This is a genomic window from Achromobacter sp. D10 (assembly GCF_035282245.1).
In the GTDB taxonomy this organism is placed as follows: domain Bacteria; phylum Pseudomonadota; class Gammaproteobacteria; order Burkholderiales; family Burkholderiaceae_B; genus Achromobacter; species Achromobacter insolitus.
Map to the genome: position 1 here is coordinate 54,660 of NZ_JAYJLE010000014.1, position 56,575 is coordinate 111,234.

Genomic DNA, 56,575 nt, shown 5'->3' on the forward strand with positions numbered 1-56,575 from the left:
TGTCCCCAATTTGTGAAGCCCTGTAAAGCGAGGATCCGCTCGGGCATCGGTAAAATGCGCCCGAGTTCTTGTTTTCGCAGGTTGTCATGCAATATCAAGTCCGGCCCATGCAGGCCAGCGACATCGACGCCATCCTGGCCCTACAGACCCTGGCCTATCCCGGTTTCCTGCTGGAAAGCGCGGGCTTCTTCCAGAATCGCCTTGCGCTCGCCCCCGCCCATTGCTGGGTCGCGCAGGCACAGGCTTCCGCCAGCCAGGACGGCTTGCTGGGCTACTTGATTTCCTATCCTTGGGATTCCGGGCTGCCGCCCGCGCTGGACGTCGCGCTGGCCATGCTGCCGGCCGACGCCGATCACTGGTTTCTGCACGACTGCGCCGTGGCGCCGTCGGCGCAAGGACTGGGCGTCGGCCAGGCACTGTTGCGCGCCGCCGCGGCCTGCGCGCACGAAGGTGGCCTGCGGCGGGCGAGCCTGGTGTCCCTGGAGTCCGCCGTGGGCTATTGGCAGCGCCACGGCTATCGGCCCGTCAGCGCAGACAGCGCCGATCTGGCCGAGAAACTCGCCGGCTACGGCCCGCGCGCGCAATACATGTCGCGCGCATTTCCGCTCTAACCGTTCCGGCCGCCTGCGGGCCGCCCCCTGCCCGCCCGGCTCCGCGCCGCGCGCCGCCCCCCTGCCCCCATGTACACCGCCCTCGCGGCGGACGTAACATAAGCCTCAGTCCGTGTGAGGCGGCAGGGTTCCAATAGCCAGAAAATTCACCGTGCCCTGACAGGGTGCAAAGGTATCTATGATCTCGCTTACGCCCGTTCAATCGCTGCTGGCATGCTGCCTCGTCCTGGTCATCGGACGTGTGCTCACCACACGCATCGGCGTCCTGGCGCGCTACAGCATTCCCGACCCCATCGTGGGCGGCCTGCTGTTCGCCGTGCTGGCGTACCTGCTGTCGACCTGGGGCGGCGTTTCCGTCTCGCTGGAAACCAGTATCAAGCCGACCTTGCTGCTGCTGTTCTTCGGCAGCATCGGCCTGACCGCCAACCTGAAGCTGCTGGCCAAGGGCGGCCCGCGGCTGATCGCCTTCCTGCTGGCCCTGATCCCGTTCCTGGTGCTGCAGAACGCGGTGGGGCTGGGCATGGCCTGGCTGCTGGACATGCATCCGCTGATGGGTCTTCTGGGCGGCACCATCACGCTGGTGGGCGGACACGGCACGGGCGCCGCCTATGCCACGCGTTTTGCCGACTTCAACAACATCCAGGACGTCATGGCGCTGGCGATGACCTCCGCCACCCTGGGGCTGGTGCTGGGCGGCGTCGTGGGCGGACCGGTGGCCGAATGGATCATGCGGCGGCACAAATTGGCCGGCAGCCTGGACCATGTTCCCGGCGACGGCCACGAAGCCCCCGACCTCATGGAACACGCCCCGGCCTCCACCGCGGGCTCCTACATTGTGTCCCTGACCGCGGCGCTGGTCTGCCTGGTCGTCGGGGGGTACCTGGCCGCGCTGGTCGAGGACGCCCCGGTCAGCCTGCCCAACTTTCTGTGGTGCCTGGCCACCGGCGTGCTCATCCGCAATGGCGGCGAACGGCTGGGCCTGAAGCTGGACGACCGTGCCACCGAAATCATCGGCACCATATCGCTGTCTCTGTTCCTGGGCATGACGATGATGACGCTGGACCTGTCCAGCGTGGCGCGACTGGCCGGCCCGCTGGCGCTGATGCTGGCGGTGCAAACTCTGGTGTGCGCGGTGTACGCCGCCTGGGTGGTGTTCCGCATGCTCAAGCGCGACTACGAGGCGGCCATCATGTCGGCCGCGTTCTGCGGCTTTGCGCTGGGCGCAACGGCCACCGCCATCGCCAACATGCAGGCGTTGACGCGGCGCCACGGCCCCGCGCCGGAAGCGTTCATCGTCGTGCCGGTCACCGGCGCCTTCCTGGTCGACATCCTGAATGTGATCGTGCTGACGTCGCTGATCTCCTTGCCGTTCGTGGGGGGTATGTGACCATGTTCAAACGCCTCGTCATTCTGAGTCTTTGCCTGGTGCTGGCGGCCTGCGGCCGGGCGCCGGATACCGACGCCCTGCGGGCCGATGTCGAACACAGCCTGACCACCGCCTACGGCGCGGGCCTCTTCCGGATCGCGGAACTCACGCGCATGGGGTCGGCATCGGATAGCAGCGCCCCGGCGGGTGAAACCCGCCGCGTCGTCTATTACGACGTCGAACTGGATCTTGGACGCGACATCACCCTGGGCGCCTGGGACCAGCCCGGCGCCGCCGCGCTGGTAACGCTGCTGGGCGCCGGCCCGCGCAGCATCAGCGGGGTGAAATCCGGAGGCAACCAGGCCGGCGATCGCATCGTGGCACACGCCAGCGCCATCTATCGCAAGGACGGCGACAGCTGGAAGCTGGTGACGCCGGCCGGATTCAAAGCGGCGGCGGCGCCTAACCTGGACACCGGCGCGCCGCCGCCCGTCACGCGCCAACTGCTGGACACGTTGGACCAAATCACCCATTCCGTTTCCTACAGCGCCTCCAGCACCGCGCAACACGTGGTGCAGCAGGAACTGGAACGTTCGGTGGCGCGCATCAACGGCCGGCTGGCCCGCCTGCAACAGGGCTACCCCCTGGCGGGCGGCCCGGACCGCGGTGAGTACGTGGCGTTCGCGCGGGCCCTGAGCGACGTGGCGCGCAAGCAGCAGATCCGGGTCTCGCCGCTGATCACCGGCGGCGGCGTCGAAAACATCGCGCTGCTGCGCAGCGGCGACGCCGTGGTCGGGCTGGCGCAGGCCGACACGGCGCGGCTTGCCTACGACGGCAAGGGACCATTTGCGGAGCAAGGCCCATTCACCGGCCTGCGCGCGCTGGGCAGCCTGTATCCGGAGCTCGTCCACATCGTGGTGCGCGACGACGCCGCCTTGCGCGGGGTGCGCGACCTCAAAGGCAAGACCATCGCCCTCGGACCGAAGGGCTCGGCAGTGCGCGCCACGCTGGAAAACGTGCTGGCTGCCCACGGCCTGCAGGCCGGCCGCGACTACACGGTTGTCGACACGCCGTTCACGGAGTCCCTGCCGGCACTGAATTCCGGCACGGTCGACGCTGCCGCCCAGGTGATCGGCGTGCCCGCCACGCCCTTGCGCGATGCCCTGACCCAGGCCCGCCTGAAACTGCTGCCTCTGGACCCCGCCGCCATCAAGACGTTGACGGCGGCCGACGACGCGCTGATGCCGCTGGACATCGCGGCCGGCACCTATCCCAATCAGCGCGAATCGATACCCACGGTAGGCATGGCGGCGCTGTTGCTCACCACCGCCGACCTTACCCGGGACGAAGCCCTGGTGATCGTGCGCGCGGTCTATGTGACGGGACAGGACCTGCTGGCGGCGGGATCGGCCCAGGGCGCCCAGGTCGGCCTGGCCACTGCCAGGCTCGGCCTGACCGTGCCGCTGCATGACGGCGCCCAGGAAGGGCTGGCCAAGCTCGAGCAGGGCAAACCCCACTGAAGCCGGTTGCGCTTATGATTGCGCTCCCTACCAGGAATTTCCATGAATAAATTCGATCTGCAGAAAAACCAGGCCCTGAAGCTGGCCGGCCAGCTCAAGCAAGCCGCCACGCCGGACCGCTTCGGCACCGCCTCGCAAGTGCTCGACCGCCGCGAACAGCGCAAGCTGGACCAGGCCGCCGGCCTGGTGCCGTTCCCGCTCAAACTGAGCCAGGCTCATGCCGACAAGCTGCGCGCCCTGGCCGCAGAGCGCGGCGTGTCCACCAACGACATCGTGGCCGAAGTGCTGCAGAACGCGCTGGACAAGTAAGCGCAATGCACATCTGGGTCGATGCGGACGCCTGCCCCGCAGTCATCAAGGACATCCTGTTTCGCGCCGCCCAGCGCTGGCAGGTGCCGCTGACGCTGGTCGCAAACCAGATGCTCTACACCCCGCCCTCTCCGCTGATCCGCGCGGTCCAGGTGCCGCGCGGCTTCGACGTCGCCGACGCCCATATCGCCGAACGAGCGGCCCAGGGCGACCTGGTGATCACCGGCGACATCCCGCTGGCTGCGCAAGTGCTGGAAAAAGGCGCGATGGCCCTGAACCCCCGTGGCGAGCGCTATTCGCCGGAAACCATACGGGAACGGCTGGCGCTGCGGGACATGATGGAAGAACTGCGGGCAAGCGGCGTCGATACCGGCGGCCCGGCGTCATTCAGCCAGGCCGACCGCAAGGCGTTCGCCAACCAGTTGGACAGCCTGCTTGCGCGCGCGGCGCGCAAGGCGCAAACAGGCTGAATCCCGACCACCCGGGACTGGTCGTCAATAGAAAGTGATGTAGGCCTTGTAGATGATCGTGCCCAGGGCCGTGATGAGGCCAATGCCCATCAGCCCCATGCCGAGATTACGGTCGCGCAGCCCGAAGCCGATCAGCATGAGCGCCACGCCGGCGCCGATGATGATCAACATGGTGGTGGTGTGCTCGGACATGACCTTCTCCTGTTCGCCTACGCCTGGCCCCACGGGCCAAAGCCTTTGTTATCAATGATAGTCAGGCTTGCATGCGACGCGGCTCAATCGATGAGAGTCCGCTTGCGTCAAATCAAAGGAAGGGTAATGAAAGGGACGGTTCAGCGCAATGGTCTGCGCGCCATGGACAAAGCGCCCTGATTGGAATGCGGGGCGAAGAACCCTCCCCGCGCGCAAAAAAACAACGCAAAAAACAAAAAAGCCAACCTCGCGGCTGGCTTTCTTTGCTTTGGTCTGCTTTTGCTTAGCGTCTGCTTGAACAGCTTTTAACCTTGGGACGCCGACAACGATAAGTCTGGAACAACCGGAGCTTACGTTATCTTCCAAGGGTCTTTGGTGGGTAGTACTGGGTTCGAACCAGTGACCCCTGCCGTGTGAAGGCAGTGCTCTACCACTGAGCTAACCACCCCGAAAGAGGCGAAATATTAGCACGTTTTTTTGAACGTGTGCAAGTCGCCAGGAAAAAACTTCAAGCGGCCGCCACCGGTGCTTCGATTTTGCGCCAGGTGCACTCCCCGCCCACGGACTTATCCAGGGCAGCGAGATAGTTTTCGTGCTCGGCCAGCTCGGCCTCGCTGGCCTTGATCACGGGCAGGCCCGACGCATCGAAGCGAGTCAGTTCAAGACCGCTGCCGCCGCCACTATTGCCGTCGTCCACGTCGATCAGCAGCGCGTCCTGGCCGCGGGTCATGGCCAACCAGACTTCCGCCAGCAGCTGCGAGTCCAGCAATGCGCCGTGCAGCGTCCGATGGGCATTGGAAATGCCGAACCGGTCGCACAGCGCATCCAGCGAGTTGCGCTTGCCCGGGAACAGCGAACGCGCGTGCAGCAGCGAATCGGTGACCGTCTCGCAGTAGTCGGTGACCGGGCCTCGCCCGGTCTTGGCGAGTTCGGCGTTGAAGAACTTGACGTCGAACGCCGCGTTGTGCGCGATCAGTTCGGCGCCCTGGATGAATTTCACGAACTCGTCCGCGATGTCGGCAAAGCGGGGCTTGTCGGACAGGAACTCCGTGGTCAGGCCGTGCACCGCCAAGGCCTCGGGATCGCTGTCGCGGTCCGGGTTCAGATAGATGTGCAGGTTGTTGCCGGTGGTCATCCGGTTGACCATTTCCACGCAGCCGATCTCGACGATGCGATGCCCCTGGGCAGGGTCCAGTCCGGTGGTTTCAGTGTCAAAGATGATCTGGCGCATAACTTATTCCGACGCTTGGGCTGGCGAGGCGGGCTGCGTGCGCGGCGCCGGATCGGGGTCCGGATGATGCGCTGCGCTGCCGGCCTGGCCGGGTTTCTTGCGTGCGGTGGCGATCAAGGTGTAGGCCACCGGCACGACGAACAAGGTCAGTAGTGTACCCAGCATCAGCCCGCCCACCAGGACCCAGCCGATTTGCTGGCGCGATTCCGCACCCGCGCCCGTGGACAGCGCCAGCGGCACGGTGCCCAGCACCATGGCGCCGGTGGTCATCAGGATGGGACGCAGGCGCAGCACGCTGGCCTCGACCACCGCCTCGAACAACTCCTTGCCCTCATCGCGCAGCTGATTGGTGAATTCGACGATCAGGATGCCGTGCTTGGTGATCAGCCCAACCAGCGTGATCAGGCCGATCTGGCTGTAGATCGACAAGGTGCCGCCGGTCAGCCACAAAGCCAGCAACGCGCCCGTCATGGACAACGGCACCGACAGCATGATGATGAACGGGTTGCGCCAGCTTTCGAACTGCGCGGCCAGCACCAGGTAGATAAAGGCCAGCGCCATGGCGAACACCAGGTAGATGCTGCCCGAGGAATCGCGGAACTCGCGCGACTGGCCGTCCAGATCGGTGATGATGGTGTTGGGCAGTACATCGCGAGCCACCTGGTGCATGTGCGCCAGCACTTCGCCCAAGGCATAGCCCGGGGCCACCGCGCCATCGATCTTCACCGCGCGCAGGCGATTGAAGTGGTTCAGCGACTGCGGCGACACGCCCTCGTGCACACCCAGCAGGTTGTCCAGCTGGACCATGCTGCCGTCGCGCGCCCGCACGTAGATGCCGGAGATGTCGGTGGGATTGGCGCGGTCGCGGGGCGTCACCTGCACGATCACGTCGTACTGCTCGCCTTCGTCCTTGTAGCGGGTGACCTGGCGGCCACCCAACATGGATTCCAGCGTGCGGCCCACGGTATCCACGTTGGCGCCCACGTCGGCCATCTTGTCGCGGTCCACGCGCACCCGCAATTCCGGGGTGTTCAGGCGCAGGTCCGTGTCCAGGTTGATCAGGCCGGGATACTTGCGCAGCTCGGCGAGGAAAACCTCGGTCAGGCGCGACAGCTCCGCATACGAGGCCTGGCTCATGATGATGAATTCGACCGGTTTGGAACGTGCCGACTGGCCCAGCGACGGCGGGTTGGTCGGAAATGCCCGCACCCCCGGCAGCGAGGCGAACTGCGGCTGCAGCTGCTGGGTGATGGCCTGCTGTTTGCGGCTGCGTTCTTCCCAAGGCTTCAGACGCAGGATGGCGGTGCCGTCCGTCACGGTCGGAAAGCCCACTGTCACCTGGCTGCCGCTGGCTTCCGCGATGTCGGCGTAGAACTTTTCAATGCCCAGCATGCTTTCCAGCGTGTAGTTCAGCGTGGCGCCTTCGGGCGAACTGACGATGCCGAACACGACGCCGCGGTCCTCGATGGGGGCCAGCTCGCTCTTGACCACTTTGAACAGCACGCCGCTCGCGGCCGCCACCGCCAGTCCGATGGCCACCACCACCCAGCGGTAGCGCAGGGCCAGCCCCAGCGCGCGCCGGTAACCGTTGCTCATGCCGTTGAGCCAGCCTTCGATCAGGTTGTACCAGCGGCTGTGGCTGCTCTGGTGGCGCAGCAGTACCGAGCACATCATGGGTGTGAGCGTCAGCGCCACAAAGCCGGACACCAGCACGGCGCCGGCCAGCGCCAGCGCAAACTCGATGAAGAGCCGTCCGGTGCGGCCCGTTGCGAAAGCCAGCGGGGCGTACACGGTGACCAGGGTCATGGTCATTGCGACCACCGCAAAGCCGATCTCGCGCGAACCGCGCAGGGCGGCCTCCTTGCGCGGCATGCCCTCTTCAATGTGGCGGAAGATGTTCTCCAGCACCACGATTGCATCGTCCACCACCAGGCCGATGGCCAGCACCATGGCCAGCAGCGTCAGCGTGTTGATGGAAAAGCCGAACAAATACATCAGCGCACAGGCGCCCACCAGCGACACCGGAATGGTGACAATGGGAATGATGCTGGCGCGCAGGTTGCGCAAAAAGAAGAAAATCACCAGCACCACCAGGACGATGGCCTCGCCGATGGTGTGGAACACGGAATCGATGGAACGCTCGATGAACACCGACGAGTCGTATGCGATGTTCAGCTTCATGCCGGCCGGCAGGTTCTCGTTCAGGCGCGCCACTTCCTCACGCGCCGCCTTGGACAGTTCCAGCGGGTTGGCGGTGGATTGGCGCGTCACGCCGATGTTGATGGCGGGTTTGCCATTGAATCGCGACAGCACGCGGTCGCTGGCGGCGGCGATCTCGACGTTGGCCACGTCGCGCATGCGCACCGGGTAGCCTTTGACGTTGGCGACGATCACGTTCTCGAATTGCGCCGGCGTCTGCAGGTCCGTGGAAGACACCACCGAGAACTCGCGGGCGCGCGATTCGATGCGGCCGGCCGGGATCTCCACGTTCTGGCTGCGCAGCGCCGCTTCCACATCCTGCACGGTCAGGCCGTAGGCCGCGAGCTTGTCGCGGTCCACGTAGATGCGCATGGATGGCAGACGTTCGCCAAAGACACGCACTTCCGCCGCGCCGGGCAGCACCGACAAGCGGGTCTTGATGTAGCGGTTGATGTAGTCCGAGGTCTGGATCGCGGAATACGAACCGGACTCCACCGCAATGTAGATAATGGGCTGCGAGTCGGCCTCGACCTTGCCGATGATGGGCTCGTCGATCTCGTCGGGCAGGAAACGGCGGGCGCGCGAGACCTTGTCGCGGACTTCCGCGGCCGCGGCATCCGGATCGCGCGACAGGTTGAACTTGATGTTGATCAGGCTGCGTTCCGAGCGGCTGCGCGAGGTCATCACGTCCACGCCCTCGATGCCGGCCAGCTGGTCTTCCAGCGGCTTGGTCACCTGCGATTCGATCACCTCGGGCGAAGCGCCCTTGTAGGTGGTATCCACCGAAACGATGGGCTCATCGATCTTGGGGTACTCGCGCACCGTCAGGCGCGAGTACGAAATCAGGCCGATCAGCACGATGATCAGCGACAGAACCGATGCGAACACCGGCCGCTTGATGCAGGTTTCCGAGATACGCATTGCGTTACCGCCACATAGGGAAAAGGGCCGGCGTCACGTGCCGCTGGCCAGAACGGTCACCGCGGCGCCGTCCGTTACCCGCTGCAAGCCGGACACCACCAGTTGGTCGCCTGCCGCCACTCCGGTCAGGATCTCGACGCGACCCTCGCGGCGCTCGCCGATGGTGACCTCGCGCCGCTCGGCCGTGCCGTTTTTGATCCGGTAGACATACTGCGTCGCGCCCGAGGGCGACAACGCGGCTTCCGGCGCGACCAGCGCCTTGTCCTGGCTGAACTGCAGCTGCACGCGGGCAAACATGCCGGGGCGCAGCACCGCATCCTTGTTGGCGACCGTGGCGCGCAGCAGGATGGAACGGCCCCCGGCGTCGACCAGCGGGCTGACCGCATAGACCATGCCCTGGCGCTCCTGGCCGGGCAGCGCGTCCATGCGCAGCGTCAGCTGCTGGCCTACGCCCACCTTGCTCAGATACATCTCGGGAACGCGGAAGTCCACCTTGAGCGGATCGATCGCCTCCAATGGGGCCAGGTCCTGGCCCTGGTTGACGTAGTCGCCCACCGACACGCTGCGCAAACCCGCGATGCCACCAAACGGCGCCGAAATCGTCATCTTGTCCAGCCGCGCCTGCGCCAGCGCCACGGCGGCTTCCTGCACCTTCAGCGTGCTGGCGGCCTCGTCACGGGCCTGCTGGCTCACGAAACCCTTTCCTTGCAGCTCCACCGAGCGCCGGTAGTGGCTCTGCGCCAAGGTCAGGTTGGCGCGCGCCTGGGCCAGCTCGGCGCGCGGCACGGAATCGTCCAGGCGGATCAGCACGTCGCCGCGCTTGACCGGCTGGCCTTCCTTGAAATCGATGGACTGGATGCGGCCGGCGACCTCGGGCCGCAGCACCACGGACTCATCCGAACGCAGGCTGCCCACGGCCGAAATACCGCGTGCGAAAGGAATTTCCTGGACGACGGCAACTTCTACCCGCACAGGCGCGGCGCGCGTGACCAGGGGCGCTTGAACGGCGCCGGGCTGTGGACTGACGGTTCCGAAGGCGAGCCAGCGCGGCACATAAACGCCGAGCGCGGCCCCCGCGGCCACCCCTGCCGCTACGGCGGCGAGCAGTACTGCTTTTTTCATGCGCGAATGTGGCGGTATTGCGGCGCGGGCCAGGCATGCCCCCACGCGGACTGCGCCGCAGTAACTGGAATGAGGGTTGGCACTTTAGCACCCGGATTTACATACTGGAACAATCCTGAAGCCGGATGAAAGAACTAAATCCGCCCTTCAAGGCGGATTTGAGGGTATATCCCGATGCCCCTAGCCGCGCCGGGCCGATTCCACGCCCAGATTGGCCAGTTGGTCGGCCCGTTCATTGCCAGGATCGCCGGCGTGCCCGCGGACCCAACGCCAGGACACGGTGTGGCGCTGCACCTGCTCGTCCAGTAACTGCCAGAGTTCGGCGTTCTTGACCGGCTTTTTATCGGCCGTCATCCAGCCGCGCCGTTTCCAGTTGGCCAGCCATTCGGTCATGCCCTTCATCACGTACTGGGAGTCCGTGTGGATGATGACCGCGCAGGGGCGCTTCAACGCGCGCAGGCCCTGGATGACCGCCAGCAATTCCATCCGGTTGTTGGTGGTCTGGAGTTCGCCGCCATGCAACGTCTTTTCGTGGCTGCCGGCGCGCATGAGCACGCCCCAGCCGCCCGGACCGGGATTGCCCTTGCAGGCGCCATCGGTCCACATTTCCACTTTCTGCTCGTTCGGTTTGTCGTCCTGCATGGTGCTGCTTGGTAATCCTTGCTAAAAATTTGCCCCGCGGCGCGGGGCTCTGCCCTTCAGCGGCGGTCATCCGCCTGGCGGTTGACCACAACCGACGCGGCGCGGGCGCGCTTGGGCTTGGCTTTCTTCCAGGCCGGGCCGATGATACGCATGCCGGCCACCCGCTTGACGGCCGACACCAGATAGACCGCTCCGCCCACGCTCCACCAGCGAGCGCCCGCCGATTCCAGGAAGGACCAGCGCTGCAGCCACTTTTCACTGCGGCAGGCTGGCGCGTAGCAGCCGAAATGACTGGCCTCGACTTCCAGCGACAGCAGCTTGAACCAGTCCTTCAAGCGCGGCAAAGACACCTGGGACGCGGGCGGCTGCGGCAGCCAGGGCTCCATGCCGGGCATGCGCGTGCGCGCGCCCCACATGCTCCAGGGGTTGAAGCCCGAGATCACGACCCGACCTTCCGGAACCAGCACGCGTTCGACCTCGCGCAGCACGTTGTGAGGATCGTCCGCGCACTCGAAGGCATGCGGCAGGATGAGCAGGTCCACGCTCTGCGATTCGAACGGCAGGGCCTCGGGTTCAGCCAGCACCACTCGCGACTGCCAGCCGGCCGCGCTCTCGGCGGACGGGGTCTCGGTGCCCACGTAGCCCTTGAAGGGCATGCGGTTGGCACGCAGCAGATTCATGTCCGCCAGGCCGACCTGCCAGGCGTAATATCCAAACACGTCCGCGACAGCCGCGTCGAACTGCGCCCGCTCCCAGGCCAGGACGTATTGTCCCGGCGGCGTCTGGAACCATTCGGCCAGTTCTACAATCGGCGGAGTATCTTCTGCCACGTTCTATTCCTTCGAATCCCATGCAAGCCTTGACCGCCCCCACAGGCGGCCGCGATCGCAACGCCGCGGTCTTGCCTCTACCCGCCTTCAACGACAACTACATCTGGGCCATCGTCCGTGGCGGCGACGCCGCCGTGGTGGATCCAGGCGACGCCGGCCCCGTGCTGCAATTGCTCGACCAACTTGGCCTGAGACTGCGCGCCATTCTACTCACGCACCATCACGGCGACCATGTGGGCGGTGTACCGGAATTGTCCCGCATCGAGGGCATTACCGTATACGGCCCCGCGCGCGAACAGCTGCCGCGCTGCGACGTGCGCCTGGCGGAAGGCGACCGCGTGGCCATTCCCGAACTGGACCTGGATCTTGCCGTGCTGGACGTGCCGGGACACACCGCCGGCCACATCGCCTATTTCGGCCGCGCGGCCGGCCAGGAGCCGGTTTTGTTCTGTGGCGACACCCTGTTTGCGGCGGGCTGCGGCCGTCTTTTCGAAGGCACTCCGGCGCAAATGTATGATTCTTTAGGGAAATTTGCCGTTTTACCGCCAGATACACAGGTTTTTTGCGCACACGAGTACACTCTAGCGAACTTGCGCTGGGCCTTGGCAGTCGATCCGGCCAACCGCAGCCTGCAACAATGGCACCAGCAGGCCCAGCAATTACGAGCAGAAGGTCTTCCCACGCTTCCGTCCACAATCGGACAGGAACGCGCGGCCAATCCGTTTTTGCGCACGCAAGAAGTTGAGGTCGTCCGCGCAGCTGAGCGCCGGGCCGGCCACAGCCACGCTACGCCGGTAGAGGTTTTTGCCTCCCTTCGTGAATGGAAGAACGATTTCAAGTGACAGCCTGATGAATCTATCCCGACTCCTTCTGCCGCTCATGCTGGCAGTCCTCGCCGGTTGCGCAGGAACCAAAGCCCCCGATAGCAAGAACCTCACCACCAATTCCCAAGGGCGATACATCGCCCGCGACACGTCCCGGACGGTGGACCTGACCAACCCGCCCGCCGACGCCTGGGACCGCATCCGCCGCGGTTTCGCCATCCCCAACCTGAACACCGACCTCTCGCAGCAGTGGACCGACTATTACGCGTCCCACCCCGAGTCGGTGCAGCGCATGGCCGAACGCGCCGGCAAGTACCTGTATTTCATCGTCGACGAGATCAACCGCCGCGGCCTGCCGACCGAGCTCGCGCTGCTGCCCTTCGTCGAAAGCGCCTACAACCCCACCGCGCTGTCGCGCGCGCAGGCCTCGGGCCTGTGGCAGTTCGTGCCGGCGACCGGCCAGCACTTCAACCTGAAGCAGGACTGGTGGCGCGACGAGCGCCGCGACCCCATCGCCTCGACCAACGCGGCGCTGGATTACCTGGAAAAGCTGTTCGAAATGCAGGGCGACTGGTACCTGGCGCTGGCCTCGTACAACTGGGGCGAAGGCTCCGTGCAGCGCGCCATGGCCAAGAACGAAGCGGCCGGCCAGGGCACGGACTACCTGTCCCTGAACATGCCCGACGAAACCCGCAACTACGTGCCCAAGCTGCAGGCCATCAAGAACATCATCGCCGATCCGCAGCGCTATGCGGTGGCCCTGCCTCCGGTGGGCAACACGCCCTACTTCGTAACGGTCCAGAAGAACAGCGACATCGACCTGGAAATCGCCGCCAAGCTGGCCGAAATGCCGCTGGACGAGTTCAAGGCGCTGAATCCCTCGTTCAACCGTCCCGTCATCCGTGGCGATCACGGCCCCACCCTTCTGCTGCCGGCCGACCGCGTCGAGGTCTTCAACGCCAACCTGACCAATTACAAGGGCGACCTCAGCGCCTGGAAGATCTACCACTCTCGCCGCGGCGAATCCTACGCCTCGATTGCCAAGCGCTTCGGCATCAGCGAAGCCACGCTGCGCCAGACCAACGACATCGGCTCGCGCCAGAAGTCCGCATCCGGCCAATCCCTGCTGGTGCCGGGCGAGCCTGGCTCGGGCGGCGTGCAACTGGCCTCGCTGGCTACGCCGGTGGGCGCGCTGGACGCTGCTCCCTCGGACAACAAGGCCGCCGCGCCGCGCGGCCGCGCCGTCCAAGCGCCGGCCGCCCGCGTCGCCAGCGCCCGCCCCAATGTCCGTACCCACAAGGTGCGCCAGGGCGACACGCTGTTCTCGCTGGCCAAGCAGTACGGCACCTCGGTGGACGCGCTGCGCGCGCTCAACAACATCAAGGGCAGCGCCCTGAAAGTGGGCTCGCAGTTGCGCGTGCCGGGCACCAACGCCCGAGGCTGATCGCGGCTTGCATGAAAAAACGCGTCCCCGGGGACGCGTTTTTTATGCCCGGCCGCCCGCTAATGGGACCGTGCCGCTAATGGGACTGTGCCGCTAAAGGGACTGCGCCGCGAACTGGGCGCGCCATTGCGCCAGCTGGGCAGCCGTTACGCCCACGCCACCGCACAGGATGACTGCGACCGAACGCGCGTTGCGCAGGAATTCCGAGTCGCTGTCCAACGCCGCCACCGACACGCCGCAAGCCGGTTCAACCAGGATCCGATGCTCCAGCAGCACGTCCTCGCAGGCCGCCACGGCAGCAGCGTCCGATACGACCACGCTCTCAATGGGGTGCTCTTGCGCCAGCTCCAGCGCGCGGCCGCAAACCTGGCGCGCGCCCAAGGACGTCGCAATGGAGGTGATCTCGGACAGCAGGACAGGCGCTCCCGCCCGCAGGGCCTGGGCGTAGGAATCCGCGCCGGCGGTCTCGGCCGCGATCACCGGCACATCGGCCCAGCCATTGCGCCGCAGGCCTTCGACCACGCCGCACAGCAGCCCGCCACCGCCGACCGAGCAGATGACCAGGTCCGGCCGCCCGCCTTGCCTGGCGAGCTCGTCGATCATGGTCGCATGCCCGTCCCAGAGCAAGGGGTCGTCGAAGGGGTGCAGGAACGCATCTGCCGCGGTCATGAGCTCCAGCGCCCTGGCATTGGCCTCCATCCAGGATGCGCCATGCACAATGACTTCGGCACCCTCGGAGCGGATCAGGCTTTGGGCGCGTTCCGAGGTCGTGGCCGGCACCACCACAATCACAGGCGTGGCCAGCATGCGGCCGGCGTAGGCCACCGCATAGCCGGCATTGCCGCCGGACGAGGAAATGAAGCGCCGGGCGCCGCGCGACTTGTAGATCTGGCACGCATGGCCTATGCCGCGAGCCTTGAACGAGCCGCTAGGCTGCAACGCCTCCATCTTGAATCGCACGTCCTTGCCGCTGCGCAGGGAATAGGCACGGGAAGCGAGCGCCGGAGTTTCAATATGAATTGCCATGTTCTGTATCAGGGAAAAGTGAATCTGGGCCGCACGTCAGGCCCGGCTGGCCACCACGCAGCAGACATTGCCGGGCACGACGATGCCGGGATGCCGTTTGGCGAAAACGACGCCGCTGGCACCGTAAAGCAATTCGACCGGCGCGCGCTGTGGATCGAAGATCTGGTGGATGCGGCCCGCCGGCTGGCCCGCCTCCACCGATACGCCGTGTCGATGGTACGCCTCGAATACGCCCCGCTCCGAAGCGATGACGTAGGACTTGGCGCCCGTAACCTTGTGCAAAGGCGCGGGCTGCCCGTCCAGGGGCTGGGCGCAAGCCTGATCCAGCACGCCCCAATGCGCCAGCACGCGCAAGGCCCCGGCGCGGCACAGCTCGAGCGCGCTGTCCGTCACGGTGCCGCGCCCCGCCATCTCGGTACTGACACAGGTAAGCCCCGCGGCCACGGCCGTGGCGACGCTGGTGCGCGTATCGCCCAACGTGTCCAGCAGCACGTTGAACGGCGCGCCGAACGCCAGCACCGCATCGGTGTTGCGCTGGGTCTGTTGCGCATCGGCCGAAGGCTGAACCAGGGCGCTGGGAATGATGTCCAGGGACGATCCGCCCGAATGCAGGCTGAGGAACGCGTCGCCGCGCGGAAACAGCTCGTCGCTGACGTACGCGGCAATCTGTTCCGTAATGCTGCCGGCGTGATCGCCGGGAAATGAGCGGTTCAGGTTCTTGCCATCCAGCGGCGAGGTGCGCCGGCCGGCCTCCGCCGCCGGCGCATTGAGCGAAGGCATGATGATCAGCCGGCCCCGGACGCGTTCCAGCGGCAAGTCGCGGATGAATTCGCCCAGCACGATCTGTCCTTCGTACTCGTCCCCGTGGTTGCCGCCTTCCAGGATGACGGTGGGTCCGTCGCCATTCGCCAGCACCGCCATGGGAATGCGCACGGTGCCCCATGCATCCTCGTGCGGCGACTGAGGAATGTGCAGGAAGCCCGCCTGGCGTCCAGGCGCGTCGAGATCAATGTCAGTGAACGCCGTCGCGCAGTGCGGATTGCGCGCAGGCACATGAGGAACCCGCCGGTCACGCAAAAACGGCGATTCGCGGAATGTCGGTTTCGTCATAGACCGTTTAGGTATACGTTATTGGGATCAACGAGAAAATATAGGTATTTGAAGGGATGGAAACAAATACTTTTGTCGCTTATTACCTATGCCGAAGAGGCATGGCATGGAATTGAGACAGTTGCGTTACTTCGTAGCCGTATGCTCGGCCGGCAGCGTGGCGGGCGCGGCAAAGGCCCTGCATATCGCCCAGCCCGCCCTGTCGCGCCAGATGATGGCGCTGGAAGACGAATTCGGCGCGCAACTGCTGGTGCGGCTGCCGCGCGGCGTGGCGCTGACGCGGGCGGGCGAAGCGCTGCTTGCGCAAGCGAAGCTGATGCTGGCGGGCAGCGAATCCTTACGGGCCCAGGTCGCGCTGGCGGCCAACGGCAAGGCTGGCTCACTGAGGATCGGCGTCATGCCGGGCTATAGCTGGCTGCCCGGCCTGGGCCAGGCAATCGCGGCTCTGTCGCGTGCATCGCCCCACACCGACGTGCTGGTGGAATCCGGCCTGTCCGCCTGGCAATTGGATGCGATCAAACGCCACGAGCTCGACGCGGGCGTCGTCGCCTGGCGCTCTCCGCTGGATAGCGAAGTGGAAGGCATGAAGATCTATGAAGATCGGATGGTGCTGGCCATGCCCGCCGCAGCCGCGCGCGGCATGGGAAGGATCCGCTCGCTGGAAGACCTTGCCGGTCAGAAATTCATTCTGTTCCCTCGCGCCGGCTCGCCTTCGCATTACGACGCTCTTGTCCGCATCCTGAAGGATGCGGGCATTCCGCTCGCGCGTCCGGGCGCAGCGGCAACCGATCTTCCCACCATACTCGGCCTGGTGTCGGCTGGGCTGGGTTGCGCCATCATCCCCGACTCATTCAGGAAACACGGCCCGGCCGGCGTCGTGTTCAAGGAAATCGGCGGCATAGACCTGAGCTTCGATCTTGAACTGGTCTGGCGCGCCGACCAGCGCGATCCGCTGCTCGCCAGCTTCGTGCGCATGTTTCCACCGCCCGGAAAAACGTATTGAAACCCGAAGCGGACGGATCCGCCCCCAAGGGATTTTCATATCGCGAAATCGCGCAAACTCCTTAAAATAGCCGGTCTCCAGAGGGAAAAATCAAAGGATAGAAATATGGGCTTTCTCGCCGGCAAGCGCATCCTGGTCACCGGGGTGCTTTCCAACCGATCCATCGCCTACGGCATCGCGCGCGCCTGTCACCAGCAAGGCGCCGAACTGGCGTTCACCTACGTGGGCGACCGCTTCAAGGACCGCGTAGGCGAATTCGCCGCCGAATTCGGCAGCAAGATCGTGCTGCCCTGCGATGTGGCCGAAGATAGCCAGATCGAAGGCGCCTTCACCGAACTCGGCAAACACTGGGACGGCCTGGACGGCCTGGTGCACTCGATTGGCTTTGCGCCGCGCGAAGCCATCGCCGGCAACTTCCTGGATGGCCTGTCGCGCGAAGGATTCCGCATCGCGCACGACATCTCTGCCTACAGCTTCGCCGCCATGGCCAAGGCCGCGCTGCCGCTGATGGAAGGCCGCAATGGCTCCGTGCTGACCCTGACCTACCTGGGCGCCGAGCGCGTGGTCCCGAACTACAACACCATGGGCCTGGCCAAGGCCTCGCTGGAAGCCAGCGTCCGCTATCTGGCCACCGCCCTGGGCCCGCGCGGCATCCGCGCCAACGGCATTTCCGCCGGCCCCATCAAAACCTTGGCCGCCAGCGGCATCAAGGACTTCTCGGCCATCCTGAAGTTCGTGGAAGCCCAGGCTCCGCTGCGCCGTAACGTCACCATCGAAGACGTCGGCAACGTCGCCGCCTTCATGCTCTCGGACCTGGCCGCCGGCGTGACGGGCGAAATCACCCACGTGGACGCCGGTTTCTCGACGATCGTCCCGGGCATGGAAGACTAAGCCCACAAGCGGCGGGGCCTCTGGCCCCGGCCGCCGCGGCCGGCCGGTTCAGGCCGGCTGCACCACCACCGTGGACACCTGCACGTCCACCGCCGTCATCAGCTTATGCACCGGGCATTTCTCGGCTACCGCCAGCAGTTCGTCGATCTGCGCGTCGGACAGCTCGCCATGCAGCGTCAGCTTGGCCGTCAGCCGGTAAATCCCCTTGCGCTCCTCGCTGGCATCGCGCACCACTTCCACGCCCACGGACTCCAGCGGCAAGCCCTTGCGCTGCGCGTAGACCATCAGGGTCATGGCTTTGCAGCCGCCCAGAGCTGTATCGAAATAGTCATGCGGGTCGGGGCCGGCGCCCTGCGGCTGGGGCATATCCAGCGGCAAATCGTGGCCTTCGGCCGTCGCGGTGAATTGCAGCGTATTGGGCGCATTCTGGCGCACGCGGATGCTCATGGATCCAATCTCCTGGTAACGGGTCCCGACGGACGGCCGCCGCGGCCGCCCCAGACCACGTTGTAGCACCTGCAAAGCGCGTCAAGGGCGTTACCGGTCAAAGCAACTGACGGAAAGCTGAACTTATGCCAGCGCCACCGGTCGGATATTCCTGTTCGCAATACCTGAGCACACTTTAAGGGGGCCGCATGAGCGCCAGACAACTACTCGACCAACTGCTGCAGTCCGGGCAAGGGCTGCTGTCGGATACCACCAGCCGCGTGCAGAACGCCGCGGGCGGCAAAGGTTCGTCCTTCCTGACCGGGCTGGGCGGCGGCGCGCTGGGCGCAGGCGCCCTCGGCCTGCTGCTGGGCAGCAAAAAAGCACGCAAGATCGGCGGCAAGGTCGCCATGTATGGCGGCATGGCGGCACTGGGCGCCCTCGCCTATCGCGCCTATGGCGACTGGCAGCGCAGCCAGGCCGGCGCGCCAACTGCCCCGCCGCAGACGCTGGACCGGCTGCCCGCGCCCCAGGCCGAGCAGCACAGCACGGCGGTGCTGACCGCCATGATCGGCGCGGCCAAGGCCGACGGCCACATCGGCCCCGAAGAACGCGCCTTGCTCGAAACCGAGCTGTCCAAGCTGTCGTCGGACGCGCAGGACCGCCGCTGGCTCGAAACCGAGTTGTCGCGCCCGCTTGATCCCGGCACGGTCGCGCAAGCGGCGCAGACGCCGGAAATGGCGGCCGAGATGTACCTGGCCAGCCTGCTGGTGGTGGATGAAGAAAGCTATATGGAACGCGCTTACCTGGATGAGCTGGCGCGCCAGCTCAAGCTCCAGCCGGGCTTGAAGGAACAGCTGGAACAGCACGCTCGGGCCGCCGCGGCCTGAACCCCGGACGGCCTGCGCCCGGCCTCAATCGGCGCGCAGTCCGATCGCTTCGGTCAAGGCGGTGTAGCGGTCGATATCGGCGTCGATCATCGCCTGGAATTCCCGCGGCGTGCTGCTGGTCGGCGTGAAGCCCTGTTCGCGCAACGCAGCCTGCACTTCGGGGCGCTGAACGATCCTGGCCACTGCGGCGTTCAGCTTTGCCAGTACCGCGGACGGGGTACCAGCGGGCGCAAGCAGCCCGTGCCATTGGTCCAGCGCATAGCCGGGCACGCCCTGCTCGGCCACTGTCGGCACCGAAGGCAGCAACGGTGAACGCGCGGGCGACGTCACGGCCAGGGCACGCAGCTTGCCCGCCGCAATCAAGGGCGCGGCGCTGGATGCCGTGACCACCCCCATACCCACCTGACCCGCGGTTACGTCGGTCAGCGCGGGGCCGCAGCCCTTGTAGGGCACGTGTTGCAGCGGCGTTCCGGTAGCGCGAGCCAACATCTCGCCCGCCAGGTGTTGCGGTGTACCGTTGCCGCAAGATGCAAACGGCAGAGGCTGCTGGGGCGTGGCGGCAGCCAGCGCGTCGTCCAGATTGCGCAAGGGCGAGGCCGCCGGCACCACGTACACCGAAGGCACGAAGGCCACGTTGATGACGGCCGCAAAGTCCTTCTTGGGCGCGAAGCCCAAATTGCCGTACACCCCCGGATTGATCGCGAACGAACTGTTGACCATCAGCAGCGTGTAGCCGTCCGCGGGCGCTTCGGCCACGGCACGAGCACCGATGTTGCCGCTGGCGCCGGGACGGTTTTCCACCACCACCGCCATGCCCAGCTGTTCCTGCAGACTGGCGCCGATGCGGCGCGCCAGCAGGTCGGTGCCGCCACCCGGCGGAAAAGTCACCACGATGGTAATGGGGTGGGAGGGATACGCGGCGTCCTTGGGCGCTTCGCCCGAAGGCGAATTGCCGCAGGCGGCCAAGGGCAGGACCAGAAGCGAGAAAACGGATCGAAGCAGGCGGTTCATGATGCGGTCTTGCAGCGTCCCGCGCTGCACGCGTGCGCGGGAACAGGGGCGATGCCGGCCGAAGCCGGTCTACGGGCTCAGGCGTCCAGCCCGATATCGAGCACTTTGGCGCTATGCGTAATCCAGCCCACCGCGATCTGGTCCACCCCAGTCGCGGCCACTGCGGCGGCGGTCTCCGGGGTAATCCGGCCGGAGGCTTCGGTAATGGCGCGCCCACGCGCCATCGCAACGGCGCGGCGCAGATCGTCCAGGCTCATGTTGTCCAGCAACACCACATCCACGCCCAGGGACAGTGCCGTCTCCAGCTGCTCCAGCGTGTCCACTTCCAGTTCGATCTTGACCATGTGGCCGACGCCGGCGCGGGCGCGCTGGACCGCCGTGGCAACCCCGCCCGCCAGCGCGATGTGGTTGTCCTTGATCAGCACCGCGTCGTCCAGGCCATGCCGGTGATTGCTGCCGCCGCCCACGCGCACCGCGTACTTCTGCACGGCACGCAGGCCGGGCATGGTCTTGCGCGTGCAAGTAACGCGGGCGCCATAGCCAGCAATGGCGCGGGCGATGGAAGCGGTGGCGCTGGCCACGCCGCTCAGGTGGCACAGGAAGTTCAGCGCCACGCGCTCGGCGGTCAGCATGGCGCGGGCGTTGCCGCTGATACGGGCGATTTCCATGCCCGGCTGCAGATCGCTGCCGTCGCGCCGAGCAACCTCGAACGTCATGCCCGGATCCATGGCGCGAAACGCCAGGCGCGCCAGGTCCAATCCGGCCAGAACGCCTTCCTGGCGCGCGACCAGGCGAGTCTGCGCCGTGGCGTCGGCGGGCACGATGGCATCGGTGGTCAAGTCCCCGGCCCGTCCCAGGTCTTCGAGCAAAGCCGCGCGCACCAGCGGCTCCAGCATGACGTCCGGCAAAGGAGGAACGGCCAGTCGGTCGACGGTCACAGGCGCTATGGCTTTAATGCTCATTTTGAGTATTTGTTGATTAAAAAAAGGCGCGCACGAATTGCGCACCATTTATGCTAGAGACGAGCATAAGCCTTGTCAAGCGTTACATCGCCCTGGACAGCGGCAATTTGCTGCCAGCAATGGCCCGCTCCAGCAAGACGTCCCGCCGGAAGCGGAACAACTTGGCCGGCCTGCCGGCCGTGCCCGTGGCCATTTCACCGGTTTCTTCCACCAGCGCCTGCTGCTCGATGAGACGGCGGAAATTCTGCTTGTGCAGGCCGCGCCCCGCCAGCGCCTCCACGGCCAGTTGCAGCTGCAGCAAGGTGAATTGCGCAGGCATCAATTCAAACACGACAGGCCGGTACTTGATCTTGGCGCGCAACCGGGCGATGCCCGTGGCCAGGATGCGACGATGATCGTGACGCATGGGTTCACCCGGCACGACGGCGCCCCCGCCGCCCCTGCGCGCCGCTTCGGGGACCAGCCCCGCTTCGAACAGGAGTTCGTAGCGCTGCAGCACCATGTCTTCGTTCCACGGCGAGCCGTCCAGGCCGAAGGTGATGGCGGCGCGTTGGCGGCGGCGCGCCCGCACGGCCGTGTCGGCGTGGTCTTCGCACCAGGCGGCCAAGCGCGGCACGATCAGTTCTTCCACCAGCGCGGGCGTACCCATGCGCCGGTCTTCCCAGGGGAAATAGCGGTACCAGTCCTGCCAGCCGACTTGCGCCACGCCGGTCTCGCCCGCCTCGCGCGTGAGCCCCAGGTAGCTGACCGACATGACGCGCGCGCCCGATTCATCGGAGCGGTCACCGTCGGCAAAAGTGTAGAGCTGCTCTACATAGCCCAGCGGATGATGCGTCTGCTCCTCCACCCAGGCCCGCAAGCCGGCCTGCAGCGAACGGTGCGACAGCTCAAAGGGTCCGGCCGGCAAGGCTCGCGCATCATCGGTCGTCAGCACCCTTGGTTCGCCGTTGGTAACGGCGACGAGCACGGCAACGAGTTCAGCATGGACGGAGCGTTCGACGGATTCAGTCAAGGTAGATGTAGGAAAAGTAGGAAACCGGGCAGCTTGCGGCAAACCGCGAGGCGCTCGAAATTATAAGGTTCGGGCTTCTGCAACAGCCCCTTGCAAACGTGACAGGCAATCCTGCTCCCAACGGGCCCCGCGGCCCTAAGATGGAAGTGGCAACCAGGCGCGTCGCCATCCCGGGACGCCCGCAAGCGGAGCAGACATCATGTTGAAAACCGCCCCCGATCCGCAGGCGGCCAAGGCCGCCGATACGGAAAAAACCGTCCCTGTCGACCCGCGCAAAGGCACTGAAGTCTTGCCGATGCCGGACGACAGCAAGGAGGTCGCCGGCATGCCGCGGCGCGGACGCGCCGTTGCGGAACCCGGCGAGCCCGGCATCATCACCCCGGAAGACGACGTACTGGACACGTCCTACGAAAATCGCAAGAACTGAGGCCCCCGGCCGACGCGATGGCGAGATGATACGCGAGCCCGGGCGCCGCGGCGCGGCGCTCAGGCGGCGCTGGGCAACGCCTCAAATGCGCGGGCGAGAATGTCCACGAAAGCCTCCGTCACTGACGAAGGCGCCGTCTGCGCGGGATAAGCCATGCTGACGCGCACCGGCAGGCACGGCGTGAACGGCCGTATCGCCAGCCTGTCCGCAAACACGGCGGCGATGTAGGGATTGACCACTCCCAGCCCACTGCCGGCCGCAGCCAGCGCGCAGATGGTCGAAGAATATGTCGTCTCGATTTCCGAGGCAGGCTGGACTTGGTGTTCCTGCATGGCGCCGCGCAACTGCAGATAGACGTCATCGTCCGCGTTCAGTACCAGCAGGCGGCGCGCGTCCAGGTCCATGATGCCAACGGACGACTGCGCGGCCAGCGGATGATCGGGCCGCAGCACGCAAACGGCCGCACTCTCGTGCAAGCCCTGCATTTGCAGTTGCGCGCCGTCCATCGGCGCCGTGGTCACCACCACATCGTACGTGCCGTGCAGCAACCCTTCGCGCAAATACTGGCTGCCGACGGTCTGCATGTTGATGTGCACGTCGGGGTAGCGCTGCGCAAAGGTCTCGATCGCGCCGGGCAGCACGCCCAGGCCCAGCGCCGGCGTGCAGGCCAGCCGCAGCACTCCGCTGCCGCTGCGCCGCATTGCCGCGACCCGGTCCTCGATGCGCTCCAGCCCCACGAAATGCCGCTGCACGGTATCGAACAGGTCTTTGGCTTCGCGCGTGGGGCGCAGGCGGCCGCGCTCCATGTCGAACAGCTTCAGGCCGCTGGCCTGCTGCACCTGCGCCAGCAGGCGACTCACCGACGGCTGGGTGGTGCGCAACATCTGCGCGGCGCCAGTGGTCGTGCCGGCCAGCATCACCGCATGAAAGGCTTCGATCTGGCGGAAATTCAGGGGTCGGCTCATGGCAAGGCAATGTATAGCAAACCTGCATAGCCTATGTTGAAAAAAGAATTTTTTCAAATACCTGCGGACTCCTACACTGGTTTTCCCAAGGGCGCCGCCAGATGCGCCCTGCGCGCTACCCAAACCTTCCAGGGGAAACCAAATGAACCTTCGCCGCTCCTGGCGTCAACTCTTCCAGACACTGTGCTTGAGCCTGACGGCAGCGTCGCTGCCGCTGGCCGCGCATGCGCAGGCCAACTACCCGGACCGCCCGGTGCGCATCATCGTGCCATTCACGGCGGGCGGCAGTTCCGACATCCAGGGCCGCCTGCTTGCGGAACACCTGGGCAAGCTCTACGGCCAATCCGTGGTCGTGGAAAACCGGCCTGGCGCCGGCGGCCACATCGGCGGCAAGTTCGTGGCCGACTCCGGTCCGGACGGCTACACGCTGCTACTCGGCTCGATCGGGCTGCACGCCACCTACGGGGTCTACAAGAACCTCAATTACCAGCCCGCCAAAGACCTGAAGCTCATCACCATCGTGGCCGAGATGCCGCACGTGGTGGTGGCGAATCCCGGACTCGAAGCCAACACGCTGGCCGAGCTCACCGCCCTGGCCCGCGCCAAGCCGGAAACCCTGCACTTCGGTTCGGCCGGCGTGGGATCGTCGGTGCACATGGTCGGCGAGCTCTACAAGATGGCTGCGCAAGCGCCCATCGTGCACATCCCGTACCGCGGCAGTTCCGCCGCCACCAACGACCTGCTGGGCGGCCAGATCCAGCTTCTCTTCGAGAACGTGCCGACAACCATCGGCTACCTCCAGGCCAAGAAGCTCAAAGCACTGGCCATCACGGGCGCGACCCGCTCGCCCGCCTTGCCGGACGTGCCCACCGCCGCCGAAGCCGGTCTGCCCGGCCTGACCGTGACGTCATGGACCACGCTGGCTGCCGGCAAGGACGTGCCCGACGCGCTGATCGAAAAAATCAGCGCGGACCTGCGCCGCGTGTATGCCGACCCCGCCTTCCGCGAGGGCCTGGAACGCCTGGGCATGACGCCCGTGGGCAACAGCCCCGGCGACGCGCGCGAATTCGTCGAGCGCGAACGCGCCCGTTGGAACAAGGTCATCGAGACCGAACACATTACCGCGGGTTGAACATCCGCCGGGGCGGCGCCCGCGCCGCCCTTCTTGCTTTCGGCCCTTCTTCTTTCCGCTTTACTTGACGCAACGCCATACATGAACCGCATGCTCGCCACGCCTATCGCCTGCCGCCGCCTGGGCGACACGCCGCAACACCACTTCTTCGGCTACTACAACAAGACGGTCTGGCACCGCGACGGCCGCTACCTGCTGGCCAACCGTACCCTCTTCAAGGATGCGCGGCTGACGCCTACGCTGAGCGCCGAGGTGGGCTACTTCGACCTGCATGACGGTGACCGCTACCATGCCGTGGGCAGCACCACCGCCTGGAATTGGCAGATGGGCTGCCAGCTGCAATGGCTGGACGGTGAAGCCGAACCACAGATGATCTACAACTGCCGCAGCAACGATGCCGACGGCGTCTATCCCGGCTTCCGATCCGCGGTATACAACGTCACCACCGGCCAGACGCGCTACCTGCCGCTGCCCATCTACGTGGCCGCGCCGAACAGCCGCTATGCGCTGTGCGTGGATTATCGACGCCTCTACATCACGCACGAGACCATCGGCTATAGCGAGCTTGCGCCCGGCGCGGTGGCGAACACGCCGGCCGACGACGGCATCCGTCGCATGGACCTGGAAAGTGGCGCGCATCGGCTACTGGTCAGCTACGCCGACCTGCGCAACTTCCATCCGCGCGACTCGATGGAGCGCGCCATCCACTGGGTCAGCCATATCGAGATCAACCCCTCGTCCAGCCGCATTCTGTTCCTGCACCGCTGGACCGAACGCGTGGAAGACGAAACCTGTTTCCTCCACCGCTTGATCACCATGAACGCGGACGGCAGCGACATGCGCCTGCTGGAATGCTCCGATCACCCGCTACCGCAGCTGGCTGACAACTTCGACCCCACCGCGGTCGGCACGTTCGACTACGAGAAATCCGAATACCAGATCTCGCATCCGCTCTGGCGCGATGACCATACGATCATCGTGTGGGGACCACATGCCGGCAGCATCCACTATCACCTCTATGAAGATGCGCCCGCAGGCGCAGTCCAGGTCGTGGGCGCGGACGTACTGACGGAAAACGGCCACATGACCTTTTCGCCGGTGAATACGCGCTGGCTGCTGAGCGACACGTATCCGGATGCCGCGACGCATGAGCGCATCCTGTTTCTCTACGACATGGAGACCGGCCAGCAACACGCCTTGGGCAGCTTCTACGCTGATCCCAATCTGTCGAAGGAAAACCGCTGCGACCTGCATCCGCGCTGGAGCCGCGACGGCACGCAGGTCTGCATCGACTCCGTGCATGAAGGCGAACGGCAGATGTACGTGCTGGACGTGACACCCATCGTCGGACCGCGCGGCTGAGCGGACATTCCGGGGCCGCCGCCTCAGCCGCCGGGTGGACAACCACCCGGCAGCAGACCGGTATAGCCTCGGCCAGGCGGCGGACTATACGCACCACAACAAGGACTTCACACTATCGTCACCCCGTTGTAACGACCGACCTTTAACCTCGCTTTCGTTTTGCTTACAGATAACTGAGCGACTCGTTCGCGACACTATGAGGTTGGAATGTCCCACTTGACTGATAAATTGCGCGCCCCTTATCGCGAAGCCCAAGGCGAAGTCACCGTCCCCGGGCAGATGTTCGACGAGATCGTCGCCGCGAACCCTCAGCGCCGCACTTTGCTGAAGAACAGCTTCGGCCTGTCAATGTTGTCCGTGTTCGGCGCATCGACCCTGCTGACCGCCTGTGGCGGCGATGACGATGACGATACCTCCGGCAACGAACCCGGCGAAGGCGGCGGTACCACGCCGCCGCCGCCCGGTCCGGATTACTCCGTCACGTTCACCCCGCTGGCCGACAAGATCGTCGCCGACACCGTCACCGTTCCCGCGGGCTATGTCGCGGAAGTTCTTTACTCCGCCGGCGACAAATGCATGATCGGCTCGGTCGGCTACACCGGCGTGCCGCAGTCCTATCCCGCCACGGAAAACCAGGCCGGAGGCCAGCACGACGGCATGCACTTCTATGCCTTGCCGGGCGTGGATCCCAACCAGGGCGGCCTGCTGGTGCTCAACCATGAAGCGCTGGACGACGAAACCCTGGACCAGAGCGTCGAGGGCGTGAAGACCCGCCTGTCCAACGTCGGCGTGTCCGTTATCGAAATCGCGCGCGGCGCCAACGGCGCCTGGGCCGTGAAAACCGATTCCCGCTACAACAAGCGCTACACCGGCAACACGGTCTACAACGTCAGCGGCCCGGCCAAGTCCGTGGTCGGCGACACCGTCGTCGGCACCCTGAACAACTGCTCCAGCGGCGACACGCCCTGGGGCACCTACCTCACCTGCGAAGAAACGCTGAACAACTACCACTACAAGACCGGCGATGCCGGCAAGCCGGCCGACGAGGGGTACGGCTGGGTGGTGGAAATCGACCCGCAGAACCCCGACTCCACCGCCGTCAAGCGCACCGCGATGGGCCGCTTCAGCCATGAAAACACGGCCTTCATGCTGGACGAAAACAATCGCGTCGCCTTCTACATGGGCGACGACACCACGCCCGGCTGCATCTACAAGTTCGTGCCCATGAAGGCCTATGATCCGGCCAACCGTGCCGCCAACATGGGCCTGCTGGACGAAGGTACGCTGTACGCGGCGCGCTTCAACGACGACGGCAGCGGCAACTGGGTGGAACTGACGGTGGGCAAGAACAACCTGACCACCGGCGCCACCGACCCCGGCAACTTCACGCAGGTTGCCAGCGGCACCGTGATCACCGGCAAGCTCGTCGACTTCAACACGCAGGCCGACGTGCTCGTCAATACCCAGGCCGCAGCCCGCGTTGCCGGCGCCACGCTGATGGACCGCCCCGAATGGATCACCGTGGGCGTGGACAAGACCGTGTATTGCACCCTGACCAACAACGGCAGCCGCAAGCGCACCAGCGCCGCCAACCCGCGCGTCAGCAACTCGCATGGCCACATCATCCGCTGGCACGAACGCGGCGACTCGCCGCTGGCCACGACCTTTGAATGGGACCTGCTCCTGCTGGCCGGCCGCGACCCCGCCGACGGCGCTGCCGCCAACCTGACCGGCAACGTCAACGGCGATACGTTCTCCAGCCCCGACGGCATCCGCGTCGATCCCAAGGGCCGCCTGTGGGTCCAGACCGATGCCGGCACCAGCGCGTCGACCACGGACTTCTTCGGCAACAACTCGATGTACTACATCGACCAGAAGACCGGCGAATCCAAGCGCTTCCTGGTCGGTCCCCTGGGCTGCGAAATCACCGGCATCGCCTACACGCCGGACCTGACCACGTTCTTCATCAACATCCAGCATCCGGACAAGACCTGGAACACCCTGCGCGCAGGCGGCGGCGACGCCCGTTCCGCCACGGTGGTGGTACGCCGCACGGACGGCAAGCCTGTAGGCGCGTAAGCGTTCCGCCCGCAAGACGCCGCCCGGCCGAACGCGCCGGGCGGCGTCTTTTTTGGCGCGCCAATGCAAAAACCCGCAAGGCCGGAGCGCTTGCGGGTTTTTTTGTGCACTGACATGCAGTGCGAATTCTTGGCGGACAGAGGGTCATCCGAACAAAAGGCTGTATACCCCGAATTTACTGGCTTTTCCTTGTTCGGAAAAACTCACGTACCCGAAAATATACCTACCTCCCGCCAATCGCCTGAACCTTTCCAATCAATCAGCGTCGGCCGTGCTGCGGATGCGCTGGTATTGACGGTGATTCGCGCCGTTGTTCCCTTTGTACTTGATGTGGTCAAAGCTGTCGGTGCCGAGCTTTTCTTGCAGCATTCTGCCCGCTTTGATACGCGCAGCTTTGGGAAATTCGTCCCATTCCCCAGCCTTGAACATGGCCCGCATGGTGAAGACATCGCCAATCGCGAGCTTCCGCGAACGCGTCCCCGTCCGTTTTACGATGTCGGCGGCGACAGAATCATCGGTGGACAGGCCAAACTGCTGCAACACATACGAACTGATGCCGGCGCACTTCGCCTTCTTAGCGCGCTCGCTCAATTCTTTGAAAGCTTCTTCGTTCATGGTCAATCGGACGGTTTTCATTGGCGGCATTTCTTGCTCCCCCTGGCTGGCCAACATCTGCGGACATCACTATAGCGAACATCATTATCAATGTCCACCAATAAACATTGGATGAAGTTTGATCGCCCATCACCACGGATGGGGCCGCATCGCGCAGGAGTGCAGATCAAGCGGCACTTGCAGCTCCAGTGTTTGACCAGCGCGGCGTCCAAGTCCACCGTGCGCCCGTGGCCAGCACCCGACGCAAGAACGAGAGAGCACCGGATAGCAAGATCCAATTGCACCGGAAAAGGGGGCTGTCCAAAAATTTCGGGAGGGGCTGGGAAAAACCTAACCTTCCTAACCGGACATTGCGAATTGACCGGGGAGCCTTTATTCATGCGGGTCTCCGGGGTTTCAGAAAGCCTAACCTTTTCCTAACCAAAGCCTAACCCGGTTAGGTTTCTGAACCCTAACCTTATAAAAAATAAATATCTATATAAATCAATGGCTTACAAATAAGTTAGGTTTCAGGTTAGGTCAGGTTAGGTTTTAAACCTAACCATTTTTATTCATATAAATCAATAGCTTAACCATGATTTTCGGGCCCGGTTAGGAAGGTTAGGTTTTTCCCAGCCCCCCCAAACCTGCGAAGAGATTAAGCAAAACCAGCCATTCAAGACATCGCAACCATGCTGCAGCTGGGCCTCGCCACTGACGTGCGAAAGACCATCAACCAAGCCCGCAGCCCCATCGAAAAAGCAGCGCGAAACCGCAGTGTGTTACAACTAGTTAAAACAATCACTTCCTGCTCAGCTATCCGCGTTTTTCGCGCTGCCGGGCAGCTTAGGCGCGTTCTTTCGCTGCGGGCCTTGATATCGGAGCAACATATGTCGTCTTTCTTAGAGCAGTATCGAATTGCAGATTTCCTCGAATGGCACAAAGAGAAGCGCTTGGAGCTAAATCCAAATTTTCAACGTGCTGCTGTCTGGACTCCCGCTGCGCGGACCTTCCTCATAGACACGATTCTGCGAGAGCTACCGATACCAAAGGTCTATCTCCGAACAAAGATGAATGTGGTGTCTAAGAAATCAGTGCGCGAGGTGGTCGACGGTCAGCAGCGCTTACGTGCCATTATCGATTTCGCAAACGATAAACTCACTCTATCGAAAAGGGCGGGAGAGTTTGCGGGCCTTACGTATTCGTCAATGAGCGAACAACTCCAAGAGAAGTTCCTCGGCTATCCGATCGCCGTCGACCAGCTGCTGAATGCCAGTGATGCCGAGGTCCTGGAGGTTTTCGCACGCCTCAACAGCTATAGCGTTGCGCTGAATCACGCTGAAAAGCGCCACGCTCGCTATCAAGGTGACTTCAAATGGACAGTCAGAAAACTGTCGGCCACTTGGTCCCCACTGTGGGAAGCGCATGAGGTGTTTTCGGTGCGAGACCGGCTGCGTATGGAAGATGATTCTTTCACCGCTGAATTACTCGGCATTCTGTTGCTAGGGGTGCAGGACGGGGGGCAGGTGAAGATAGACCACTTGTATCGTGACTTGGATCCCTCGTTCAAAGCAGATGACCCGGTAGTGTCTCGCTTCAATGGAACTATAGAGTTCTTCGACAAACATCTGGCAACCGCTCTTGCCGGAACCAGTTTGCTACGTCCTCCTCATTTGCTGATGTTGCTAGCGGCCTTGGCGCATCAGTTGCACGGGCTGCCCCAAGGCGCGCTAGCCGATGATGAGTTTCCCGCGCGGCAACGCTTGCGCATCAAGGACGTCGGGACTGTCGTTGACAATTTGACGTTGCTCGCCTCGTTCATCGACGACCCCAGCGACTCCCCGGGCCTCAGGGATTTCACCGCAGCGTCCTCTGCAACCACACACCGTATTGCGAGTCGCCGTATCCGATTCAGGTACTACGTATCCGCAATTAGCCCTGATAGCCTAATCTAGCCTGCTGCCATGAAGAGTCGGTTGTCAGCGCCACTACAGAGATTTGTTAAAGAAGCTTTGTGGCTGAACAAGGAATTTCACGATGCAAGTCATCATCCCAACCATTCCTCTGCTATCACACATCAACTTACCCAGGAGATGTGTGTAATTCAGTTGAACGACGCTTGGGCACGATTCTGTCGAGAAATTGTCATCGTTTCAGCAGTCGGGCGCACTACTACACTTTCGGGAAGTTTTATCGCCCCTGCGCCGCAAATCTCTGGGCGGTCTAACGTCATACCTACGCTATTGCGTTCATATGCTCGTCGTCGGCCCTACGAGCCGAATTGGCATCAAGCAAATGAGTGCATTACAGCGATCACTAACTTAAATCTTTCGAATCGTGTGACGGTTCGGGACGCTATTGGAGTGATGGACTCTCCTGCGGAAGAGCTCCGTCGAGTCCGCAATTATTTTGCGCATCGGGGAGCCGGAACAGGCGAGTATTGTTGGAACACAGGCTTGTTTTCTAACCGTGGAAGATACGAGCCGATTTCGCTCAAGTCTTATGTCCCTGGGGGTAGTACAGTTTTTGAATCGTGGGCCAAAAGGCTCTGCGCGATTGCCCGTGCTGCAGTGGATTGATTGCGCGTCACTACTGCGTCGATGTGCGTCGCTGGCCAAGCCCTGACACCAACCCGCAGCGGCGCGCCGACATTGGCGCCAGAGGGTGACGCACAGTTGAGTCTCTTTTCATAGATTTAGCGCGCAGGCGTGGAGGGGGGGATGACTGCGCGCCAAGGGGTGTACATCATCGTTTTACTGTATATTTGTACAGTGTTTTGAGGTGCCCCATGGATTTCATCGACCGACCGCCGCCCGCCCCTATGCCTGCGGCTCGCATACGCACGCTGTACGCGCAAAACCCCACGGACGAGGCTCGCGCTATGGCCTGGGAGATCTGGCGCCTACAGCGCGTTATCGTGGCGCTAGAAGCGGGGTTAGCGCACGCGGCGCGTGCGTCACCGGCAAGACATCCTCGACCGGGTGAACGAACGGCGCGAGTACGTCCAGGCAAAACCCTGTTTGAATGAGCCAATGGCGGTGCGCCCTGGCCAGCGGCCCGGTGGCAACAAGCCCGAGTCGGCGCGCTGACGACGCGCAATAAAATACCCGCCATGCGAGGCGGGCTAAGGGTCAGCAGTGGACCAGCTCTAGGCGTCGTCGCCTTCGATCACGTAGGGCTTGAACCGGACAGCCTCGACGCCCAACCAATCGTTGAGCGCGAGAAACTTGGCGTGCAGGGTTCCAGCTCGTTGCGAGCAAAAACCTTGGCGGCGGCTACCGGCGTTCCGAAGCCACCGCTATTCGTCGGCACCAGCCCAAGGAGCTGCGGCGGCACGCGGTGCGCCGCCAGCACATCATCACGGCCGACGTTCTTGATGTTGAAGAAGTCATCACGCACCGCGACTTCGCTGATGGGAATGATCTCCAGGCCACCGTCGGCCATCTTGTAAGGCTTATCGCGTCCCTTCGCGGAGCGGATTGCGGTGTCGGTCAGCTTGGCTGAGCGTGGCCATATCTCCCCTATGGAAAACGGGTACTTTTTTCGGATTTTGGCCCTTCAAGGCCGAGATACCCGGCAAAGTACCCAAATTGTGGGGTTGCTTCCAGTGGTGCTGCCTGGGCTGCGCTGGGCAAGAAAAAACCCGCACAGCTAAGGCTGGTGCGGGTTTCCGGGCATTGCTTGGCAATGCTTGTATGAATTCCTGGCGGACAGAGGGGGATTCGAACCCCCGATACGCTTTTGACGTATACACGCTTTCCAGGCGTGCGCCTTCAACCACTCGGCCACCTGTCCTAACTGCGATTTTCGCGGCGGACTAACCGCTGCAGAAAATGCGAATCCGCGATTCTAGCAGATTGCGCATGCGGCCAGCAAGCGGACAAAGAAAAGGGGACGCTATTGCGTCCCCGTGCCCTCTCCTGTCGTCAGGCCGATGCGGGCGGGTCCTGTTCGCGGTAGGAACTGATGGTGCCGTCCGGCTCGGTCTCTTCCAGGCGCACCCTGAAGCCCCACAAACGGGCCAGATGCTTCATCACCTGTTCGGCATCGTCGCTCGCCAGCGGACGGCCGCGGCTCTTCAGGTGCCGCAGCACCAGCGAACGGTCGGAATCGCGGTTGAAGCGGATCACCTGGATATCCGGCACCTGGTTGTCGCGGTTGTGCTGCGCGGCCAGCAGGCGGCGGATGTCGCGGTAGCCGTCGTCGTCATGGATGGCGGCGACTTCCAGCTTCGGGTTGGCCTGGTGGTCGGAAATCGCGAAGAAGCGGAATTCCCGGATCAGGCGCGGCGACAGGTACTGCGAAATGAAGGACTCGTCCTTGAAGTTGCGCATGGCGAAGTCCAGCGTCTTCAGCCAGTCGCCGCCCGCAATGTCGGGGAACCAGCGCCGATCCTCGGGCGTGGGCGCCTCGCAAATGCGACGGATGTCGGACATCATCGCAAAGCCCAGGGCATAAGGGTTGATGCCGCCATAGCCGCGCTCGTCAAAGCCGCGCTGGCTGACCACGTTGGTGTGGCTTTGCAGGAACTCCATCATGAAACCGTCGTTGACCAGGCCCTTTTCATGCAGCCGGTTCAGGATGGTGTAGTGCCAGAACGTGGCCCAGCCCTCGTTCATGACCTTGGTCTGGGTCTGCGGATAGAAGTACTGCGCGATCTTGCGGACGATGCGCACCAGCTCCTTCTGCCAGGGCGCGAGCTTCGGCGAGTACTTCTCGATGAAGTACAGCAGGTTCTCCTCGGGCTCCGGCGGGAACACGGCGGCTTCGACGTGCGTATCCTTGTCAGCCTCCAGACGCGGCAAGGTCCTCCACAGGTCGTTGTACTGCAGGCGCGCATGCTCCTGGCGTTCGGCCTGGCGCGCGGCCTCTTCCTTGTAGGAGATGGGTGTCGGGCGCTTGTAGCGGTCCACCCCGTGATGCGAGAGCGCGTGGCAGGAGTCGAGCAAGGCTTCCACCGCGTCGATGCCGTAGCGGTCTTCGCAGGACATCACGTACTTGCGCGCAAAGACCAGGTAGTCCAGCACGCCGTCCGCGTCGGTCCATTGACGGAACAGGTAATTCCCCTTGAAGAAAGAGTTGTGTCCATAACAGGCGTGGGCAATGACCAGCGCCTGCATCGTCATGGAGTTCTCTTCCATGAGATAGGAAATGCAGGGGTTGGAGTTGATGACGATTTCGTACGCCAAGCCCTGCATGCCGCGGCGGTAGTACTGCTCGTTGCGGATGAACTCCTTGCCGTACGACCAGTGCGGATAGCCGATGGGCAATCCGGCAGACGCGTAGGCATCCAGCATCTGTTCCGAGGTGATCACCTCGATCTGGTTCGGGTAGGTATCCAGCCCGTACTCGGCGGCGATCTTGGAGATCGCCTCGTCATAGGACTGGATCAACTCGAAGGTCCATTCGGAACCCTGGGAGATCGGCCGGGCGCTGCCGGCGGCCTCCGGTTCCACGAGAGCTCCCACGATGGCATTCATGCGGTTTCCTTTTTGAACAGGTCATGGAACACGGGGAAGATCTCGCCGCGTTCGCAGATGCGCCGCATGACGAAATGCGGCTCCAGTTTCTGTTCATATTCCGCCCACAGGCTGCTCTTGCGCGCCTCCTGCGAGTCGGGTACTTCGATGTACGCAAAGTAGCGCGTGGCCGGCAGCAGATATTCGGCCAGGAAGCGGGCGCTCTTGCCCGCGTCGGCGCCGAACGAGTCGCCGTCGCTGGCCTGCGCCGCGTACACGTTCCACGCGGTCGGCGGATAGCGCTTCTCCAGGATCTCGCGCATCAACTCCAGCGCCGACAGCACGATGGTGCCGCCGCTCTTGGGATCGTAGAAGAAGGTATGTTCGTCGACCTCTTCGGCGTTGTCCGTGTGGCGGATGAAGACCAGGTCCACATGCTCGTACTTGCGAGACAAAAATAGGTAGAGCAAGGAGAAGAAGCGTTTGGCCAGGTCCTTCTTGTTCTCGTCCATGGAGCCAGACACGTCCATCAGGCAGAACATGACGGCGCGCGCCATGGGGATGGCCACCGACACCCGGTTGCGGTAGCGCAGGTCCAGGTCATCCAGGAAAGGCACGCGGGCCAGGCGCTCGCGGCAATCCTCGACGTCCTGCTCCAGCGCCTTGATCTCATCGGCGGAGGCGCCCGCCGCCAAGGCCTTGGCCAGCCGTTCCTCGGCATCTTCCAGATCGGCGCGCGCCTTCACGCCCAGCGATACGCGGCGCGCCAGCGAGGACTTGAGCGTGCGGCTGATGCTCAGCATGCTGGGCGAGCCCGTGGTCGTATAGCCGGCGCGCTGCCATTTCTTCTGGCTGACCTCGCCCAGTTGCGTGCGCGCCATGTGCGGCAGCTCCAGATCCTCGAAAAACAGGTTCAGGAATTCGGCCCGGGACAGACTGAAGGTGAACTGATCCACCGACTCGCCTTCGCCGGGCTCGGACCCGCCTTCCCCCTGCCCGCCCTGCGGCCGGTCGAAGGTGTCGCCCTTGGCAAACTCGCGATTGCCAGGATGCACGATCTCGCGGTCGCCTCCCGCGCCGTGATGGAAGGTCGGCTCGGAAATATCGCGGGCAGGCAGGTTGATCTCGCCGCCCTGGTCCATGTCCTGAATGGAGCGGTCGCGGATCATCCCGTGTACCGCCTTGCGGATCTGATCCTTGTAACGCCGGAGAAAACGCTCCCGGTTGACGGCGCTTTTATTGCGACCGTTGAGACGGCGATCGATAAGTGAATTCATGATTCACCTCGCTCAGGAAGACTTCCTCACGCGGAGATACCACTCGCACAGCAGCCTTACCTGCTTTTCCGTGTAGCCCTTTTCAACCATCCGATCCACGAAGCTCTGATGCTTGGACTTGTCTTCCGCCGATGCCTTGGCGTTGAACGAGATCACCGGCAGCAGATCTTCCGTGTTCGAGAACATCTTCTTCTCGATCACTTCGCGCAGCTTTTCATAGCTGGTCCAGGTCGGATTGCGGCCATTGTTATTGGCCCGCGCCCGCAGCACGAAGTTGACGATCTCGTTGCGGAAATCCTTCGGATTGGCGATGCCGGCCGGCTTCTCGATCTTTTCCAGTTCATCGTTAAGCGCGCTGCGGTCGAAGCTTTCGCCGGTTTCCGGGTCGCGGAATTCCTCGTCCTGGATCCAGCAATCGGCAAACGTCACGTAGCGGTCGAAGATGTTCTGGCCATACTCGGAGTAGGACTCCAGGTACGCGGTCTGGATCTCCTTGCCAATGAACTCCGCGTAACGCGGCGCGAGGTAGCCCTTGATGAATTCAAGGTAGCGCCGGCGGATTTCCTCGGGATAGTCCTCGCGGCCGATCCGCTGCTCGAGCACGTACATCAGGTGCACCGGATTGGCGGCCACTTCGGTCTGATCGTAGTTGAAGACGCTGGACAGGATCTTGTACGCGAAGCGCGTGGACACCCCCGTCATGCCTTCGTCCGTGCCGGCGTAGTCCTTGTACTCCTGCAGCGCCTTGGCCTTGGGATCCACGTCTTTCAGGCTCTCCCCGTCATAAACCCGCAGCTTCGAATAGATGCTGGAATTTTCGGGTTCCTTCAGGCGCGTCAAGACCGAGAACTGCGCCATCATGTCCAGCGTTCCCGGCGCGCATGGCGCCGACGACAGCGAACTGTGGTGCAGCAGCTTTTCGTAGATGCGGACTTCTTCCGACACCTGCAAGCAATAAGGCACCTTGACGATGTAGATACGGTCGAGGAATGCCTCGTTGTGCTTGTTGTTGCGGAAGGTCTGCCACTCCGATTCGTTCGAGTGGGCCAGGATGGCGCCGTTGAACGGGATCGCGGAAAAGCCTTCGGTGCCCTTGAAGTTGCCTTCCTGGGTCGCCGTCAGCAAGGGGTGCAGCATCTTGATCGGGGCCTTGAACATCTCCACGAATTCCAGCAGCCCCTGATTGGCCAGGCACAGGCCGCCGGAGTAGCTGTAGGCGTCCGGGTCGTCCTGCGAATGGCGGTCGAGCTTGCGGATGTCGACCTTGCCCACCAGCGAGGAAATGTCCTGGTTGTTCTCGTCGCCCGGCTCGGTCTTGGCGATGGCGATCTGGCGCAGCACCGACGGGTTCAGGCGCACGACACGGAACTTCGAAATGTCGCCGTCGAATTCCTTCAGGCGCTTCACGGCCCAGGGCGACATGATGCCGCTCAGGTAACGCCGCGGGATGCCGTATTCCTTTTCAAGCGTGTCGCCAAAGCGTTCCGGATGGAACAGTCCGAGCGGCGATTCGTTCACCGGCGAACCCTTCAGCGCGTAGATGGGATAGGTCTCCATCAGCGCCTTGAGCCGCTCCGCAATGGACGACTTGCCGCCGCCCACGGGGCCGAGGAGATACAGAATCTGCTTGCGCTCTTCCAGTCCCTGCGCAGCGTGCTTGAAGAACGCGACGATCTGTCCGATCACGTCCTCCATGCCATAGAACTCCTGGAACGCTGGATAGCGTCGGATGGTCCGGTTGGAAAACAAACGGGAAAGACGTGGGTCGTTGCGCGTGTCCACGACTTCGGGTTCGCCTATCGCCGCCAGCATGCGCTCTGCGGGGCTGGCGTACGCCATGGGATCGCTTTTGGCGAGGTTGAGGTACTCCTCGAGAGAGAGTTCCGATTCCTGCTCTTTTGCATACTGCGACTTGAAGCCTTCGACGATGTTTTGCACGGAAACCTCCTACAACACGCGAAAAATCCAATACGTCCCTACGTGCCCCCATTGTGCCTCAGCGCTCGCGCTTTACTAGACAATCTCGCGATAAGCACTGTCGGCTGGATGGTATGTTGCTTTCGCCACACATCAACCAAAGGCATGATCAGGCCCTTTCCAATTAGGCTGCACTCTTCGGATACAAGTTCCGTCAGGGAATGCAACTTAAGTGAATAAGTTCACTCGTCCGACTTCAGCATATCGCCGTATGCGCGCATGCATGGTGCGTCCGCACATGAAATGCTCAGCAATGATTTGAAGGGAAGAGCGATGTCCCGGGGGATTCTTATGATGCGGGTACAAACCCGATGCGCCCGCTATGCGATGGCAGCGGACGGTCTGAACGGCGCTTGGCGTCTTCGTTCAGCAGCGTGCCGGCTCGGTCGTGAAAAAGCGCCGATGACGCGGCACGGGAATCCGTGGTGACGAGGGCGCGTGGCATTGCAAGGTGTAGTCCAACAGTGCGTAGCGCCAAGTCATGTGCCTATGCTAAAGCCAATTGACGTTTTTGTGGCAATTCATTTAGCGCAACATAAAAAATAGTCGCGCCGCGTGCTTTCAAATGCATGCAACAGACACGCGTGGCAACGTCAAAAACATGCGCAAACTTGGTGGCATATCGAACGCCCTCGCGCGCCGTGCGTGCTGGCAAGCCGCGGATTGCTTCGCCGTGCGCGATTAGCAGCCGCGCGCGTAGAGTGCTAGTACCCCTTCTGGCAGCGATAGAATCACGCATCCGACATACGCCGCGCGCGTTTCGCGTTTTTCTTTCCCGTCCGTCGTCAACGCCACGTCATGCCTCTCCGATCCTGGCCAGCCGCATGAACATCTTTGCCAAACGCTGTTCCGCGGCGCTTTGCAGCGCCCTGCTGCTGCTCTTGGCTGCTTGCGGACGGCCGGAAGCCGATCTCCCCGATGATGCCTATGTCTGGCAACGAAGCTGGACGCCACCGGTCAGCCAGGCGCTGGAAAAAAACGCCGACGTGGTGCGGGCATGGCGCGTGCTGATGGCGGAGATGAATCCGGATGGCAGATGGTTCGCCACAGCGCCCGACCTGGCGGCGCTGGCGGCCGCCAAACGCCCTGTCATCATGGTTCTGCGTCTGGACGGCCGCGCGGATGCGCTGCCGGCTGCGGACGTGCTTGCGCGGATCGGGACGGCGCGCAGCGCCTGGAAAGACGCGGGCGTAATGTTGAAGGGCGTCGAAATCGATTACGACTGCCCTACCTCGAAACTGCCCGCGTATGCCGCATTCCTGCAGGCCCTGAAACAGGGCCTCGGGCCAGAACTTCCGTTGTCCATAACCGCGTTGCCGACATGGCTGAACGGCTCCGGTCTCGACGCGCTGCTCAAGATTCCCGATGAAGCCGTATTGCAAGTCCATGCCGTCCTGAGCCCCGAACAAGGCTTGTTCAACGCCAAGCGCGCAAGCGCATGGCTGGCCGCGTTTGCGGGTCGCACACAACGCCCGTGGCGCGTGGCGTTGCCAACCTACGGCAGCCGCGTCAGCTGGAATGATGACGGCAGCATCGCGGCGGTCGAAAGCGAACGCTCTGCGCTGCTTGCGGGCGGTCGCGCCAGCGAATTGGTGGCCACCCCGGCATCCATGGCGGCATTCGTGGATGAAATTCACCGCTCGCGCCCTCGCGGGCTGGCAGGCATCGTGTGGTTCCGCCTGCCGACGGCGCGCGACGAGCGCGCCTGGAGCCCGGCCACCTGGCGCGCGGTGCTTACGCGCCAGCCCTTGCAACCGGCGCTGTCCGTTACGGCGCGCGCGGCAGAGGCCGGGGCCCAGGACCTGATACTGTTCAACAGCGGCAATGCGGACGCGGCACTCCCCTTGGCGATCCGCTGGGCCGGCACCTGCCGCGCGGCCGACGGCATCAACGGCTACACCCTCGAACAGGACTCCGGCGGTGCGTACCTGCGCCGCTCCCAAGACGGCCTGCTGCGCGCCGGCGGCCAACGCAACATAGGCTGGATACGCTGTGAAAATGGGCCCTCGAGCTTCGATGTACAACCGTAAATCGCTTGTGGCGCTGCTCCTCTTGACGGGTGCGGGCATCGTCATTGCCTGCGGGCCGGAGTTTCCCGCGCAACTGCTCGATGACCGCGCAGCCACGCTCCACGCCACCCCCGTCAACACCTTCGCCTACGAGGCCGCCCGCCTCGTGGCCGGCGGCGATGCGCTGCAAGCCCGCGAAGCCTACGAATTGCCGGACGGCAGCTATCGGCAAAACGCCCTTCCGGAAGACCGCGACCCCGCGCTCACTCCTGCACAACGCGCTACCGCAAGGACGATGCGGGCGCAGCCCGATGGCGACCGGGCGTATGCAGTGGGCATCGATTTGCCCGAAGCCGTCCGGCTTTACATCGCCGCGGCAGTCGACACGCACGCCGCGCGCGGGGCCGATGCCGGACACTTGCTGGAGTCCGCACGGGCGCGTTACCGGGCCATACTCCAACTCCCGCCGCGGGAAGCCGCGGCGCGCAGCGTCTGGGCCGCTTACATGCTGGCTGAAATTGGGGACGAGGCAGAGATGACAGCCGCGGACGCCGCGACGCAGCGCCTTGCGGCAGCCCAAGCCTACGTCCGCGCGCGACAGCTGGCGCTGGACGGCGCAGCGGACCCCTTGGGCCTGGCCGTGGCCAGCTACGGCCAGGAAGCGCGCCTGCTCCTGGCCGGACCGCAAGGGCAATGCACCTATATAGAGTTGGTCAACGCCGATCCGTGCATGGACACCATCCCCGCCGCCTCGCTGGTGCATGCGGTGCGCCTGTATGCCGAGCAGGCTGCGCGCGGGTCCTCCAGCGGCAATGCATCGCTGCGCATGCTGGCGCAATGGGCCCTGGAAGATCCAGCGCGCACTCGCCGGCTGATCGGCGATCCCATTGCGCAACGCCTGCTGGTCGCCTATGCGTTGGCCAGGGTCGGCGACATCGTCGACGGCAGGCCGGACAGCGCGACGGATCCCTACGCCGCCTACGACGCGACTGGGCAGGTCGGCTTGGCGGACGCCGCTCAGGGGCATGACGTTACGCCGAATCCGGCGCTGCAATCGCTGGTCGCTGCGTTGGAAACCCAGGACCTGAAGCAAGTGCCGGACGCCGACCGGGTGGCCGCGCTGGCTTACCGCATCGGACGCTATGACCTGGCGCAAACACTGGCGGCCCGGCTGGACACGGCCCTGGCCTATTGGGTGCGCGCCAAACTGGCGCTGCGGCAAGGCGATACGCAAGCGGCAGCCCAGGCCTATGCCCAGGCCGCCGGCGCCTTCCCGCGCGCAGACGGCAGCCTGGAAGCTTCAGGCGCCGCGCGCCTGCTGGGCGAGCAAGGCGTGCTGACGCTATCGCGTGGCCAATATGTCGAGGCGCTGGACCAACTGCTGCACGCCACCGTGTCGGACGGCACCGCAGAGGGCTTCTGGCAATCCACTCCCTATTGGAACGACGCGGCCTACGTGGCCGAACGTGTGCTGACCACTCCCGAGCTCAAAGCCTACGTGGACCGGCACGCACCCGCCACGCCCGCGGCGACCGGGCCCGCGCCGACGCCTAAGGATTTCTACGAGTGGGGCTACCGGCATCCCGTTACCGCGTCGGACCGGCTGCGCCTGTTGCTGGCGCGCCGCCTGGTGCGAGAAGGTGCGGCCGAACAGGCGCTGCCCTACTTCCCGGCCGATTCCGACGCTCGCTACGCCACGCTGGAAAATGTCGACGGCAAATGGGAAGTGCGGCAGCCGCGAACCCGCCAGCTCGCCGCGGACTACGCAGCTGCCTTGCGCAAGGCCGGCAACGCCTGGGGCCGCACAACGCGTGCCCAGGCTTGGTTCGAGGCATCCCGCCTGGCACGGCGTGACGGGATGGAAATCATGGGCTACGAGCAGGAACCGGATTTCGCGGTGTATGGCGGCAGCACGAGTTTTGGCGCGGGGCGCAGCGCGGTCCCTGGCTGGAAGGCGGATGAGGATAATGTCGAGACGCCCGATACGCCCGCCCTGCGCGCCGCGGCCGCGCTGCCCGGACCGTTCGTCACCGAAGAGGAACGGCGCCGCTACGCCGCCAGCGAAGCGCAGCCCTATGCCCGCTTCCATTACCGCCAGATCGCAGCCAACCATGCGCTGCGCGCCGCCGATGAACTGCCCCGCCGCTCGCAAGCTTTCGCCGCCGTGCTGTGCCAGGGCGCCCGCTACATCATCGACGACTCTCCCGAAAGGGCCACCGCTATCTACCGGCGCTATATAGAACAAGGCGCGCAAGTGCCGTTCAGCGAGACCTTCGGCCGCGAATGCGCTGCGCCGGACTTCACGGCGGCCGCCTGGTTCCACTATGCGCAGGCCGAAAAATCCTGGGACCGCCTGCGGCACAACCATCCCGGTCTGCTGCTGGCGGCCGCGTTGCTGGCGCTGGTCGGCGGCGGGGCCGCGATCCTGGCCTGGCGCTACACCGCGACGCGTCCGCGGCGCGACGCGCGCCGGAGCTAGCCTGCCGCCCGGCCGCGGCTAGGAGAGTTCCGGCAACGCCACTCGCTGTGTCAGCTGGCGCCAAGTGTCGGCCACCCTGGCGCGCAAGCGCAGATCCGCGCCCACGGGCGCAGTGTCGATGAATTCGTAGCGGCGGGCGCCGTCCAGGTGCTCCAGCATGGGCAGGCGGACCATGCCCGCCGCATCGCCCAGCAGCACCGGCGCCAGGTACAACAGGAGCTCGTCCACGCAACCCGCGGCAACCAGCGCGCCGCTCAGGCCGGCGCCCGCTTCCACGTGGACCTCGTTGAACTGCTCCTGGGCCAGCCAGCGCATCATCGCCGGCAGATCGACCCGGCCGGGCGCATCGCCCGGCAACTGCACCACGCGGGCGTTTTTGGCCTGCAGGCGTGCCGTCTTGGCGGCGTCCTCGCGGGCGGTAAAAAGAATGACCTCGGCGCCATCGAACAGCCGCGCGTCCTCGGGAATCTCGAAACGGCCGTCCACCACCGCCTTGCGGGGCTGGCGCGGCGTATCCACGCCCCTGACATTGAGCTGCGGATCATCTTTCAGCACGGTACCCATGCCGGTGAGCACCACGCAGGCGCGCGCGCGCCAGCGATGCCCATCGGCGCGGGCCTCGGGCCCGGTGATCCATTGCGATATGCCGTTATGCAGCGCGCTGCGTCCGTCCAGCGAAGCCGCCATTTTCATCCAGACCCACGGCAGGCCGCGGCTCATGCGCGAAATAAAGCCTGCATTGATGGCCAGCGCCTCTTCGCGGCAGACTCCTGTGCTTACCGCGATGCCGGCATCGCGCAGCCGCGCCAGGCCTTGGCCGTTGACCAGCGGATTCGGGTCGCCGATGGCCACCACCACTCGCGCCGGCCGGGCCGCGAGCACGGCGTCCACGCAGGGCGGCGTGCGGCCGAAATGGCTGCAGGGCTCCAACGTGACGTAGAGCGTCGCGCCCGCCACCGATTCGCCGCGCGCCTGGGCGTCGCGCAAGGCGCAGACTTCCGCGTGCGGGCCGCCTGGCGGTTGCGTCGCGCCTTCGCCCAGCACGCGGCCGTCGCGCACGATCACGCAACCCACCCGGGGATTGGGCGCGGTGGTGTACATGACGGTCTGCGCCAGCGCCAGGGCTCGCCGCATCCAGAAAATGTCGTCGTTGTCGCTGGAAATCATCATGTCCAGGATTGTATGTCGCCGCAGCCCGGGCAGAATGCGCGGCGCCAGGCGTCAGCCGCCCGGATCAAACATGTCCGTTTTAGGCCGACAGTAGTCTTTCGCCGCGCTCGCCCCACCACCGGATTGCAGTAAAAATGGCACCACACCCCTACAATTCGCACTCCAGGAGCGCGGCCCATGAAACAAGCACTGATCGTCATCGACGTACAAGACTCTTTCCGGCAACGTCCGTTTTGGGATGAAGCCGAGTATCCGGCCTTCGTGGAACGGATCCAATCCCTGATCGACGCCGCCCAGGCCCAGGACATCCTGGTACTGCAGGTGTTCCACACCAGCGTGTCGAACGACCCGGCCAATCCCTTCTCCCTGGCCTCCGGGCACGTCAAGACGCTCAAGGAACTGCGCATCGCCCCCACCGCCGTGTTCCACAAGACCGTGCATTCCTCGCTTTACGCCAAGGACGCCGAGGGTGCCAGCCTGCAGGACTGGCTGGTTAAGCACGGTATCGAAGGCATCATCGTCAGCGGTATCCGCACGGAACAATGCTGCGAAACCACGACCCGCCACGCCAGCGACGCCGGCTTCAAGGTGGTGTTTCCGACTGACGCCACCCTCACCTTCGCCATGCAAAGCCCGTCCGGCCAGCACTACACCCCGGCCGAAATTCGCGACCGTACGGAGCTGGTGCTGCAAGGCCGCTTCGCCCGCATCGCGCGCGCCGCCGACGCGCTGGCGGCTTGAGCGATTCCGCAGGCCACATGGTTCCGGTCTACTTCGTGCTCACGCGCGGCATCGTCCTGCTGGATGTAGCGGGCCCGGCCGAGGCCTTCCGCGTGGCCAACAAGCTCAGTCCCGGCACTTTCGAGCAGCATTTCTGCGGCCCGGCGCATGAGGTCGAGAGCGGCCTGCCTGGCCTGCATCTGGCGCATATCCAGCCCCTGCCGGCCACGTTGCCATCCGAGGCCCTGGTTATCATTTCTGGCGTGGTGGGCAAGCCCACGCGCCTGGAAGATCCGGACTCGCGCGCCATCATCGACTGGCTGGCCGTCCGCCATCCCGCGGACGGGTTCACGCTCATGACGGTTTGCGCCGGCGCGCTGTTCGCCGCCGCCGCCGGGCTGACGCGGCACCGGGAATGCACCACCCACCACACCTGTCTCGCGCAGTTGGCCAGCATCGACCCCAGTGCGCGTCTGCACGACAACCGAATCTTCGTCGAGGATGGCAAGTTGGTCAGCAGCGCGGGCATCACGGCCGGCATCGACCTGGCGCTGCACATGGTGTCGCGCCATTGCGGACCGCGCGTGGCCAGCGAAACGGCGCGCGACATGGTGGTGTACCAGCGCCGCGCCGGCACCGATTCCACGCTATCGCCGTGGCTGGATCACCGCAGCCACATGCATCCGGGCGTGCACAGGGTGCAGGACGCGGTCATCCGCGACCCTGCGGCCCCCTGGTCCGCGCAATCGCTGGCGGACCAGGCGCATACCAGCGCGCGCCACCTGACCCGGCTGTTCCACGAACACGCCGGGTGCACGCCGATGGACTACCTCTATCAGATACGTGTGGCGCTGGCACGCGACCTGCTGCGCGATACGCGGCTGGACCTGGAACGCGTGGCTGAAAAATCGGGCTTCGGTTCGGCGCAGCACATGCGCCGGGTGTGGCGCAAGTTCCAGCCGCTGACACCCAGCCTCGTGCGCTCTGCCTAGCCTAATCCTTGCGCAGCTTGCCCGGCAGCAGCGGGCCCTGCATCTCGCGGATGGCCTCGACGAACTCGCCGATGTCTTCGAAGCTCTTGTAAACCGAGGCAAAGCGGACGTACGCCACCTTGTCGAGCTTGCGCAGTTCGTTCATGACGAGCTCGCCGATATGTTCGCTGGGCACTTCACGCAACCCGCTGGCCAGCAACTGCTCTTCGATGCGAGCGACCGCCGCGTCCACGTCTTCCGTGCTGACGGGCCGCTTGCGCAGCGCCAGGCTCAGGCTGGCGCGCAGCTTGCCCGGGTCGTAATCGCTGCGGCTGCCGTTGCGCTTCACGATGGAAGGCATGGCAAGCTCCACCCGCTCGTACGTGGTGAAGCGCTTGTCACAGGACAGGCAGCGGCGGCGACGCCGTATCGCGTCCCCCTCTTCGGAGACCCGGCTGTCTACGACCTGCGTTTCGGCATTGCCGCAAAATGGACACCGCATGTGTGATCCCTAAAGGCACTGAAGGGCAATAGTTAAGCATATTGTAACGAGGCAACCCGCCGCCAGCGCCGATATGGGCTAATCCGTCCCGTATTTTTCACAGTCCGCTGTACTTGCCGGCCTGAAAGCAAAGGGACGGCCGCCTTTCGGGGCCGTCCCTTGTGGACCGCGGCGGCAGGGCCGCAGCCCGCCGCAGGGATGCTATTACTTCTTGCCGTAGACCGGCAGGCGCGAGGTCAGTTCGTTGACCTTGGCGCGCACAGCGGCGATGTTGGCTTCGTCACGCGGGTTGTCCAGCACGTCGGCGATCAGGTTGGCGGTAAGTTCGGCTTCCGCTTCGGTGAAACCGCGCGTGGTCATGGCCGGGGTGCCCAGACGGATGCCGCTGGTCACGAAGGGCTTTTCCGGATCGTTCGGGATGGCGTTCTTGTTCACCGTAATGTGGGCCTGGCCCAGCACGGCTTCCGCTTCCTTGCCCGTGATGCCCTTGGAACGCAGGTCCACCAGCATGACGTGGCTTTCGGTGCGGCCCGAAACGATGCGCAGGCCACGCTTGACCAGCGTGTCGGCCAGCACCTTGGCGTTCTTGACCACTTGCTGCGCGTAGTCCTTGAAAGCGGGTTCCAGCGCTTCCTTGAAGGCCACGGCCTTGCCGGCGATGACGTGCATCAGCGGACCGCCCTGAATGCCGGGGAAGATGGCCGAGTTGATGATCTTCTCGTGTTCGGCCTTCATCATGATGACGCCGCCGCGCGGGCCGCGCAGCGACTTGTGCGTCGTCGAGGTGACGAAGTCGGCGTGCGGGACCGGGTTGGGGTAGGCGCCACCGGCGACCAGGCCGGCGTAGTGGGCGATGTCGACCATGAACAGCGCGCCGTTTTCACGGGCGATGCGGGCCATGCGTTCGAAATCGATGTGCAACGCATAGGCGGAAGCGCCGGCGACGATCAGCTTGGGCTTGTGTTCGCGGGCGAGCTTTTCGACCTGGTCGTAGTTCAGGACTTCGTTTTCGTCCAGGCCGTAGGAGATGAAGTTGTACAGCTTGCCCGAGGCATTGACCGACGCGCCGTGCGTCAGGTGGCCGCCTTCAGCCAGGCTCATGCCCAGCACCGTGTCGCCCGGCTTCAGGACGGCCATGTACACGCCCTGGTTGGCCTGCGAACCCGAGTTGGGCTGCACGTTGGCGGCTTCGGCGCCGAAGATCTGCTTCAGGCGGTCGATGGCCAGTTGCTCGACCACGTCCACGTACTCGCAACCACCGTAGTAACGCTTGCCCGGGTAGCCTTCGGCGTACTTGTTGGTGAGCTGCGTGCCCTGGGCTTCCATGACGGCCGGGCTGGCGTAGTTCTCCGAGGCGATCAGCTCGATGTGCTGTTCCTGGCGGACGTCTTCCTTCTGGATGGCGGCCCAAACGTCCGGGTCAGCCTTGGACAAGGTGAGGTTGCGGTCAAACATGACGGGGGATTCCTGAGGCGGTAAGAGAGGAGAAAACTGCGCCCGGGTGGGTAAACCCGGAGAATGAGGAATAGTTTACCGCGTCGGACAGGATCAAATGCGCCCAAAATGCCCGGAACCCGGGCAAAATTCGCCCGATGGGCGCGAAAACCACGCCATCCTCCCGGGGCCGAAAACCCCTCTCAACCCGATTTGAGAAACTTTCATGCAAAGCGCCACGCTAATAACCTACTCGTTAGTAGCCGCAGTAAGCGTCGTCAGCCCTGGGCCCGCCACCATGCTGGCCATCCGCAACGGCGCAGCGGGCGGCCTGCGGGCTGTGGTGCCATCCACCCTGGGCAACGTCACGGGCCTGTCCCTGCTGTCGGCGGCCGCCATGCTGGGATTGGGCATGGTGCTGCAATCGTCCGCCATGCTGTTCATGCTGCTGAAGGTGGCCGGCGCGGCCTACCTGCTCTACATCGGCCTGCGCCACATCCTGGGACGCTCGAATATCGCGCCGCCCTCCGACACCGCTGCGCAAGCGCCGCGCAGCGCCGGCCGGCTCTATCTGGAAGCCGCCATGGTGGCGACGCTCAACCCCAAACCCATCCTGTTCTTCACGGCGCTGTTTCCGCAGTTCCTGAATGCCGCCGAACCGCTGCTGCCGCAGTTCTTCATCCTGACGGGTATCTTCACGGCCATGTCGCTGGTGTCGCTGCTGGCCTATGGGTCCCTGGCCCACCGCGCGCGGCGCCTGCTGCGCCAGCCGCGTATCGTGGCCTGGATCAACCGCCTGGTGGGCGCCATCTTCATCAGCTTCGGATTGGCGCTGCTGCGGCTCAAGCGCGCCGCAGGCTGAACCCGCAGGCTGGAAATAAAAAAGGCCGCAAATCTTGCGGCCTTGGTTTGCACCGTGACGGATCAGGCGGAAGTGGCCCCGATCTGCTTGGGGGCCAGCCTCGGGTTGAGCGTATAGGTACCCGTCAGCGATGCCTGCGCCAGCACGTGCTTCTGGATGGCGCGCAGCGCGTCTTCGCCGGTGAACGAACCCTGCAGGTTCAGCGTGGGCACGTCCAGCGCGTACAGGGTGAACACGTAGCGGTGCGGGATGGCATCGTTCCAGGGCGGGCAAGGACCGTCATAGCCGAAGTAGTCGCCGCTCATGTCGTGATCGTTCGCAAACCATGACGAATACGAGTTGATGCCCTGGCGCGCGTCCATCGGCGCCAACGGGCCGCCCTTGCCGCGCGGCGTGATGCCGCTGGAAAAGGTGCCTTCCTCGATGTCGCGCAGGTCGGCTGGCAAATCAACCAGCACCCAGTGGAAAAAGTCCACGCGAGGCAGGCTGGCCGGCACTTCGCGGCCTTCCTGGTTGACGTCGTCGGGCTCGGAGGGCACATCCGGATCATGGCAGATCAACGCAAATGACTGCGTGCCCGCCGGAACTTCGTCCCAGGAAAACTGCGGGTTGAAGTTGTCTGCCAGCGCGACGTGCGATTGCGCATCGATTTTGCCGAAGGCATAGCGCTCGGGAATCGACTCGTTATCGGAAAAGGACAAACTCGAAAGTTTCATGTCGTGCTCCTTGATGTGCCGCAAAGGCCCCACTGCCCCTGTCTGTACCCTCAGCGTATCAAAAAAAGCCCCCACGCAGCACGCGACGCGCTTGCTGCCCCCCAAGGGGGCCGCTTTTTGCCTTGGGGCGGCCCGGCGGAGGAACTACCCCCACGCTGCGCCTACGGCTTGCTGCCCCCCAAGGGGGCCGCTTTTGCCTTGGGGCGGCCCGGCGGCAAAAGGTCAGCAATCATGGGTTCAAGTTAACACGCGCAAATTTGCGCTTGCCCACCTGAACGACGTAGGTCCCCGCCGGCAATTGCAACGATTTGTCTTCCACGCGGTCGCCATTGACGCGCACGCCGCCCTGCTCCACGTTGCGCTGCGCTTCCGAACCCGACGCGACCAGGCCCGCTTCGCGCAGCAGCTTGAGGATGCCCACCGGCGCGCCGCCGATGTTCACTTCGGGGATGTCATCGGGGATGGCGCCGTCGCGGAAACGGGCCTCGAACGAGGCCAGGGCCTCGTCGGCAGCCTTGGCGGAATGGAAGCGCGCAATGATTTCCTGGGCCAGCATGACCTTGGCGTCGCGCGGGTTGCGGCCGCCGTCGATCTCCTGCTTGAGCGCGGCAATGTCTTCCAGCGTGCGGAACGACAGCAGCTCGAAGTAGCGCCACATCAGCGTGTCCGAAATCGACATCAGCTTGCCGAACATGGAGTCGGGCGACTCCGAAATGCCGATGTAGTTGCCCTTGGACTTGGACATCTTCTCTACGCCGTCCGTCCCGACCAGCAAGGGCATAGTCAAGATGCACTGCGGCTCCTGGCCGTACTCCTTTTGCAGCTCGCGCCCAACCAACAGGTTGAACTTCTGATCGGTGCCCCCCAGCTCCAGATCGGATTTCAGTGCCACCGAGTCATAACCCTGCATCAGCGGATACAGGAATTCATGGACCGAGATCGGGATTCCGCCCTTGAAGCGCTTGGTGAAGTCCTCGCGCTCCATCATGCGCGCGACCGTGTATCGCGAGGCAAGCTGGATCATGCCGCGCGCGCCCAGCGGATCGCACCACTCGGAGTTGTAGCGGATCTCGGTGCGGGCCGGATCCAGCACCAGGCTGGCCTGGGCGTAATAGGTCTTGGCGTTGGCTTCGATCTGTTCGCGCGTGAGCGGCGGGCGGGTATTGTTGCGGCCGCTGGGATCGCCGATGGTGGAGGTGAAATCGCCGATCAGGAAGATGACGTTGTGGCCCATGTCCTGCAGTTGGCGCATCTTGTTCAGCACCACCGTATGACCCAGGTGGATGTCCGGCGCGGTCGGATCCAGCCCCAGCTTGATGCGCAGGGGCACGCCCGTGGCGCGGCTCCTGGCGAGCTTGCGAGCGAATTCGGACTCGACCAGCAACTCGTCGCAGCCGCGCTTCGCTATACGCAGATCTGCTTCGACTTCGGGGGTAATCGGGGCTTCTGAGGATGACATGGCAGGGGGACCAACTCGGCTTCAGCCGATAAAAAGGTGTAAAAAGTGACGAAAACTATCGAAAATTCTAGCCGAATCAGCTAGGATACCGCCCTAATCATACGCAATTGCCATATATACGCAGTTGCGGTCCGGTTTACACCCCGTTGTTCACAAGATGCGCCCCGCGCCAGCCCTTGCCCCGTATGTGCGCGCGAGGGCCGTTCGTGTTACGCACCCTGCGAGCTCAAGCCACCTGAGAGGGTATCTTCACGATGAATCGTGGCCTCCACGAACTGGCGAGTAGCATCAAGCGCAAAGTTGCTGCCGTGTTTGCGCCCGTCCAGCCCAAGCCCCAGCGCTCGGGACTTTTCCGCCGCACTCTTCTCGTCACTGCAATTGGTCTGTTCGCCGGCGCCGCCGCCCTCGGCATGGTGCAGCAACCCGACCGCACCGAACTCCCCCCTTCGCGCATCATCAGCAGCGTCCTGCCGCTGAGCTCCGAGCAAGTCGAAGTCAGCACCCCCAGCGCCGCGCCCTACATCAGCGAAACCCGGATCCGCGCTGGCGACACGCTGGCCGCCGTGCTGCAGCGCCTGGAACTCGACGCGCCCAGCCTGCAGACCTTCCTGACGCACGATGCCAGCGCCCGCAGCATCTACAAGCTGTACCCGGGCCGCTCGGTGCAGGCTGCCACTGACGAAGCGGGCAATTTGATCTGGCTCCGTTATATCCACACGCCCGGCAACGAGGCGGATGGCCAGGTCGTGACCCGCATGCTGCACGTTGCGCCCGCGGGCGACAGCTACAAGGCCGAGGAAATCACCGAAAGCACAGAGCGCCAGACCCGCGTCGCCGTGGGCACGATCCGCTCCTCGCTGTTCGGCGCCACCGACGCCGCCGGCATCCCGGACTCGGTCACCATGCAAATGGCCGACATCCTCAGCGCCAAGATCGACTTCCTGCGCGACCTGCGCCAGGGCGACCAGTTCCGCGTGGTCTACGAAGTGCGTTCCCACGACGGCCGCTATGCTGGCGCCGGCCGCGTGCTGGCGCTGGAATTCATCAACGGCGACAAGACCTACAACGCGGTCTGGTTCAGCCCGGACGAAAAGAACGGCTCGTACTACGACTTCGACGGCACCAGCCTGCGCGGCGCGTTCCTGCGCACCGCCCTCAAGTTCAGCCGCATCAGCTCCACGTTCGGCATGCGCATGCATCCCATCCACAAGACCTGGACGGGACACAAGGGCGTGGACTACGCCGCGCCCTCGGGCACGCCGATCCATTCCACGGCCGACGGCACGGTGGAATTCTCGGGCTGGCAGAATGGCTACGGCAACGTCGTCATCGTCAAGCACCACGGCAAGTATTCGACGCTCTACGCGCACCAGAGCCGTATCGCCGAAGGCATCACCAAGGGTTCGAAGGTTTCGCAGGGCCAGCTGCTGGGCTATGTCGGCTCTACCGGCTGGGCCACCGGTCCGCACCTGCACTACGAATTCCGCGTGGACAACCAGCCCATCGATCCGCTGTCGGTGGACCTGCCGGTCGCCCGTAGCCTGGAACCCGCCGAAGTCCGCGCCTTCAACCAGGCCGTGGCCCCCTACAAGGCGCAGATCCAGTTGCTGACGGAATTCCAGCAGACCCTGCCCGACGCGCTGACCAACGTGGCCAGCCGCTAATACCGGTCAAACGTCCCGTCAAAAGCGGCCCCGCACTTTCAGCTGCGCGGCCGCTTTTTTCTTTACCGAGGCCCTTGTGAACTCCTCTCCTCCTTCGCAGCACCAGGACACACAGCTCTACATTGGCCTCATGTCGGGCACCAGCGTCGATGGCGTGGACGGTGTGCTGGTACGCCTGGGCGACGGCCAGCCGCCAGCCGTACAAGCCAGCGCCAGCCTGCCCATGCCCGCGGATCTGCGGCGCGAGCTGCTGGCCCTGAACCAATCCGGCGATGATGAGCTGGCCCGCGCCGCGCTGGCCGCGAACAGCCTTGCCCGCCTGTATGCGCAAGCCGTGGCCGCCCTGCTTCAACATGCCGGCGTGGCCGCTGGCGACGTCGCCGCAATCGGCGCCCATGGCCAGACGGTTCGGCATCGGCCCGACCTCGGCTACACCGTGCAACTGAATGCGCCCGCGCTGCTGGCGGAATTGACGGGCATCGACGTAGTTGCGGATTTCCGCAGCCGCGACGTGGCCGCTGGCGGCCAGGGCGCACCGCTGGTGCCGCCTTTCCATGCCGCCATCTTCGGTGCGCCCCAAGGCCGCGCCGTCCTCAATCTGGGCGGCATCGCCAACGTGACCTTGCTGGAGCCGGGGCACGCCCCTCGCGGCTTCGACACCGGCCCCGCCAATGTCCTGCTGGACGGCTGGTGCCAGCGCCATCTGGGCCAAGCCTACGACGCCGATGGCCGCTGGGCAGCCACCGGGCAAGTCCTGGCGCCCCTGCTGGAACAACTGATCTCCAGCGAACCCTGGTTTGCCCTGCCTCCGCCCAAGTCCACCGGACGGGACCTGTTCAACATGCAATGGCTGGACGAGCGCCTGGCGGCGTTCGATGGCCCCAAGCCCGCGCCGCAAGACGTGCAGGCCACGCTGCAGCGCCTGACGGCGCGCACGGTTGCCAACGCCATTGATGCCGCGGCGGCAAGCACGCAGGAAGTCTTCGTATGTGGAGGCGGCGCGCGCAACACGGGACTGATGCGCGAGCTGGCGTACTGCCTGCAACGCCCCGTGCGCCCCACGGATGCGCTGGGCGTGCCGGCACAGGAAGTCGAGGCGCTGGCGTTCGCCTGGCTGGCGCAAGCCTTCATGCAACGCAGACCGGCAGGCTTGCCTGCGGTCACTGGCGCACGCGGCCCGCGGATCCTGGGCGCGCTCTACCCCGCCTGACGCCTGCCAACGCAAAAAGCCCTTCGGCGCGCCGAAGGGCTTTTTCTTGTCCTGCCCGGAGAATTTACACCGAGAACGAGGAACCGCAGCCGCAGGTGGTGCTGGCGTTGGGATTGCGGATGACGAATTGCGCGCCTTCCAGGTCTTCCTTGTAGTCGATCTCTGCGCCGACCAGGTATTGGAAGCTCATCGGATCGACCAGCAACTGCACGCCGGCCTTGTCCAGCACGGTGTCGTCATCGTTCACGACTTCGTCGAAGGTGAAGCCGTATTGGAACCCCGAACAGCCCCCGCCCTGTACGAAGACGCGCAGCTTCAGTTCGGGATTGCCTTCTTCGGCCAACAGATCCTTCACCTTGGCCGCGGCCGAGTCGGTAAACACCAGGGGAGCAGGCGGGGCAGCCTGCAGGTCGACGGTTTCGGTCACTGCATTCATGGTTCACTCCTGGCCGGTTCGGCCATATTTCGGTGAGCGGCAACGGCGCTCGCATGTTGTCACTATAGCTCAGGGCTTGCGCAGACTCAAAGTTCGAGCTTGACGCTTCTTGACGCGCGGACGGTATCGCCCTCCAGGACGCTGACAGTCACGCTTTCGGGGACAAATCCCTCGGGCAGCGCCAGGATGCCCTGGCTACGCTGGTACTGATCGAACTGCAAGGCCAATGGCGAGGTCGGCGCGCTGTCCCCCGGAATGGCGACGGAGCCGGACTCGGCCTTGACCTGCATGGGCGCCAAGTCCACTTTTACGGTTTCGCCTTTCAGAATGCCCGTGGCCTGGAAACGCAAGGCCCCCGAGAACGGCGCGCCACCGTTACGGCCGCTGCGCATCAGCAGGACCTTATAGCGCAGGCCGCCAGCGCCGCGGTCGATTTCGACACCTCGGATGTCCACGGAACCTTCGGGTCCGGGGGGCAGCAACTGTTCGTAAAAAGCCAACTGGTCGCGCACCCTGCCGACCTCGGCCTGCGCTGCGCGCAGCTGGGTTTCCAATTCCTGGCGCGCGGCGCGCTCGATGACCAGTTCGCCATCGGCGGTGTCCAACTGCCCTTGCGTGTAGCGCAGTTGCGTGGACTGCTGGCGCATGGCCTCTTCCTGGGCCTCGGCCTGCCGGGCGCTGACCAGCACCGCGTCCTTGGGCCGGTAGAGCTGGCGCGCGTAGAAGAAACTGGCGGAACCGCCCAACAGCGCGCCGATCACCAACGCTACGACCACGCGCACCAGCCCGCTGGCGGGGCGATGCTGAGGCGCGATGGGGGACTCGGTGGGCATAAAGAGCGGCGGCTTGCGGCGCTGGGCCGCAAGCCTCAGGACATCAAGGCAGGATCGCGACCTGGTCCAGGCCGGTCGACTCAGGAACGCCAAACATCAGGTTCATGTTCTGGACGGCCTGGCCGGCGGCGCCCTTGACCAGGTTGTCCTGGACCACCATGACGATCAGTTGGTCGCCGTTGCCCGGACGGCTGAGCGCGATACGCAGATTGTTCGAAGCACGCACCGAACGCGTTTCGGGCAGGCTGCCGACAGGCATCACATCGACGAAAGGCTCGTCGGCGTAGCGCTGTTCGAACAAGGCCTGGAAATCCGTGTCACGCGCCTCGGGCAGGATGCGCGCGTAAAGGGTGGAGAACATGCCGCGGATCATCGGCACCAGATGGGGCACGAAGGTAAGACCAACCTTGGCGCCAGCGATCTTTTCCAGCTGCGCGACGATTTCAGGGTGATGACGGTGGCCGGCCACGCCATAGGCCTTGAAGTTATCGGAGGCTTCGGAGAACAGCGAGCCCACTTCCGCCTTGCGGCCGGCGCCCGACACGCCCGACTTGCAGTCGGCGATCAGGGTTTGCGCGTCAACCAGCTTTTTGCCGCCTTCGAGCAGCGGAGCCAGGCCCAGCAGCACGGTAGTGGGATAGCAGCCAGGGTTGCCGATGACGCGGGCCTTGGAGATGGCCTCGCGGTTCAGTTCCACCAGGCCATACTGGGACTCGGCCAGAATGTCCGGGCAGGTATGGGGAATCTTGTACCAGCGTTCGAAGGTGGGAATGTCCTGCAGGCGGAAGTCCGCAGCCAGGTCGATAACGCGCGTACCGGCGGCGATCAGTTCCTGGGCCTGGGCCATGGCCACGCCGTGGGGCGTCGCGAAGAACACGACGTCGCAATCCGTCAGCGTGGCCTTTTCCGGCGCGGAGAAGGCGAGGTTCACGCGACCGCGCAGGTTCGGATACATGTCAGCCACCGGCAGCCCGTCTTCCTTGCGGGACGTGATGGCGGTCAGTTCCACATTGGGATGCTGCGACAGCAAACGCAGCAGCTCGACGCCGGTATAACCGGTGCCGCCGACGATACCAACCTTGATGCGGGTGTTCGATGCTTGGGCCATGATGTGTGCTCTTCGTAGAACGAGGATCGATTGTATCGCTCGGGAAAGCGGGTGTTGCGGCTAAGAGCCCGAAATGGCACCGCAGTCCTTCTTTCCGACCGGGCGGAATGCGCGGAGTTCCGCACAGGGACGCACAGGGCGCGACAGCACCCGGCGCTGAAACAAGGGTACGAAAAAAAGCCCGCCGAAGCGGGCTTTTTTGGCAGCGTATTAACGCTTGCTGAACTGCTTGCGACGACGTGCCTTGCGGAAGCCAACCTTCTTGCGTTCCACTTCGCGGGCGTCGCGAGTGACGAAGCCGGCTTGCGACAGCGCGGACTTCAGGGTCGCGTCGTAGTCGATCAGGGCACGCGTGATACCGTGACGGACTGCGCCGGCCTGGCCGGTTTCACCGCCGCCGTGCACGTTGACCTTGATGTCGAACGATTCCAGGTGGCCGGTCAGTTCCAGCGGCTGGCGCACGATCATGCGGCCGGTTTCGCGAGCGAAGAACTCGTCGACGGGCTTGCCGTTGACAACGATCTTACCCGTGCCCTTCTTGATGAAAACGCGAGCCACCGAGGTTTTGCGACGGCCGGTTCCGTAATTCCAGTTACCGATCATGGCGTTTCCTTAGATATCCAGCGTCTTGGGCTGCTGGGCGGTGTGCGGGTGCTCGGCACCGGCGTACACCTTCAGTTTCTTGATCATGGCGTAGCCCAGAGGACCCTTGGGCAGCATGCCCTTGACAGCCTTCTGGATGGCGCGGCCGGGAAAACGCTCTTGCATCTTCTCGAAGTTCGTTTCACGGATACCGCCCGGGTACGTCGTGTGGCGGAAGTACTTCTTGTCCTTCGCCTTGGCGCCCGTAACAACGATATCGGCAGCGTTGATGATGACGATGTAGTCACCGGTATCAACGTGCGGCGTGAATTCAGGTTTGTGCTTGCCACGCAGACGACGTGCGACTTCGCTGGCCACACGACCGAGGACTTTGCCCTTGGCGTCGATCACAAACCAGTCACGTTGGACTTCATGCGGCTTGGCCACAAAGGTCTTCATGATGGTTCCTAAGAATAAAAATTTCCTGGCTGGACCATCCAGCCAGTATTTTTCCCCAAACTAGACCGAATTCCCGGAAAAAACCGCAAGGATTTACAGGGGTTAAAAGAAAACTCGGCCGATATCAGCGTCTTGCCTAAGCGTTATTACCCGCCCGTGCATTGGCCAAAATGAGGGAAAGCCTGCGATTCTAACACAGCTGCTCAAAAAGTGGGCAACTCTATTCAAATCAAGGAATGCGCCGGCGGCGCCTCGAGGGCGCCGGCGGCTTTTTTAATAAGGGACGCAGCCCGGGCTGGTGCCCGGGATCAGGCGCCCAGATACGCTTCCAGCACGCGGGGATGCCCCAGCAGCTCGCGGCCGGTGCCCGACAGCGCCATGGCGCCGTTCTCCAGCACGTAGCCGTGTTGGGCGATCTTCAGCGCCTGGCGGACGTTCTGCTCAACCAGGAACAGGGTCAGGCCGTCGGCATTGATCGCGCGCAGCGAACGGAAGATCTCCTGCACGACGATGGGCGCCAGCCCCATGGAGGGTTCGTCCAGCAGCAGCAGGCGGGGCTTGGCCATCAAGGCGCGGCCGATGGCCAGCATCTGCTGCTCGCCGCCCGACAGGTTGCCAGCGATGCCGGTGATCCGTTCCTTCAGGCGCGGAAACAGGTTGAACACGTATTCCAGGTC

The 56,575-nt window shown here is 64.2% G+C and carries 51 protein-coding genes, 2 tRNA genes and 1 pseudogene (1 of these 54 running past the window's edge); 22 read left to right on the top strand and 32 right to left on the bottom strand.

Annotated features, from left to right (window positions below):
- Window positions 1-107: 107 nt before the first annotated feature.
- The 5 genes from VCS63_RS26105 to VCS63_RS26125 all read left to right on the top strand — a co-directional run bounded on the left by VCS63_RS26105 (window position 108) and on the right by VCS63_RS26125 (window position 4,276).
- Window positions 108-611, top strand: coding sequence for a GNAT family N-acetyltransferase (locus VCS63_RS26105; protein WP_042797543.1), 504 nt, complete (start codon window positions 108-110; stop codon window positions 609-611).
- Between the two features lie 178 nt (window positions 612-789).
- On the top strand, window positions 790-1,998 hold the full coding sequence (gene gltS / locus VCS63_RS26110) for a sodium/glutamate symporter (RefSeq protein WP_063639735.1): 1,209 nt from the start codon (window positions 790-792) through the stop codon (window positions 1,996-1,998).
- Window positions 1,995-3,497: a TAXI family TRAP transporter solute-binding subunit gene (locus VCS63_RS26115; protein ID WP_063639736.1), complete on the top strand. Its 1,503-nt coding sequence runs from the start codon at window positions 1,995-1,997 to the stop codon at window positions 3,495-3,497. The genes gltS and VCS63_RS26115 overlap by 4 nt, the downstream gene beginning before the upstream one ends.
- A gap of 42 nt (window positions 3,498-3,539) precedes the next feature.
- On the top strand, window positions 3,540-3,806 hold the full coding sequence (locus tag VCS63_RS26120) for a hypothetical protein (RefSeq protein ID WP_042796367.1): 267 nt from the start codon (window positions 3,540-3,542) through the stop codon (window positions 3,804-3,806).
- Between the two features lie 5 nt (window positions 3,807-3,811).
- Window positions 3,812-4,276, top strand: a complete 465-nt coding sequence (locus VCS63_RS26125; protein ID WP_063639737.1) for a YaiI/YqxD family protein — start codon at window positions 3,812-3,814, stop codon at window positions 4,274-4,276.
- Window positions 4,277-4,300: 24 nt separating this feature from the next.
- On the opposite strand, the gene VCS63_RS26130 is transcribed toward VCS63_RS26125, so the two are convergent.
- From VCS63_RS26130 to VCS63_RS26165, 8 genes are all read right to left on the bottom strand, one after another.
- Window positions 4,301-4,468, bottom strand: coding sequence for a hypothetical protein (locus VCS63_RS26130; protein ID WP_042796365.1), 168 nt, complete (start codon window positions 4,466-4,468; stop codon window positions 4,301-4,303).
- 51 nt (window positions 4,469-4,519) lie between these two features.
- The gene (locus VCS63_RS26135) at window positions 4,520-4,834 is read right to left on the bottom strand and encodes a hypothetical protein (protein ID WP_323881462.1); all 315 of its coding nucleotides are present in this window, start codon (window positions 4,832-4,834) and stop codon (window positions 4,520-4,522) included.
- A 7-nt stretch (window positions 4,835-4,841) separates the two neighbouring features.
- Window positions 4,842-4,916, bottom strand: a tRNA-Val gene (locus VCS63_RS26140).
- A gap of 60 nt (window positions 4,917-4,976) precedes the next feature.
- Entirely contained in the window at window positions 4,977-5,699 is a 723-nt protein-coding gene (gene dnaQ, locus VCS63_RS26145; protein WP_042796364.1) for a DNA polymerase III subunit epsilon, read from the bottom strand.
- A gap of 3 nt (window positions 5,700-5,702) precedes the next feature.
- Window positions 5,703-8,819 (bottom strand): efflux RND transporter permease subunit, encoded by a 3,117-nt coding sequence (locus VCS63_RS26150; RefSeq protein WP_042796363.1) that lies wholly within the window; start codon window positions 8,817-8,819, stop codon window positions 5,703-5,705.
- Window positions 8,820-8,852: 33 nt separating this feature from the next.
- A complete protein-coding gene (locus VCS63_RS26155; protein ID WP_042796362.1) occupies window positions 8,853-9,941 on the bottom strand; it encodes an efflux RND transporter periplasmic adaptor subunit in 1,089 nt (362 codons plus the stop codon).
- Window positions 9,942-10,121: 180 nt separating this feature from the next.
- Window positions 10,122-10,583 (bottom strand): ribonuclease HI, encoded by a 462-nt coding sequence (rnhA, locus tag VCS63_RS26160; protein WP_042796361.1) that lies wholly within the window; start codon window positions 10,581-10,583, stop codon window positions 10,122-10,124.
- Window positions 10,584-10,639: 56 nt separating this feature from the next.
- Window positions 10,640-11,413 (bottom strand): class I SAM-dependent methyltransferase, encoded by a 774-nt coding sequence (locus VCS63_RS26165; protein WP_042796360.1) that lies wholly within the window; start codon window positions 11,411-11,413, stop codon window positions 10,640-10,642.
- A gap of 20 nt (window positions 11,414-11,433) precedes the next feature.
- Between VCS63_RS26165 and gloB the strand changes: the two genes are divergently transcribed.
- Both gloB and VCS63_RS26175 read left to right on the top strand, forming a co-directional pair.
- Complete coding sequence (gene gloB / locus VCS63_RS26170; RefSeq protein WP_042796359.1) at window positions 11,434-12,255, top strand: hydroxyacylglutathione hydrolase; 822 nt, start codon at window positions 11,434-11,436, stop codon at window positions 12,253-12,255.
- A gap of 7 nt (window positions 12,256-12,262) precedes the next feature.
- On the top strand, window positions 12,263-13,681 hold the full coding sequence (locus VCS63_RS26175) for a transglycosylase SLT domain-containing protein (protein WP_323881464.1): 1,419 nt from the start codon (window positions 12,263-12,265) through the stop codon (window positions 13,679-13,681).
- A 93-nt stretch (window positions 13,682-13,774) separates the two neighbouring features.
- On the opposite strand, the gene VCS63_RS26180 is transcribed toward VCS63_RS26175, so the two are convergent.
- Both VCS63_RS26180 and VCS63_RS26185 read right to left on the bottom strand, forming a co-directional pair.
- Window positions 13,775-14,707: a pyridoxal-phosphate dependent enzyme gene (locus VCS63_RS26180; protein ID WP_323881465.1), complete on the bottom strand. Its 933-nt coding sequence runs from the start codon at window positions 14,705-14,707 to the stop codon at window positions 13,775-13,777.
- A gap of 36 nt (window positions 14,708-14,743) precedes the next feature.
- Entirely contained in the window at window positions 14,744-15,817 is a 1,074-nt protein-coding gene (locus VCS63_RS26185) for a succinylglutamate desuccinylase/aspartoacylase family protein (RefSeq protein ID WP_063962521.1), read from the bottom strand.
- A 106-nt stretch (window positions 15,818-15,923) separates the two neighbouring features.
- On the opposite strand from VCS63_RS26185, the gene VCS63_RS26190 reads away from it, so the two are divergent.
- Both VCS63_RS26190 and fabI read left to right on the top strand, forming a co-directional pair.
- Window positions 15,924-16,820 (top strand): LysR family transcriptional regulator, encoded by an 897-nt coding sequence (locus VCS63_RS26190; RefSeq protein WP_278481790.1) that lies wholly within the window; start codon window positions 15,924-15,926, stop codon window positions 16,818-16,820.
- A 105-nt stretch (window positions 16,821-16,925) separates the two neighbouring features.
- Complete coding sequence (gene fabI / locus VCS63_RS26195) at window positions 16,926-17,711, top strand: enoyl-ACP reductase FabI (protein ID WP_042796355.1); 786 nt, start codon at window positions 16,926-16,928, stop codon at window positions 17,709-17,711.
- Between the two features lie 48 nt (window positions 17,712-17,759).
- Here the strand turns inward: fabI and VCS63_RS26200 are convergent, their stop codons facing one another.
- Entirely contained in the window at window positions 17,760-18,158 is a 399-nt protein-coding gene (locus VCS63_RS26200) for an OsmC family protein (protein WP_042796354.1), read from the bottom strand.
- Window positions 18,159-18,346: 188 nt separating this feature from the next.
- On the opposite strand from VCS63_RS26200, the gene VCS63_RS26205 reads away from it, so the two are divergent.
- Entirely contained in the window at window positions 18,347-19,027 is a 681-nt protein-coding gene (locus VCS63_RS26205) for a tellurite resistance TerB family protein (protein ID WP_323881468.1), read from the top strand.
- A 24-nt stretch (window positions 19,028-19,051) separates the two neighbouring features.
- Here the strand turns inward: VCS63_RS26205 and VCS63_RS26210 are convergent, their stop codons facing one another.
- From VCS63_RS26210 to VCS63_RS26220, 3 genes are all read right to left on the bottom strand, one after another.
- Complete coding sequence (locus tag VCS63_RS26210) at window positions 19,052-20,038, bottom strand: tripartite tricarboxylate transporter substrate binding protein (protein ID WP_063639833.1); 987 nt, start codon at window positions 20,036-20,038, stop codon at window positions 19,052-19,054.
- A 77-nt stretch (window positions 20,039-20,115) separates the two neighbouring features.
- A complete protein-coding gene (nadC, locus tag VCS63_RS26215; RefSeq protein WP_063962542.1) occupies window positions 20,116-21,000 on the bottom strand; it encodes a carboxylating nicotinate-nucleotide diphosphorylase in 885 nt (294 codons plus the stop codon).
- An 82-nt stretch (window positions 21,001-21,082) separates the two neighbouring features.
- A complete protein-coding gene (locus VCS63_RS26220; RefSeq protein ID WP_042796352.1) occupies window positions 21,083-22,012 on the bottom strand; it encodes an NUDIX hydrolase in 930 nt (309 codons plus the stop codon).
- Window positions 22,013-22,211: 199 nt separating this feature from the next.
- On the opposite strand from VCS63_RS26220, the gene VCS63_RS26225 reads away from it, so the two are divergent.
- Window positions 22,212-22,439, top strand: a complete 228-nt coding sequence (locus VCS63_RS26225) for a hypothetical protein (protein WP_042796351.1) — start codon at window positions 22,212-22,214, stop codon at window positions 22,437-22,439.
- A 59-nt stretch (window positions 22,440-22,498) separates the two neighbouring features.
- On the opposite strand, the gene VCS63_RS26230 is transcribed toward VCS63_RS26225, so the two are convergent.
- Complete coding sequence (locus VCS63_RS26230) at window positions 22,499-23,404, bottom strand: LysR substrate-binding domain-containing protein (protein ID WP_076816330.1); 906 nt, start codon at window positions 23,402-23,404, stop codon at window positions 22,499-22,501.
- 142 nt (window positions 23,405-23,546) lie between these two features.
- Between VCS63_RS26230 and VCS63_RS26235 the strand changes: the two genes are divergently transcribed.
- The 3 genes from VCS63_RS26235 (at window position 23,547) to VCS63_RS26245 (ending at window position 27,977) form a co-directional block, all read left to right on the top strand.
- A complete protein-coding gene (locus VCS63_RS26235) occupies window positions 23,547-24,536 on the top strand; it encodes a tripartite tricarboxylate transporter substrate binding protein (RefSeq protein ID WP_323881470.1) in 990 nt (329 codons plus the stop codon).
- Between the two features lie 81 nt (window positions 24,537-24,617).
- Window positions 24,618-25,898, top strand: a complete 1,281-nt coding sequence (locus VCS63_RS26240; protein WP_323881472.1) for a hypothetical protein — start codon at window positions 24,618-24,620, stop codon at window positions 25,896-25,898.
- Window positions 25,899-26,105: 207 nt separating this feature from the next.
- Entirely contained in the window at window positions 26,106-27,977 is a 1,872-nt protein-coding gene (locus VCS63_RS26245) for a PhoX family phosphatase (RefSeq protein ID WP_323881474.1), read from the top strand.
- Between the two features lie 255 nt (window positions 27,978-28,232).
- Here the strand turns inward: VCS63_RS26245 and VCS63_RS26250 are convergent, their stop codons facing one another.
- The gene (locus VCS63_RS26250) at window positions 28,233-28,592 is read right to left on the bottom strand and encodes a DUF1413 domain-containing protein (RefSeq protein ID WP_323881476.1); all 360 of its coding nucleotides are present in this window, start codon (window positions 28,590-28,592) and stop codon (window positions 28,233-28,235) included.
- 671 nt (window positions 28,593-29,263) lie between these two features.
- Here VCS63_RS26250 and VCS63_RS26255 point away from each other — a divergent pair.
- Window positions 29,264-30,526, top strand: a complete 1,263-nt coding sequence (locus VCS63_RS26255) for a DUF262 domain-containing protein (protein WP_323881478.1) — start codon at window positions 29,264-29,266, stop codon at window positions 30,524-30,526.
- 1,193 nt (window positions 30,527-31,719) lie between these two features.
- Here the strand turns inward: VCS63_RS26255 and VCS63_RS26260 are convergent.
- The 5 genes and pseudogenes from VCS63_RS26260 to VCS63_RS26280 all read right to left on the bottom strand — a co-directional run.
- A pseudogene (locus tag VCS63_RS26260) lies at window positions 31,720-32,003 on the bottom strand (capsid portal protein); the annotation flags it as partial.
- 272 nt (window positions 32,004-32,275) lie between these two features.
- A tRNA-Ser gene (locus tag VCS63_RS26265) sits at window positions 32,276-32,366 on the bottom strand.
- A 131-nt stretch (window positions 32,367-32,497) separates the two neighbouring features.
- The gene (locus VCS63_RS26270; RefSeq protein WP_323881480.1) at window positions 32,498-34,051 is read right to left on the bottom strand and encodes a SpoVR family protein; all 1,554 of its coding nucleotides are present in this window, start codon (window positions 34,049-34,051) and stop codon (window positions 32,498-32,500) included.
- Window positions 34,048-35,307: a YeaH/YhbH family protein gene (locus VCS63_RS26275; protein ID WP_042796348.1), complete on the bottom strand. Its 1,260-nt coding sequence runs from the start codon at window positions 35,305-35,307 to the stop codon at window positions 34,048-34,050. Before VCS63_RS26275 ends, VCS63_RS26270 begins: the two co-directional genes overlap by 4 nt.
- 12 nt (window positions 35,308-35,319) lie before the next feature.
- A complete protein-coding gene (locus VCS63_RS26280) occupies window positions 35,320-37,236 on the bottom strand; it encodes a PrkA family serine protein kinase (RefSeq protein WP_372341566.1) in 1,917 nt (638 codons plus the stop codon).
- A gap of 617 nt (window positions 37,237-37,853) precedes the next feature.
- Here VCS63_RS26280 and VCS63_RS26285 point away from each other — a divergent pair.
- A complete protein-coding gene (locus tag VCS63_RS26285) occupies window positions 37,854-39,314 on the top strand; it encodes a DUF3142 domain-containing protein (RefSeq protein ID WP_323881482.1) in 1,461 nt (486 codons plus the stop codon).
- The gene (locus VCS63_RS26290; RefSeq protein WP_323881484.1) at window positions 39,301-41,772 is read left to right on the top strand and encodes a hypothetical protein; all 2,472 of its coding nucleotides are present in this window, start codon (window positions 39,301-39,303) and stop codon (window positions 41,770-41,772) included. Before VCS63_RS26285 ends, VCS63_RS26290 begins: the two co-directional genes overlap by 14 nt.
- An 18-nt stretch (window positions 41,773-41,790) precedes the next feature.
- On the opposite strand, the gene ribD is transcribed toward VCS63_RS26290, so the two are convergent.
- Window positions 41,791-42,942, bottom strand: a complete 1,152-nt coding sequence (gene ribD / locus VCS63_RS26295; RefSeq protein ID WP_063639772.1) for a bifunctional diaminohydroxyphosphoribosylaminopyrimidine deaminase/5-amino-6-(5-phosphoribosylamino)uracil reductase RibD — start codon at window positions 42,940-42,942, stop codon at window positions 41,791-41,793.
- 177 nt (window positions 42,943-43,119) lie between these two features.
- On the opposite strand from ribD, the gene VCS63_RS26300 reads away from it, so the two are divergent.
- The gene (locus tag VCS63_RS26300; RefSeq protein WP_323881487.1) at window positions 43,120-43,683 is read left to right on the top strand and encodes a cysteine hydrolase family protein; all 564 of its coding nucleotides are present in this window, start codon (window positions 43,120-43,122) and stop codon (window positions 43,681-43,683) included.
- Window positions 43,684-43,700: 17 nt separating this feature from the next.
- A complete protein-coding gene (locus VCS63_RS26305) occupies window positions 43,701-44,654 on the top strand; it encodes a GlxA family transcriptional regulator (RefSeq protein ID WP_112966653.1) in 954 nt (317 codons plus the stop codon).
- Between the two features lies 1 nt (window position 44,655).
- On the opposite strand, the gene nrdR is transcribed toward VCS63_RS26305, so the two are convergent.
- Together nrdR and glyA are read right to left on the bottom strand one after the other, a co-directional pair.
- Window positions 44,656-45,135, bottom strand: coding sequence for a transcriptional regulator NrdR (gene nrdR / locus VCS63_RS26310; RefSeq protein ID WP_013391422.1), 480 nt, complete (start codon window positions 45,133-45,135; stop codon window positions 44,656-44,658).
- A 204-nt stretch (window positions 45,136-45,339) separates the two neighbouring features.
- Window positions 45,340-46,590: a serine hydroxymethyltransferase gene (glyA, locus tag VCS63_RS26315; RefSeq protein ID WP_042796342.1), complete on the bottom strand. Its 1,251-nt coding sequence runs from the start codon at window positions 46,588-46,590 to the stop codon at window positions 45,340-45,342.
- A 205-nt stretch (window positions 46,591-46,795) separates the two neighbouring features.
- Between glyA and VCS63_RS26320 the strand changes: the two genes are divergently transcribed.
- Entirely contained in the window at window positions 46,796-47,431 is a 636-nt protein-coding gene (locus VCS63_RS26320) for a LysE family translocator (RefSeq protein WP_149065200.1), read from the top strand.
- 62 nt (window positions 47,432-47,493) lie between these two features.
- On the opposite strand, the gene VCS63_RS26325 is transcribed toward VCS63_RS26320, so the two are convergent.
- On the bottom strand, window positions 47,494-48,147 hold the full coding sequence (locus tag VCS63_RS26325) for a YbhB/YbcL family Raf kinase inhibitor-like protein (RefSeq protein WP_042796340.1): 654 nt from the start codon (window positions 48,145-48,147) through the stop codon (window positions 47,494-47,496).
- Window positions 48,148-48,376: 229 nt separating this feature from the next.
- Window positions 48,377-49,606 (bottom strand): tyrosine--tRNA ligase, encoded by a 1,230-nt coding sequence (tyrS, locus tag VCS63_RS26330; RefSeq protein ID WP_042796339.1) that lies wholly within the window; start codon window positions 49,604-49,606, stop codon window positions 48,377-48,379.
- 254 nt (window positions 49,607-49,860) lie between these two features.
- Here tyrS and VCS63_RS26335 point away from each other — a divergent pair, with 254 nt between their 5' ends.
- Entirely contained in the window at window positions 49,861-51,270 is a 1,410-nt protein-coding gene (locus tag VCS63_RS26335; protein ID WP_042796338.1) for a M23 family metallopeptidase, read from the top strand.
- Window positions 51,271-51,346: 76 nt separating this feature from the next.
- Window positions 51,347-52,480: an anhydro-N-acetylmuramic acid kinase gene (locus VCS63_RS26340; protein WP_063962514.1), complete on the top strand. Its 1,134-nt coding sequence runs from the start codon at window positions 51,347-51,349 to the stop codon at window positions 52,478-52,480.
- A gap of 64 nt (window positions 52,481-52,544) precedes the next feature.
- Here VCS63_RS26340 and erpA read toward each other — a convergent pair whose 3' ends face one another.
- The 6 genes from erpA to VCS63_RS26370 all read right to left on the bottom strand — a co-directional run.
- On the bottom strand, window positions 52,545-52,916 hold the full coding sequence (gene erpA, locus VCS63_RS26345; RefSeq protein ID WP_013391415.1) for an iron-sulfur cluster insertion protein ErpA: 372 nt from the start codon (window positions 52,914-52,916) through the stop codon (window positions 52,545-52,547).
- A gap of 86 nt (window positions 52,917-53,002) precedes the next feature.
- Entirely contained in the window at window positions 53,003-53,749 is a 747-nt protein-coding gene (locus VCS63_RS26350) for a DUF6776 family protein (protein WP_042796336.1), read from the bottom strand.
- Between the two features lie 43 nt (window positions 53,750-53,792).
- Window positions 53,793-54,857 carry an N-acetyl-gamma-glutamyl-phosphate reductase gene (gene argC, locus VCS63_RS26355; protein WP_063639779.1) on the bottom strand — a complete coding sequence of 355 codons (1,065 nt, stop codon included), beginning with the start codon at window positions 54,855-54,857 and terminating at the stop codon, window positions 53,793-53,795.
- A 210-nt stretch (window positions 54,858-55,067) separates the two neighbouring features.
- Window positions 55,068-55,460 carry a 30S ribosomal protein S9 gene (gene rpsI, locus VCS63_RS26360; RefSeq protein WP_042796334.1) on the bottom strand — a complete coding sequence of 131 codons (393 nt, stop codon included), beginning with the start codon at window positions 55,458-55,460 and terminating at the stop codon, window positions 55,068-55,070.
- A gap of 9 nt (window positions 55,461-55,469) precedes the next feature.
- Window positions 55,470-55,898 carry a 50S ribosomal protein L13 gene (rplM, locus tag VCS63_RS26365; protein WP_042796333.1) on the bottom strand — a complete coding sequence of 143 codons (429 nt, stop codon included), beginning with the start codon at window positions 55,896-55,898 and terminating at the stop codon, window positions 55,470-55,472.
- A 308-nt stretch (window positions 55,899-56,206) separates the two neighbouring features.
- A protein-coding gene (locus VCS63_RS26370) for an ABC transporter ATP-binding protein (protein WP_042796332.1) crosses the window boundary here: on the bottom strand, window positions 56,207-56,575 show its 3' portion. It continues 342 nt past the right edge of the window; the window shows 369 of its 711 coding nt (coding positions 343-711); the start codon falls outside the window, past its right edge; it ends in the stop codon at window positions 56,207-56,209.

What these genes read in the sequence shown, in the direction of transcription:
- VCS63_RS26210 (WP_063639833.1), bottom strand. Translation starts at nt 20,038, where the DNA reads ATGAACCGCCTGCTTCGATCCGTTTTCTCGCTTCTGGTCCTGCCCTTG.
- VCS63_RS26305 (WP_112966653.1), top strand. Translation starts at nt 43,701, where the DNA reads ATGGTTCCGGTCTACTTCGTGCTCACGCGCGGCATCGTCCTGCTGGAT.
- erpA (WP_013391415.1), bottom strand. Translation starts at nt 52,916, where the DNA reads ATGAATGCAGTGACCGAAACCGTCGACCTGCAGGCTGCCCCGCCTGCT.
- tyrS (WP_042796339.1), bottom strand. Translation starts at nt 49,606, where the DNA reads ATGTCATCCTCAGAAGCCCCGATTACCCCCGAAGTCGAAGCAGATCTG.
- VCS63_RS26175 (WP_323881464.1), top strand. Translation starts at nt 12,263, where the DNA reads ATGAATCTATCCCGACTCCTTCTGCCGCTCATGCTGGCAGTCCTCGCC.
- VCS63_RS26320 (WP_149065200.1), top strand. Translation starts at nt 46,796, where the DNA reads ATGCAAAGCGCCACGCTAATAACCTACTCGTTAGTAGCCGCAGTAAGC.
- nadC (WP_063962542.1), bottom strand. Translation starts at nt 21,000, where the DNA reads ATGAGCATTAAAGCCATAGCGCCTGTGACCGTCGACCGACTGGCCGTT.
- nrdR (WP_013391422.1), bottom strand. Translation starts at nt 45,135, where the DNA reads ATGCGGTGTCCATTTTGCGGCAATGCCGAAACGCAGGTCGTAGACAGC.
- VCS63_RS26300 (WP_323881487.1), top strand. Translation starts at nt 43,120, where the DNA reads ATGAAACAAGCACTGATCGTCATCGACGTACAAGACTCTTTCCGGCAA.
- VCS63_RS26205 (WP_323881468.1), top strand. Translation starts at nt 18,347, where the DNA reads ATGAGCGCCAGACAACTACTCGACCAACTGCTGCAGTCCGGGCAAGGG.
- fabI (WP_042796355.1), top strand. Translation starts at nt 16,926, where the DNA reads ATGGGCTTTCTCGCCGGCAAGCGCATCCTGGTCACCGGGGTGCTTTCC.
- VCS63_RS26225 (WP_042796351.1), top strand. Translation starts at nt 22,212, where the DNA reads ATGTTGAAAACCGCCCCCGATCCGCAGGCGGCCAAGGCCGCCGATACG.
- VCS63_RS26325 (WP_042796340.1), bottom strand. Translation starts at nt 48,147, where the DNA reads ATGAAACTTTCGAGTTTGTCCTTTTCCGATAACGAGTCGATTCCCGAG.
- rplM (WP_042796333.1), bottom strand. Translation starts at nt 55,898, where the DNA reads ATGAAGACCTTTGTGGCCAAGCCGCATGAAGTCCAACGTGACTGGTTT.
- VCS63_RS26185 (WP_063962521.1), bottom strand. Translation starts at nt 15,817, where the DNA reads ATGACGAAACCGACATTCCGCGAATCGCCGTTTTTGCGTGACCGGCGG.
- VCS63_RS26190 (WP_278481790.1), top strand. Translation starts at nt 15,924, where the DNA reads ATGGAATTGAGACAGTTGCGTTACTTCGTAGCCGTATGCTCGGCCGGC.
- VCS63_RS26105 (WP_042797543.1), top strand. Translation starts at nt 108, where the DNA reads ATGCAGGCCAGCGACATCGACGCCATCCTGGCCCTACAGACCCTGGCC.
- VCS63_RS26350 (WP_042796336.1), bottom strand. Translation starts at nt 53,749, where the DNA reads ATGCCCACCGAGTCCCCCATCGCGCCTCAGCATCGCCCCGCCAGCGGG.
- VCS63_RS26125 (WP_063639737.1), top strand. Translation starts at nt 3,812, where the DNA reads ATGCACATCTGGGTCGATGCGGACGCCTGCCCCGCAGTCATCAAGGAC.
- VCS63_RS26130 (WP_042796365.1), bottom strand. Translation starts at nt 4,468, where the DNA reads ATGTCCGAGCACACCACCACCATGTTGATCATCATCGGCGCCGGCGTG.
- rnhA (WP_042796361.1), bottom strand. Translation starts at nt 10,583, where the DNA reads ATGCAGGACGACAAACCGAACGAGCAGAAAGTGGAAATGTGGACCGAT.
- dnaQ (WP_042796364.1), bottom strand. Translation starts at nt 5,699, where the DNA reads ATGCGCCAGATCATCTTTGACACTGAAACCACCGGACTGGACCCTGCC.
- argC (WP_063639779.1), bottom strand. Translation starts at nt 54,857, where the DNA reads ATGGCCCAAGCATCGAACACCCGCATCAAGGTTGGTATCGTCGGCGGC.
- VCS63_RS26235 (WP_323881470.1), top strand. Translation starts at nt 23,547, where the DNA reads ATGAACCTTCGCCGCTCCTGGCGTCAACTCTTCCAGACACTGTGCTTG.
- VCS63_RS26275 (WP_042796348.1), bottom strand. Translation starts at nt 35,307, where the DNA reads ATGAATTCACTTATCGATCGCCGTCTCAACGGTCGCAATAAAAGCGCC.
- VCS63_RS26290 (WP_323881484.1), top strand. Translation starts at nt 39,301, where the DNA reads ATGTACAACCGTAAATCGCTTGTGGCGCTGCTCCTCTTGACGGGTGCG.
- VCS63_RS26150 (WP_042796363.1), bottom strand. Translation starts at nt 8,819, where the DNA reads ATGCGTATCTCGGAAACCTGCATCAAGCGGCCGGTGTTCGCATCGGTT.
- VCS63_RS26270 (WP_323881480.1), bottom strand. Translation starts at nt 34,051, where the DNA reads ATGAATGCCATCGTGGGAGCTCTCGTGGAACCGGAGGCCGCCGGCAGC.
- rpsI (WP_042796334.1), bottom strand. Translation starts at nt 55,460, where the DNA reads ATGATCGGTAACTGGAATTACGGAACCGGCCGTCGCAAAACCTCGGTG.
- glyA (WP_042796342.1), bottom strand. Translation starts at nt 46,590, where the DNA reads ATGTTTGACCGCAACCTCACCTTGTCCAAGGCTGACCCGGACGTTTGG.
- VCS63_RS26200 (WP_042796354.1), bottom strand. Translation starts at nt 18,158, where the DNA reads ATGAGCATCCGCGTGCGCCAGAATGCGCCCAATACGCTGCAATTCACC.
- VCS63_RS26240 (WP_323881472.1), top strand. Translation starts at nt 24,618, where the DNA reads ATGAACCGCATGCTCGCCACGCCTATCGCCTGCCGCCGCCTGGGCGAC.
- ribD (WP_063639772.1), bottom strand. Translation starts at nt 42,942, where the DNA reads ATGATGATTTCCAGCGACAACGACGACATTTTCTGGATGCGGCGAGCC.
- VCS63_RS26335 (WP_042796338.1), top strand. Translation starts at nt 49,861, where the DNA reads ATGAATCGTGGCCTCCACGAACTGGCGAGTAGCATCAAGCGCAAAGTT.
- VCS63_RS26230 (WP_076816330.1), bottom strand. Translation starts at nt 23,404, where the DNA reads ATGAGCCGACCCCTGAATTTCCGCCAGATCGAAGCCTTTCATGCGGTG.
- gloB (WP_042796359.1), top strand. Translation starts at nt 11,434, where the DNA reads ATGCAAGCCTTGACCGCCCCCACAGGCGGCCGCGATCGCAACGCCGCG.
- VCS63_RS26180 (WP_323881465.1), bottom strand. Translation starts at nt 14,707, where the DNA reads ATGGCAATTCATATTGAAACTCCGGCGCTCGCTTCCCGTGCCTATTCC.
- VCS63_RS26155 (WP_042796362.1), bottom strand. Translation starts at nt 9,941, where the DNA reads ATGAAAAAAGCAGTACTGCTCGCCGCCGTAGCGGCAGGGGTGGCCGCG.
- gltS (WP_063639735.1), top strand. Translation starts at nt 790, where the DNA reads ATGATCTCGCTTACGCCCGTTCAATCGCTGCTGGCATGCTGCCTCGTC.
- VCS63_RS26250 (WP_323881476.1), bottom strand. Translation starts at nt 28,592, where the DNA reads ATGAACGAAGAAGCTTTCAAAGAATTGAGCGAGCGCGCTAAGAAGGCG.
- VCS63_RS26255 (WP_323881478.1), top strand. Translation starts at nt 29,264, where the DNA reads ATGCTGCAGCTGGGCCTCGCCACTGACGTGCGAAAGACCATCAACCAA.
- VCS63_RS26285 (WP_323881482.1), top strand. Translation starts at nt 37,854, where the DNA reads ATGCAACAGACACGCGTGGCAACGTCAAAAACATGCGCAAACTTGGTG.
- VCS63_RS26120 (WP_042796367.1), top strand. Translation starts at nt 3,540, where the DNA reads ATGAATAAATTCGATCTGCAGAAAAACCAGGCCCTGAAGCTGGCCGGC.
- VCS63_RS26245 (WP_323881474.1), top strand. Translation starts at nt 26,106, where the DNA reads ATGTCCCACTTGACTGATAAATTGCGCGCCCCTTATCGCGAAGCCCAA.